At 49.0% G+C, this 57,428-nt stretch carries 54 protein-coding genes (2 of these 54 cut by a window edge); 31 read left to right on the top strand and 23 right to left on the bottom strand.

The window, feature by feature from the left end:
* Together ACP7H9_RS09230 and ACP7H9_RS09235 are read left to right on the top strand one after the other, a co-directional pair.
* A protein-coding gene (locus ACP7H9_RS09230; protein WP_273024561.1) for an efflux RND transporter periplasmic adaptor subunit crosses the window boundary here: on the top strand, positions 1-824 show its 3' portion. Its footprint begins 418 nt before the window's first position; only the last 824 of its 1,242 coding nucleotides appear in the window; its start codon lies beyond the left edge, outside the window; the stop codon is at positions 822-824.
* 8 nt (positions 825-832) lie between these two features.
* Positions 833-3,934 (top strand): efflux RND transporter permease subunit, encoded by a 3,102-nt coding sequence (locus ACP7H9_RS09235; protein WP_439222611.1) that lies wholly within the window; start codon positions 833-835, stop codon positions 3,932-3,934.
* Positions 3,935-4,223: 289 nt separating this feature from the next.
* Here ACP7H9_RS09235 and ACP7H9_RS09240 read toward each other — a convergent pair whose 3' ends face one another.
* A complete protein-coding gene (locus tag ACP7H9_RS09240; RefSeq protein ID WP_011233726.1) occupies positions 4,224-5,102 on the bottom strand; it encodes a LysR family transcriptional regulator in 879 nt (292 codons plus the stop codon).
* Between the two features lie 106 nt (positions 5,103-5,208).
* Here ACP7H9_RS09240 and ACP7H9_RS09245 point away from each other — a divergent pair, with 106 nt between their 5' ends.
* From ACP7H9_RS09245 to ACP7H9_RS09265, 5 genes are all read left to right on the top strand, one after another.
* Entirely contained in the window at positions 5,209-6,276 is a 1,068-nt protein-coding gene (locus ACP7H9_RS09245; protein ID WP_439222612.1) for an efflux RND transporter periplasmic adaptor subunit, read from the top strand.
* Positions 6,276-9,329 (top strand): efflux RND transporter permease subunit, encoded by a 3,054-nt coding sequence (locus tag ACP7H9_RS09250; protein WP_110013596.1) that lies wholly within the window; start codon positions 6,276-6,278, stop codon positions 9,327-9,329. The genes ACP7H9_RS09245 and ACP7H9_RS09250 overlap by 1 nt, the downstream gene beginning before the upstream one ends.
* A gap of 141 nt (positions 9,330-9,470) precedes the next feature.
* Positions 9,471-12,059 (top strand): bifunctional aconitate hydratase 2/2-methylisocitrate dehydratase, encoded by a 2,589-nt coding sequence (gene acnB / locus ACP7H9_RS09255; protein WP_011233729.1) that lies wholly within the window; start codon positions 9,471-9,473, stop codon positions 12,057-12,059.
* A gap of 265 nt (positions 12,060-12,324) precedes the next feature.
* Positions 12,325-12,585, top strand: a complete 261-nt coding sequence (locus ACP7H9_RS09260; RefSeq protein WP_114981852.1) for a type II toxin-antitoxin system Phd/YefM family antitoxin — start codon at positions 12,325-12,327, stop codon at positions 12,583-12,585.
* Positions 12,586-12,596: 11 nt separating this feature from the next.
* Positions 12,597-12,929, top strand: coding sequence for a hypothetical protein (locus ACP7H9_RS09265; protein WP_114981853.1), 333 nt, complete (start codon positions 12,597-12,599; stop codon positions 12,927-12,929).
* A 274-nt stretch (positions 12,930-13,203) separates the two neighbouring features.
* On the opposite strand, the gene ACP7H9_RS09270 is transcribed toward ACP7H9_RS09265, so the two are convergent.
* On the bottom strand, positions 13,204-14,946 hold the full coding sequence (locus tag ACP7H9_RS09270) for a DUF885 domain-containing protein (RefSeq protein ID WP_439222613.1): 1,743 nt from the start codon (positions 14,944-14,946) through the stop codon (positions 13,204-13,206).
* 116 nt (positions 14,947-15,062) lie between these two features.
* Here ACP7H9_RS09270 and ACP7H9_RS09275 point away from each other — a divergent pair, with 116 nt between their 5' ends.
* Positions 15,063-16,028, top strand: coding sequence for a Dyp-type peroxidase (locus ACP7H9_RS09275; RefSeq protein WP_011233731.1), 966 nt, complete (start codon positions 15,063-15,065; stop codon positions 16,026-16,028).
* On the opposite strand, the gene argR is transcribed toward ACP7H9_RS09275, so the two are convergent.
* On the bottom strand, positions 16,004-16,477 hold the full coding sequence (gene argR, locus ACP7H9_RS09280) for a transcriptional regulator ArgR (protein WP_011233732.1): 474 nt from the start codon (positions 16,475-16,477) through the stop codon (positions 16,004-16,006). The two genes, ACP7H9_RS09275 and argR, sit on opposite strands and share 25 nt — an antisense overlap.
* Before the next feature lie 187 nt (positions 16,478-16,664).
* Here argR and mdh point away from each other — a divergent pair, with 187 nt between their 5' ends.
* Positions 16,665-17,597 carry a malate dehydrogenase gene (mdh, locus tag ACP7H9_RS09285; RefSeq protein ID WP_011233733.1) on the top strand — a complete coding sequence of 311 codons (933 nt, stop codon included), beginning with the start codon at positions 16,665-16,667 and terminating at the stop codon, positions 17,595-17,597.
* Between the two features lie 533 nt (positions 17,598-18,130).
* On the opposite strand, the gene ispB is transcribed toward mdh, so the two are convergent.
* On the bottom strand, positions 18,131-19,102 hold the full coding sequence (gene ispB / locus ACP7H9_RS09290) for an octaprenyl diphosphate synthase (protein ID WP_439222677.1): 972 nt from the start codon (positions 19,100-19,102) through the stop codon (positions 18,131-18,133).
* 192 nt (positions 19,103-19,294) lie between these two features.
* Between ispB and rplU the strand changes: the two genes are divergently transcribed.
* From rplU to ACP7H9_RS09330, 8 genes are all read left to right on the top strand, one after another.
* Positions 19,295-19,606 (top strand): 50S ribosomal protein L21, encoded by a 312-nt coding sequence (rplU, locus tag ACP7H9_RS09295; RefSeq protein ID WP_011233736.1) that lies wholly within the window; start codon positions 19,295-19,297, stop codon positions 19,604-19,606.
* Positions 19,607-19,621: 15 nt separating this feature from the next.
* Positions 19,622-19,879, top strand: a complete 258-nt coding sequence (gene rpmA, locus ACP7H9_RS09300) for a 50S ribosomal protein L27 (protein ID WP_011233737.1) — start codon at positions 19,622-19,624, stop codon at positions 19,877-19,879.
* A gap of 116 nt (positions 19,880-19,995) precedes the next feature.
* A complete protein-coding gene (cgtA, locus tag ACP7H9_RS09305; RefSeq protein WP_439222614.1) occupies positions 19,996-21,147 on the top strand; it encodes an Obg family GTPase CgtA in 1,152 nt (383 codons plus the stop codon).
* Between the two features lie 71 nt (positions 21,148-21,218).
* The gene (folA, locus tag ACP7H9_RS09310; protein WP_011233739.1) at positions 21,219-21,719 is read left to right on the top strand and encodes a type 3 dihydrofolate reductase; all 501 of its coding nucleotides are present in this window, start codon (positions 21,219-21,221) and stop codon (positions 21,717-21,719) included.
* A 110-nt stretch (positions 21,720-21,829) separates the two neighbouring features.
* Positions 21,830-22,204, top strand: a complete 375-nt coding sequence (locus tag ACP7H9_RS09315; RefSeq protein WP_011233740.1) for a DUF3718 domain-containing protein — start codon at positions 21,830-21,832, stop codon at positions 22,202-22,204.
* 147 nt (positions 22,205-22,351) lie between these two features.
* Positions 22,352-23,797: an alpha/beta hydrolase gene (locus ACP7H9_RS09320; RefSeq protein WP_439222615.1), complete on the top strand. Its 1,446-nt coding sequence runs from the start codon at positions 22,352-22,354 to the stop codon at positions 23,795-23,797.
* Between the two features lie 3 nt (positions 23,798-23,800).
* Positions 23,801-24,535 (top strand): ATP-binding cassette domain-containing protein, encoded by a 735-nt coding sequence (locus ACP7H9_RS09325; RefSeq protein ID WP_011233742.1) that lies wholly within the window; start codon positions 23,801-23,803, stop codon positions 24,533-24,535.
* Positions 24,535-25,680 carry an ABC transporter permease gene (locus ACP7H9_RS09330; protein ID WP_011233743.1) on the top strand — a complete coding sequence of 382 codons (1,146 nt, stop codon included), beginning with the start codon at positions 24,535-24,537 and terminating at the stop codon, positions 25,678-25,680. The genes ACP7H9_RS09325 and ACP7H9_RS09330 overlap by 1 nt, the downstream gene beginning before the upstream one ends.
* A 363-nt stretch (positions 25,681-26,043) precedes the next feature.
* Here the strand turns inward: ACP7H9_RS09330 and ACP7H9_RS09335 are convergent, their stop codons facing one another.
* The 7 genes from ACP7H9_RS09335 to folE2 all read right to left on the bottom strand — a co-directional run bounded on the left by ACP7H9_RS09335 (position 26,044) and on the right by folE2 (position 33,382).
* Entirely contained in the window at positions 26,044-27,363 is a 1,320-nt protein-coding gene (locus ACP7H9_RS09335; protein WP_439222616.1) for an NAD(P)/FAD-dependent oxidoreductase, read from the bottom strand.
* A gap of 411 nt (positions 27,364-27,774) precedes the next feature.
* Positions 27,775-28,344 carry a GNAT family N-acetyltransferase gene (locus ACP7H9_RS09340; RefSeq protein WP_034818489.1) on the bottom strand — a complete coding sequence of 190 codons (570 nt, stop codon included), beginning with the start codon at positions 28,342-28,344 and terminating at the stop codon, positions 27,775-27,777.
* Positions 28,344-29,723, bottom strand: a complete 1,380-nt coding sequence (gene ahcY / locus ACP7H9_RS09345) for an adenosylhomocysteinase (RefSeq protein ID WP_034818488.1) — start codon at positions 29,721-29,723, stop codon at positions 28,344-28,346. Before ahcY ends, ACP7H9_RS09340 begins: the two co-directional genes overlap by 1 nt.
* 47 nt (positions 29,724-29,770) lie before the next feature.
* Positions 29,771-30,781, bottom strand: coding sequence for an adenosine kinase (locus tag ACP7H9_RS09350; RefSeq protein WP_110013606.1), 1,011 nt, complete (start codon positions 30,779-30,781; stop codon positions 29,771-29,773).
* 49 nt (positions 30,782-30,830) lie between these two features.
* Positions 30,831-31,787: a cobalamin biosynthesis protein CobD/CbiB gene (locus tag ACP7H9_RS09355; RefSeq protein ID WP_439222617.1), complete on the bottom strand. Its 957-nt coding sequence runs from the start codon at positions 31,785-31,787 to the stop codon at positions 30,831-30,833.
* A gap of 24 nt (positions 31,788-31,811) precedes the next feature.
* Positions 31,812-32,363: a DUF2726 domain-containing protein gene (locus ACP7H9_RS09360; RefSeq protein WP_034818485.1), complete on the bottom strand. Its 552-nt coding sequence runs from the start codon at positions 32,361-32,363 to the stop codon at positions 31,812-31,814.
* Positions 32,364-32,455: 92 nt separating this feature from the next.
* Entirely contained in the window at positions 32,456-33,382 is a 927-nt protein-coding gene (gene folE2 / locus ACP7H9_RS09365) for a GTP cyclohydrolase FolE2 (RefSeq protein WP_011233750.1), read from the bottom strand.
* Positions 33,383-33,581: 199 nt separating this feature from the next.
* On the opposite strand from folE2, the gene ACP7H9_RS09370 reads away from it, so the two are divergent.
* The gene (locus ACP7H9_RS09370; protein WP_034818550.1) at positions 33,582-33,932 is read left to right on the top strand and encodes an Hpt domain-containing protein; all 351 of its coding nucleotides are present in this window, start codon (positions 33,582-33,584) and stop codon (positions 33,930-33,932) included.
* On the opposite strand, the gene arcA is transcribed toward ACP7H9_RS09370, so the two are convergent.
* The 8 genes from arcA to ACP7H9_RS09410 all read right to left on the bottom strand — a co-directional run bounded on the left by arcA (position 33,926) and on the right by ACP7H9_RS09410 (position 41,965).
* Positions 33,926-34,648, bottom strand: coding sequence for a two-component system response regulator ArcA (gene arcA, locus ACP7H9_RS09375; RefSeq protein WP_034818483.1), 723 nt, complete (start codon positions 34,646-34,648; stop codon positions 33,926-33,928). The genes ACP7H9_RS09370 and arcA overlap by 7 nt on opposite strands.
* A 100-nt stretch (positions 34,649-34,748) precedes the next feature.
* Entirely contained in the window at positions 34,749-36,368 is a 1,620-nt protein-coding gene (locus ACP7H9_RS09380) for an ATP-binding protein (protein WP_011233753.1), read from the bottom strand.
* 96 nt (positions 36,369-36,464) lie between these two features.
* Positions 36,465-37,469 (bottom strand): class I SAM-dependent methyltransferase, encoded by a 1,005-nt coding sequence (locus ACP7H9_RS09385; RefSeq protein ID WP_034818482.1) that lies wholly within the window; start codon positions 37,467-37,469, stop codon positions 36,465-36,467.
* A 16-nt stretch (positions 37,470-37,485) separates the two neighbouring features.
* Entirely contained in the window at positions 37,486-39,192 is a 1,707-nt protein-coding gene (locus ACP7H9_RS09390; RefSeq protein WP_034818481.1) for a DUF342 domain-containing protein, read from the bottom strand.
* A gap of 78 nt (positions 39,193-39,270) precedes the next feature.
* Positions 39,271-39,627, bottom strand: coding sequence for an Hpt domain-containing protein (locus ACP7H9_RS09395; protein ID WP_034818480.1), 357 nt, complete (start codon positions 39,625-39,627; stop codon positions 39,271-39,273).
* Positions 39,617-40,639, bottom strand: coding sequence for a succinylglutamate desuccinylase/aspartoacylase family protein (locus ACP7H9_RS09400; protein WP_439222618.1), 1,023 nt, complete (start codon positions 40,637-40,639; stop codon positions 39,617-39,619). The genes ACP7H9_RS09395 and ACP7H9_RS09400 overlap by 11 nt, the downstream gene beginning before the upstream one ends.
* 1 nt (position 40,640) lies before the next feature.
* Positions 40,641-41,546 (bottom strand): 30S ribosomal protein S6--L-glutamate ligase, encoded by a 906-nt coding sequence (rimK, locus tag ACP7H9_RS09405; RefSeq protein ID WP_011233758.1) that lies wholly within the window; start codon positions 41,544-41,546, stop codon positions 40,641-40,643.
* Positions 41,543-41,965 carry an ATP-dependent zinc protease family protein gene (locus ACP7H9_RS09410; RefSeq protein ID WP_011233759.1) on the bottom strand — a complete coding sequence of 141 codons (423 nt, stop codon included), beginning with the start codon at positions 41,963-41,965 and terminating at the stop codon, positions 41,543-41,545. Before ACP7H9_RS09410 ends, rimK begins: the two co-directional genes overlap by 4 nt.
* 153 nt (positions 41,966-42,118) lie before the next feature.
* Here ACP7H9_RS09410 and ACP7H9_RS09415 point away from each other — a divergent pair, with 153 nt between their 5' ends.
* The gene (locus ACP7H9_RS09415) at positions 42,119-42,853 is read left to right on the top strand and encodes an EAL domain-containing protein (RefSeq protein WP_439222619.1); all 735 of its coding nucleotides are present in this window, start codon (positions 42,119-42,121) and stop codon (positions 42,851-42,853) included.
* Between the two features lie 94 nt (positions 42,854-42,947).
* Here the strand turns inward: ACP7H9_RS09415 and ACP7H9_RS09420 are convergent, their stop codons facing one another.
* Positions 42,948-43,610: a DUF2982 domain-containing protein gene (locus tag ACP7H9_RS09420; RefSeq protein WP_110013609.1), complete on the bottom strand. Its 663-nt coding sequence runs from the start codon at positions 43,608-43,610 to the stop codon at positions 42,948-42,950.
* 34 nt (positions 43,611-43,644) lie between these two features.
* Complete coding sequence (gene mutH / locus ACP7H9_RS09425) at positions 43,645-44,319, bottom strand: DNA mismatch repair endonuclease MutH (RefSeq protein WP_273025233.1); 675 nt, start codon at positions 44,317-44,319, stop codon at positions 43,645-43,647.
* A gap of 94 nt (positions 44,320-44,413) precedes the next feature.
* Between mutH and rppH the strand changes: the two genes are divergently transcribed.
* The 5 genes from rppH to ACP7H9_RS09450 all read left to right on the top strand — a co-directional run bounded on the left by rppH (position 44,414) and on the right by ACP7H9_RS09450 (position 49,888).
* Positions 44,414-44,926 carry an RNA pyrophosphohydrolase gene (gene rppH, locus ACP7H9_RS09430; RefSeq protein WP_011233763.1) on the top strand — a complete coding sequence of 171 codons (513 nt, stop codon included), beginning with the start codon at positions 44,414-44,416 and terminating at the stop codon, positions 44,924-44,926.
* 5 nt (positions 44,927-44,931) lie between these two features.
* Positions 44,932-47,202: a phosphoenolpyruvate--protein phosphotransferase gene (ptsP, locus tag ACP7H9_RS09435; RefSeq protein ID WP_041291772.1), complete on the top strand. Its 2,271-nt coding sequence runs from the start codon at positions 44,932-44,934 to the stop codon at positions 47,200-47,202.
* Positions 47,203-47,204: 2 nt separating this feature from the next.
* Positions 47,205-47,996 carry a sulfite exporter TauE/SafE family protein gene (locus ACP7H9_RS09440; RefSeq protein WP_439222620.1) on the top strand — a complete coding sequence of 264 codons (792 nt, stop codon included), beginning with the start codon at positions 47,205-47,207 and terminating at the stop codon, positions 47,994-47,996.
* A gap of 23 nt (positions 47,997-48,019) precedes the next feature.
* On the top strand, positions 48,020-48,820 hold the full coding sequence (gene lgt / locus ACP7H9_RS09445; RefSeq protein WP_439222621.1) for a prolipoprotein diacylglyceryl transferase: 801 nt from the start codon (positions 48,020-48,022) through the stop codon (positions 48,818-48,820).
* A 216-nt stretch (positions 48,821-49,036) separates the two neighbouring features.
* Positions 49,037-49,888 (top strand): thymidylate synthase, encoded by an 852-nt coding sequence (locus tag ACP7H9_RS09450; protein ID WP_439222622.1) that lies wholly within the window; start codon positions 49,037-49,039, stop codon positions 49,886-49,888.
* Between the two features lie 120 nt (positions 49,889-50,008).
* Here the strand turns inward: ACP7H9_RS09450 and ACP7H9_RS09455 are convergent, their stop codons facing one another.
* Positions 50,009-50,692: an REP-associated tyrosine transposase gene (locus tag ACP7H9_RS09455; protein WP_286823568.1), complete on the bottom strand. Its 684-nt coding sequence runs from the start codon at positions 50,690-50,692 to the stop codon at positions 50,009-50,011.
* Positions 50,693-50,782: 90 nt separating this feature from the next.
* Between ACP7H9_RS09455 and ACP7H9_RS09460 the strand changes: the two genes are divergently transcribed.
* The 4 genes from ACP7H9_RS09460 to ACP7H9_RS09475 all read left to right on the top strand — a co-directional run bounded on the left by ACP7H9_RS09460 (position 50,783) and on the right by ACP7H9_RS09475 (position 53,538).
* Entirely contained in the window at positions 50,783-51,874 is a 1,092-nt protein-coding gene (locus ACP7H9_RS09460) for a response regulator (protein ID WP_439222623.1), read from the top strand.
* Positions 51,871-52,290: a PAS domain-containing protein gene (locus ACP7H9_RS09465; protein WP_011233771.1), complete on the top strand. Its 420-nt coding sequence runs from the start codon at positions 51,871-51,873 to the stop codon at positions 52,288-52,290. Before ACP7H9_RS09460 ends, ACP7H9_RS09465 begins: the two co-directional genes overlap by 4 nt.
* On the top strand, positions 52,283-53,074 hold the full coding sequence (tcdA, locus tag ACP7H9_RS09470; protein WP_439222624.1) for a tRNA cyclic N6-threonylcarbamoyladenosine(37) synthase TcdA: 792 nt from the start codon (positions 52,283-52,285) through the stop codon (positions 53,072-53,074). The genes ACP7H9_RS09465 and tcdA overlap by 8 nt, the downstream gene beginning before the upstream one ends.
* A gap of 152 nt (positions 53,075-53,226) precedes the next feature.
* Positions 53,227-53,538 carry a hypothetical protein gene (locus ACP7H9_RS09475; protein ID WP_417441789.1) on the top strand — a complete coding sequence of 104 codons (312 nt, stop codon included), beginning with the start codon at positions 53,227-53,229 and terminating at the stop codon, positions 53,536-53,538.
* A gap of 124 nt (positions 53,539-53,662) precedes the next feature.
* Here ACP7H9_RS09475 and ACP7H9_RS09480 read toward each other — a convergent pair whose 3' ends face one another.
* The gene (locus tag ACP7H9_RS09480; RefSeq protein WP_034818467.1) at positions 53,663-54,028 is read right to left on the bottom strand and encodes a SufE family protein; all 366 of its coding nucleotides are present in this window, start codon (positions 54,026-54,028) and stop codon (positions 53,663-53,665) included.
* Positions 54,029-54,152: 124 nt separating this feature from the next.
* On the opposite strand from ACP7H9_RS09480, the gene ACP7H9_RS09485 reads away from it, so the two are divergent.
* The 3 genes from ACP7H9_RS09485 to ACP7H9_RS09495 form a co-directional block, all read left to right on the top strand.
* Positions 54,153-54,902, top strand: coding sequence for an electron transfer flavoprotein subunit beta/FixA family protein (locus ACP7H9_RS09485; RefSeq protein ID WP_034818465.1), 750 nt, complete (start codon positions 54,153-54,155; stop codon positions 54,900-54,902).
* Complete coding sequence (locus ACP7H9_RS09490) at positions 54,899-55,828, top strand: electron transfer flavoprotein subunit alpha/FixB family protein (protein WP_439222625.1); 930 nt, start codon at positions 54,899-54,901, stop codon at positions 55,826-55,828. The genes ACP7H9_RS09485 and ACP7H9_RS09490 overlap by 4 nt, the downstream gene beginning before the upstream one ends.
* Before the next feature lie 181 nt (positions 55,829-56,009).
* On the top strand, positions 56,010-57,428 hold the 5' portion of the coding sequence (locus tag ACP7H9_RS09495; RefSeq protein WP_439222626.1) for a DUF1302 domain-containing protein. It continues 471 nt past the right edge of the window; 1,419 of the gene's 1,890 nt are visible here — the first part of the coding sequence; the start codon lies at positions 56,010-56,012; its stop codon lies beyond the right edge, outside the window.

Raw genomic sequence — 57,428 nt, forward strand, 5'->3', positions numbered from 1 at the left:
TAGAGAAGGGTGACAAACTCTACAGCCTGTATGCACCAGACTTAGTTGTGGCTCAGGACGACTACCTGCAGTTACTTGATTCACTCTCAGATATCCGTAACGGTAACAGTCAGCAAAGTTTTAAGCGCCGCGGCCAGCAGCGTCTGCGTTTGCTCGGTATGAGCGAAGCGCAGATTAAAGCTCTGGAACAAGGTGGCGAAACCGAATATGTGGTCGATTACTACGCACCTGAGTCGGGCTATATTACCAGTCTGGATATTCAGGAAGGCATGTACGTGTCTCCGGGGCTTAAGTTGCTGACGCTGACGCAGGATAATCAACTGTGGTTCTTTGCCGATGTTCCGGCGCGTTACAGCAAACAGTTAAAAATCGGGCAAATGGCCCATATTTCTTCTGAGCACTTCCCTGGCGGCCACTGGATGAACGCCATTGACTATATTTATCCACAAATTGACCCGGTAACCCAGACAATCAAAGTACGTATTCCGGTTAACGACTCTATTGATCGGCTGCGTGAAGGACTCTGGGCGACGGCTCATATTGAACTGGAGGCAGTAAAAGATGCTGTGGTTGTGCCGGTTGCCAGCTTAATTGTCACCGGTGCCAATAACCGCGTGGTGGTAAAATCCGGAGCGCGCGAATTTGAAGTGCGCGAAGTGACGACCGGGCTGCGTGTGGGTAACCAAATTGCCATTGAAGAAGGCTTGCAGGAAGGTGAGTTAGTGGTCACTTCCGGGCAATTCCTTCTGGATTCAGAGGCCAGCTTGCAAGGTCTGGGTCTGGATAGCAGCGATGATGCCCCTGCGCCACAACATAACCACTAGGAGGTTTTATGTTAGCTCGTATTATTGAAGCCTCCATACGTAACTCGTGGATGGTGTTGCTGCTGTTCTTAGGTCTTGCATTCTGGGCCTGGCAGTCGCTGCAGCAAACCAAACTGGACGCAATACCGGACTTATCGGAAGTTCAGGTTATCGTCAAAACCAATTACCCGGGGCAAGCGCCGGCGGTAGTGGAAGAGCAGGTGACGTACCCGCTTTCGAGCGTGATGCTGTCCGTACCTAAAGCCACCTCAGTGCGCGCTTTTTCGTTCTTTGGCGACTCTTACGTTTACGTTATTTTTGAAGACGGTACTGACCCTTACTGGGCCCGAAGCCGGGTGAATGAGTATCTGGATCAGGCACAAAGCCAGCTTCCGGATCAAGTTCGGCCGGAGTTAGGCCCCGATGCGTCCGGTATTGGCTGGGTGTATCAATACGCACTGGTTGATGAAACCAATCAGCTCAATCTGGGTGAACTAACCCGCTTGCAGAACTGGTTTTTAAAACAGGAACTGCAAAGTGTGCAGGGGGTAGCAGAAATTGCCACGGTTGGCGGCATGGTTGAAACCTACCAGGTAGTGGTGCAGCCGGAAGCTTTACATCGTTATAACCTCACCCTGAACCAAATTAAGCAAAGCATTCAGCAGGCCAATAACGAAGTGGGCGGCTCTGTGATTGAAATGGGTGAAGCCGAATACATGGTGCGCGGGTTGGGGTATTTGAAAAGTGTCGAAGACATTCGAAAAATTCCATTGCCACTGTTATCACAGCAGCAGGGTACCGTGTTGCTGGAAGAAGTGGCTGATATTCGCATTGGGCCGCAGGTGCGTCGCGGTATTACCGAGCTGAACGGTGACGGCGAAGTCGTGGGTGGTATTGTGGTTATGCGCCATGGAGAGAATGCCCTACAAACTATTGCCGCCGTTAAAGACAAACTGGAAGAACTGAAACAGGGCCTGCCCGAGGGGGTTAAGGTAGTTCCGACCTATGACCGTTCAAGCCTGATCCAGGCATCGACAGACAACCTCACCACTAAGCTCATTGAAGAAATGTTCTTTGTTGCTGTGGTATGCATTTTGTTTCTCTGGCATGCACGCTCAGCGGTGGTGGCCATTATCAGTTTGCCACTGTCAGTACTGTTCGCAGTGTGGATCATGAACATGCTGGGTATCAGCGCCAACATTATGAGCCTGGGGGGAATCGCCATTGCCATTGGCGCGCTGGTGGATGCCGCCATTGTCATGATAGAGAACACCCACAAGCACCTGCAGAATTATCAGGAGCGGCACAAAATCGTGGCTAAAGGCTCGGCACGGCTTAAAATTGTTAATGAAGCCTGTCGCGAAGTGGGGCCTTCGCTGTTCTTCTCGCTACTGGTAATTACCGTCAGCTTTGTTCCGGTGTTTGTGCTGCAAGGCCAGCAAGGGCGTCTGTTTGAGCCTTTAGCCTATACCAAAACTCTGGCCATGGCCGCTGCCGCAATTATTGCCGTGACACTTATTCCCGTGCTGATTGCGTTACTGGTGCGCGGTAAAATACCCGCTGAAGAAAAGAACTGGCTGTCTCGCGGTTTAATTGCGCTTTACCGTCCACTACTGGCTTTTACGCTTAAGTTCCCTAAAACCATTATTGTACTGGCTCTTTTGGTTACCGCATCTGCCTGGCACCCGTATAAGCAGCTTAATTACGAGCTGATGCCGCCGCTACATGAGGGGGACCTCATGTACATGCCCACCACACTGCCAGGCATCAGTGTTGAAAGTGCCGGTAAGCTGTTACAGCAAACCGACAAGTTCATTGCTGCGCAGCCCGAGGTTGAGCGCGTATTCGGTAAAGTTGGTCGTGCTGACACCGCCACCGATCCTGCGCCAATGACCATGATAGAAACCAGCATTACGCTGAAGCCGGAAAGCGAATGGCGTGAAGGAATGACGGTAGATGACATTATTGCTGAGCTGGATGAGCGGGTGCGAATACCCGGCGTGACTAATGCCTGGGTACAGCCCATTCGTACCCGCATTGAAATGCTTGCCACTGGTGTTAAAACCCCGTTAGCCATTAAAGTGAGCGGTAGTGATTTTCGTGAAATAGAAAAACTGGCCACCCGTATTGAAGATACGCTTTCTGAACAGGGGGCAACCGGTTCCGTTATTGCGGAACGTTCCGGCGGCGGCCGTTACATTGAGATAGAGCCGAAATTGCGACAAGCGGCTCGTTACGGCCTGACCCAGGCAGATATCCACGAGCATATTCAGTACGCCATTGGTGGAGCAAATATAGCGACATCGGTACAGGGCAATGAGCGTTTTCCTATTAACTTGCGTTATCCTCGAGAGCAACGTGACCATATCGAGAAGCTGAAAACCCTGCCGGTTAAATCGACTTCCGGGCAGTGGCTTACTCTGTCCGATGTCGCCGATATAAGGGTAACTCAGGGACCGGCCATGCTGAAAAGCGAAGATGCCCGTTTAAGCAGCTGGGTCTTTATTGAACCGGCTAAAGGCGTCACGGTTGGTGACTATATTACCCAGGTTAGTGGCGTTATGGATAAGTTGGAAATACCGGTAGGTTACAACTGGAGCTGGACCGGGCAATATAAAGCCATGCAACAAGTGGAAAGTGACTTAAAAGAAATCATTCCTCTGACATTGCTGGTTATTTTGTTGTTACTGTACATGACCTTCCGTTCGCTACAGCAGGCGTTACTGGTGATAGGTACCTTACCGTTAGCATTAACCGGTAGCTTATGGCTGATTTATTTGTTGGACTACAACCTATCACTGGCGGTTATTGTCGGCATGATAGCTCTTGCCGGTGTCGCTGCGGAATTCGGAGTGGTTATGCTGTTGTACCTGAACAACGCATGGAAAGCCGTGGGATACGACAAAAATCAGCTAAAAGCAGCAGTAGAAGAAGGCGCGTTGCTGCGCGTTAGACCGAAAGCCATGACCGTGCTGACCATTATTGTCGGCCTACTACCGATAATGCTGGGCGGCGGTGTTGGTAACGAAGTCATGCAGCGCATCGCCGCTCCTATGGTGGGTGGTATGGTACTGGCACCACTAATTTCCATGCTAGTGATCCCCGCGGTGTTTTATCTAGCGCGGAAATAACGCGGAGTAGCCTGACATTTATGTCAGGTGAGGTGGAAGATAGCGAGCGCTGGAGGTTGCAGGAACCATTGAGGAGGACGCCCGTAAATACATCCCTGTAGGGCTTGGGCAGCGCCATCCATGGCGCCGCACACCTCCTCAATGGTTCGCCGCAACCGTCGGGCGCGCTCACTATCTGCCACCGCACCTGACGCAAACTGCACCGATCTTTCCGCCCGGCATCTCACCTGACATAAATGTCAGGCTACGTGCTGTGATCGTCACGCGCGCAATTCCCCCAAAATTAACGTCAGGCGAAACTTTCCCAAATGGCATTAGCCGCCGGGCCTAACGTCCTGTTTGCAGAGCGCACTAGGTGAATTTCCAGGCGCACTTGCTGGACGAATCCGGGAATGCTGATTTCTACCAGCTTGCCCTGCTCAAGGGCGTCCAGAGCAATGTGTTTAGGAATAATGCCCCAGCCAAAACCTGCCATTAGCAATTCAAACTGAGTGTTAACCTCATTTACCCTTATGCGCTGCTGGCTGGGCAGACGCAGTACTGCATCCAGATTAATGCCTATCTCCAGGTTTTGCGGCACCAGCATAGGCAGCTCTAATAAATCCTGGCGGCTTTGCGGCATACGACCAAACTCTTTCATTAGCGCAGTTGAAATCACAACCGTTAATTCAAACGGTGCTACCGGCAGGGTTTCAAAGTCGCCATATTGACGAAATAAAGGCAGCCAGGGGCACAAAGCTAAGTCGGCACTGCCGTTATCTATACGCTTCAGCGCCCGCATTTGTGACTCGCCGTCTACGTGCAGTTCGGTAGTCGGGTATTGCTGTTGAATGTGCTGGATGCTGGGCACCCAAAGCTTACTGTCGCAGGTATGGTCATAGCATAGTGTCAGCAGGGGTTCGGCCCCATGTTTCAACTGTGTTGCCAGCGACTGGAGACGCTGTTGCTGGCGCACCACTTCTTCTGCCTGGCGTAAAAAGTGTTGCCCCTGCTCGGTCAGTTCCAGTCGATAGCCATCGCGGTTAAATAGAGCGAAACCCGCGTTCTCTTCCAGTTTTTTTAAAGCCATGCTAACCGCGGACTGTGTGCGGTTGAGTTGCTCGGCTGTTTTTTGCAGACTACCGAGGTTAGCTACCGTGATCATCATTTTTAGGTGAGATAAATTCATTAAATTTTTCTGATTATCTTTTTAATTTTAATTCAATATAACTGTAACTATACTTACGGTAAACTTATTCCAATTAAATTTCCCTGAAAATATCGGAATCGAATTCATGCGCTGGCTGAAACCTCTTTCTATCGCTCTGGCCGCTGTTGTTGTAGCGGCGTGCAGTGAACAAGCAGAAGTTAATGATACTCAACAGGCGCGTCCCGCGCGGCTTATGCAGGTGGCTGAAGCCGACGGGCCGCGGCTACGTGAATTTCCTGCTGTGGTAGAGGCGGCCAAAGTGGCTCAACTGACGTTCCGTGTCGCCGGAGAAATTACTGAGTTACCAGCCCGCCCGGGTACCGAAGTCAAGCAGGGCGATCTCATCGCGCAGTTGGACCCAACCGACTACCAACTGGCTGTCGATCAGGCGAAAGCACAATATGAACTGGCATCATCTCAATACGACCGAAACAAAGTTTTGGTTAATGAAGGTGTCATGTCGGAAGGACAATTTGACCAGATAGAGTCAGAGCTTGCGGTGGCGAAATCAAACTACGAAACCGCCAAAGCGAATTTACGCTATACCAAACTGACCGCACCGTTCGATGGCGTTGTGGCGAACCTGGCCGTGGAAGCTTATGAAAATGTGCAGGCTAAGCAGCCTATTGTTACCTTACAAATCAGCAATGCTATTGATATCAGCATTAATGTACCGGAAAAACTTTTTGCCAAGGTCAAAAAACAAATCGATTACCAGCCTGAAGTGCGCTTTGATGCCGCGCCGGAATTCACTTATCCGGCTCACTTAAAAGAGTGGGATTCACAATCGGACGGCGCGACTAATACCTATGAAGTCGTGTTCACACTACCTAAACCGCAAAATATCAATGTTCTGCCGGGTATGACGGCAACAGTTATTGTCGACATTAATGAAGTACTGCGTTCCTCTCAAATAGGCATGGTGGTGCCGGCAAAAGCGGTGTTTAGTGACACAAATGAGGCTTCCTATGTCTGGGTTGTTAACGACGATATGCGTGTGCAAAAACGTAAAGTGAATGTCGGACCAATGACCAACGATGGCCTTACGGTACTTGACGGGCTGCAAGAAGGTGAAACCATCGTCATAGCCGGGGTTCATCAGCTGAAAGAGAATCAGCAGGTGCGTGAATGGCAACGTGAACGGGGTCTGTAATGAATATAGCTCAATACAGCATGGAGCGAAAAACCACGAGCTGGATGTTATTTCTCATCCTGTTAATTGGTGGTCTGGTTGCCCTGACTCAACTCGGTCGCCTGGAAGACCCCAAGTTCACAATTAAGCAGGCCATGGTCATTACGCCATACCCGGGCGCATCGGCTCAGCAGGTAGAAGAAGAGGTAACCTATAAGCTGGAAAATGCGATTCAGGAGCTAAGTTACGTTGACCACGTTAAGTCTATTTCCAAGCCCGGGTTGTCGCAAATAACGGTTGAGATGAAAAGCATCTACCGCGAAGAGCATTTGCACCAAATATGGGACGAATTGCGGCGTAAAATTAACGACACCAAAGGTCAGCTTCCTCCTGGCACCAGCGAGCCTATTATTCGCGATGACTTTGCTGACGTGTATGGCGTTATGATGGCCATTACCGGGCCCGATTATTCCTACAAAGATATTGAGCATTATGCTGACTTTTTGCGTCGTGAACTGGTTTTAGTTGATGGTGTAGGCAAAGTCACTCTTGCGGGAGAGCAACAAGAGCAGGTTGTGGTAGAAGTGTCGCGCTCACGCCTGGCAAATTTTGGGGTTCCCCCCAGCCGTATTGCTGGGCTGCTGCAAACTCAGAATGCCGTAGCAAACGCCGGACGGGTAACCGTTGACCAGGAAGCATTGCGCATTGCAACCAGCGGTGAATTTGCCAATGTGGAAGATATGGCAAAGCTGGTTATTAGTAACCCCGGCGCTGAACAGCGTATCTACTTGCGTGATGTAGCGACCATTTATCGTGAAACCAAAGACATTCCGGATCATGTGGTGCGCTATAACGGAAAGGCTTCCTTGTGGCTGGCATTGTCATTTGCGGATAACGTGAATGTTGTCGAAGTGGGAGAGCGTCTGCAAAAACGAATGGATGAGCTGGAGTATGCTAAGCCTATAGGGATGTCTGTCGACCGTATTTACGATCAGCCGCATCAAGTTGAAAACTCAGTTAATGATTTTCTGCTGAACCTGGTAGAGGCGGTGGCCATCGTTATTATTGCATTACTGCTGACCATGGGCTTCCGTAGTGGCTTGCTGATTGGCACGGTACTGTTGTTGACGGTGCTGGGCACCTTCATTTTTATGCGCCTGGGAGATATTAACCTGCAACGAGTTTCCCTCGGTGCGTTGATTATTGCGCTGGGCATGCTGGTGGATAACGCGATAGTCATTGCCGACGGTATTATGGTTGGTATGCGACGGGGCATGAGTAAAGTGGATGCCGCCGTTAGCGTGGTCAAGCAAAACCAGTGGCCGCTACTGGGAGCGACTGTTATCGGCATTATTGCCTTCGCGCCAATCGGTTTATCGTCAGACGCCACTGGTGAATTTGCCGGGAGTTTATTCTGGGTGCTGCTGATCTCCTTGCTGCTGAGTTGGGTGACTGCACTGACCCTCATTCCGTTTTTAGCCGACCGCTTATACTCTGCGAAGGACATTGGTAATAGCGATGAGCAGGACGATGTCTTTTCTCATCCGGTTTATCGTGGCTATAAGAAAATGCTGGCTGTTTGTTTGCGTCACCGCATTATCAGTATGCTGGTAATGCTCGTGACGTTGGTGGCAGCGGTGGTTGGATTCGGACAGGCGAAACAAGCATTTTTCCCGCCATCGACAACGCCGTTATTTTATGTCGATCTCTGGTATCCTCAGGGTACCGACATTCGTCATACCGAACAGGACTCTAAGCGCCTGGAAGATTATCTTCTGGAGAAAAGTGACGTCACTTCGGTTGCGACAACCATCGGGCAGGGCGCGCCGCGATTTACCCTGACGTATCTGGTGGAAAAAAGTTACGAAAGTTATGCGCAGTTGCTGGTACGGGTAGAAGGCAAAGACGCGATGGATGCGTTAATGCGTGACATTCGTGAGCGAATTCGTGAAGAGCATCCGGACGTTGAGGACAAACTGATACGGGTTGAAATTGGTCCGGCTACTCCGGCAAAGATTGAAGCACGTTTTTCCGGCCCGGATATTGGTACCCTGCGTGAGCTAAGTAAAAAGGCCCAGGCTATTCTTGCCGAGGATTCAGGCGCAGTAAACATTCGTTCCGACTGGCGTACGCCGACCAAATTGTTGCGGCCGGAATACGACGAAGCGGCAGGCCGGCGCGCCGGCATTACAAAAGAAGACGTGAACAATCTGCTACTGGCTAATTTTGTTGGCCGGCAAATTGGCATTTACCGCGATGGCACCGATTTATTACCGATAGTGCAGCGTGCACCCGCGGCAGAGAGGGTCGATTTAGACAACTGGCAGGAGCTGCAAATTTACAGTCCGGCGTTCGACCGTTTTGTACCTTTGGCTCAAGTTGCGCGTTCAATTGATGTGGTTTGGGAAGACCCTTTAATACTCCGTCGTGACCGTAAGCGAACACTCACTGTTATGGCCGATCACGACTTACTGGGTGAGGAAACGGCCGCGCAAGTATTTGAGCGGGTCCGGCCTAAGCTTGAGGGTATCGACTTGCCGCTAGGTTACGAATTAACCTGGGGCGGCGAGCATGAAGCCGCCGGTAAAGCCGAAAAAGCGTTGTTTGGTGCCTTGCCCTTAGGTTTTCTGGTGATGTTTATTATCACCGTGCTGCTGTTTAACAGCATTCGTCAGGCCGCTGTGTTGTGGACGACCGTACCACTTTCCATTATTGGTGTGACTGTTGGGCTCTTGCTTTTGGATAAACCCTTTGGCTTTATGGCGTTACTCGGCTTCCTCAGCCTTTCCGGCATGCTGATTAAAAACGGTGTGGTGTTACTGGAACAGGTTAATGCTGAGCTTGACGCCGGTAAAGAAGCAACCCAAGCGTTAAGCGATGCTGCGGTTAGCCGTGTTCGTCCGGTAGGCATGGCGGCAGCCACCACCATTTTGGGGATGATCCCGCTGCTGTTCGATGACTTCTTTGCCAGCATGGCAACGGTCATCATGTTTGGTCTCGGTTTTGCCACTTTGCTGACCTTGTTTGTTGTGCCTGTCATGTACGCCATAGTGCAACGAGTACCGCGCCCGTAACCCGGGCGCATTCACCCCATTTATACCCTGAATTATCTGTTTTATAGCCCCGTGTCATGGGAATTTAACAGTAAAATCCGTATAATGCGCCGCACTAGTGAACCGTCTAGAATTCATGCAAGCAAATGAGAGGTACTATAAGTGCTTAAAGAATATCGTCAGCACGTAGAAGAGCGCGCCGCAGAAGGCATCCCTCCGAAGCCATTAAATGCCGAGCAAGTAGCCGATTTAGTGGAATTACTGAAAAATCCTCCAGCAGGCGAGGAAGACTTTCTGGTCGAGCTGTTAGCCGAGCGTGTACCACCTGGTGTGGACGAAGCGGCTTATGTTAAAGCAGGCTTTTTAAGCGCCGTTGTTAAGGGCGAAATTGAAAGTCCGGTTGTGAGTAAAGAATACGCAGTGAAGCTGTTGGGCAATATGCACGGCGGTTACAACATCGTCACTTTGGTGGAATTGCTGGACGACTCTCAGCTGGCTGAACTGGCGGCAAAAGAACTGAAAGAAACCATCTTAATGTTCGACGCCTTCCACGACGTGGAAGAGAAAATGAAAGCCGGTAACGCGCTGGCGAAAGAAGTGGTTGAATCCTGGGCCAATGCTGAATGGTTTACCAACAGCGACGAGCTGGCTAAGTCCATTAAAGCAACTGTCTTTAAAGTGACTGGCGAAACCAATACCGATGACCTGTCTCCGGCACCAGATGCATGGTCTCGTCCGGACATTCCTTTGCATGCTAAAGCGATGTACAAAATGCCACGCGAAGGCATTACCGATGCAGGCAAGCAAATTGAAGAATTAAAAGAAAAAGGTCACCCGGTTGCCTTCGTTGGCGACGTAGTGGGTACCGGTTCTTCACGGAAGTCGGCAACCAACTCCGTATTGTGGAACATTGGCGAAGACATGCCGGGCACACCGAACAAACGTGCCGGCGGTATCTGCATCGGATCTAAAGTTGCGCCGATTTTCTTCAATACCATGAAAGACGCAGGTGCGTTGGTGTTTGAAGCCGACGTTGAAAAAATGAACATGGGCGATGTCATCACTATCTACCCATACGAAGGCAAAATCGAGAACGAAGCCGGCGAAATTATCGCTGAATACGATTATGCGTCTCGCGTAATTTTAGATGAAGTCCGTGCCGGTGGCCGTATTAACCTGATCATTGGTCGTGGCCTGACAGAAAAAGCACGTGAATCTCTGGGCATGGGTCCATCAGACTTATTCCGTAAGCCAGAGCAACCGGCAGACAGCGGTAAAGGTTTCTCGCTGGCGCAGAAGTTGGTCGGTAAAGCTTGTGGTATGGAAGGTGTTCGTCCGGGCGCTTATTGCGAACCTAAGATGACCACTGTCGGCTCTCAGGACACTACCGGTCCTATGACTCGTGACGAACTAAAAGACCTGGCATGCCTTGGTTTTAACTCAGACTTAGTTATGCAGTCGTTCTGCCACACCGCCGCTTATCCTAAGCCCGTTGACGTTGAAACTCAGCACACCTTGCCTGACTTTATCATGAACCGTGGCGGCGTAAGTTTGCGTCCTGGCGACGGTATCATCCACAGCTGGTTGAACCGTATGTTGTTGCCAGACACAGTTGGTACTGGTGGCGATTCGCACACGCGTTTCCCGCTGGGCATTTCATTCCCGGCAGGCTCTGGTCTGGTCGCGTTCGCTGCAGCTACCGGTGTTATGCCGCTGGATATGCCTGAATCTGTATTGGTGCGCTTTAAAGGTGAAATGCAGCCGGGTATCACCCTGCGTGACTTAGTTCATGCCATTCCTGCATTCGCTATCAAAGAAGGTCACCTGACCGTTGATAAGCGTGGCAAGAAGAACATTTTCTCAGGTCGTATCTTAGAAATTGAAGGTCTTGATCACTTAACCGTTGAGCAGGCATTTGAATTGTCTGATGCTTCTGCTGAGCGTTCAGCGGCCGGTTGTACCATCGATTTGTCTGAAGAGTCGGTTGCCGAGTACCTGCGTTCAAACATCACTATGCTGCGTTGGATGATCAACGAAGGCTACGGCGATGCGCGTACGTTGGAGCGTCGTGCCCGTAAGATGGAAGAATGGTTAGAGAACCCGCAGCTAACGCGTGCCGACAAAGATGCCGACTATTCTACGGTTATCGAAATTGACCTGAACGACATTAAAGAACCTATCGTTTGCTGCCCGAACGACCCGGATGACGCGAAGTTCCTGAGCGAAGTGTCAGGTAACAACGTTGATGAAGTCTTCATTGGTTCGTGCATGACCAACATTGGTCACTTCCGTGCGGCGGGTAAATTGTTAGAGAAAAACTCTGACCCATTAAATACCCGTTTGTGGATTGCACCACCAACGAAAATGGACAAAGCGCAGCTGGAAGTTGAAGGGTATTACGACATTTATGAGCGTAATGGCGTTCGTACCGAAATGCCGGGTTGTTCGCTGTGTATGGGTAACCAGGCACGGGTAGAACCGGGCGCAACGGTACTGTCTACTTCAACTCGTAACTTCCCGAACCGTTTGGGTGATGGCGCTAACGTTTACCTGACTTCTGCAGAGCTTGCCGCTGTCGGTGCAATTGTGGGTCGTCTGCCAACTCCGGAAGAATACCTGGAGTACGCACAGGACATCAATTCGATGGCTGGCGAAGTATACAAATACCTGAACTTCGACCAGATGGATGCCTTCCGCGACGCAGAAAAAGCTGCCAAGGAAAACATCATCCCAACCATCAACGTGGCTTAATGAGTGCTTAGGTTGCAAGGACTCTTTACGAGGACGCCCGCAAGTACTTCCCTGTAGGGCTTGGGCAGCGCCATCCATGGCGCTGCACACCTCGTTAAGAGTCCTCGCAACCGTTGATCGCACTCATTAGCAATTTATAAAACCGCTTCGGCGGTTTTTTTGTGTCCGATATTCAGTAGCCTGATGTTCACATCAGGTACGATACTTAACTTGTCTTATGGTCTATTAGTGGTCTATATTTAGACTGTTCAGTCGGGAGAGAATCATGCAGATAAAAACCATCAGTTACATTAAGCAAAATGCAGCATCGCTGGATGTGGAAGAGCCTATTGTGGTCACTCAAGGCGGCAAGCCTGTCTACCGGATTGAGTCGGAAGCGAGTGCTCGACAGCGCGATGAGGCTATTGCGACACTTAAACTGATGAACCTGGCTGAAAGGGATATTCGCAACCAGAATTTGCTATCCCTTAGCGAAGCAAAAGAAAGGCTAGAGCGTGAACTCAGTACAAAGAAGTTTGAGCTTTAGCCATATCATTTATGAACTACGATGTTTATTTCACTGAGCTTAGTTATAAAACACTGGCTACTTTAACTCGCTACATGGAAGCGTTTCTTGGTCAAGAAGAAACCATTCGATTAGGTGAACAGCTCCTTGATTTTTCGGTAAGTAAGCTAAGTGACAACCCGCTGCAATTCCCTGTTTCCCATGAGCTTGAAACACTAGGCATAGTTGATTATAGAGTGGTGCTCGTGGATAACTATAAAATTTTATTTCGCTTAGATGAAAAAGCTCGGGTGAGCTATGTCATGGCCTTTCTACGACAGAAACAGAATACTCAAGATCTGCTTTATCAAATAACAATTTGGTAGCCTGATGCTAATGCATCAGGTGAGATAGTCGAACACCTCACCTGACGTAGAACGTCAGGCTACAAAACTTAACGCGGGGAGGAATAGTCGTGAGCGCGTCCAATGGTTACAGGGCCTCATGTGGAGGTGTGCAGCACCATGGATGGTTTTGTAGACGGTAGAAATAAACAAATAGAATCCCCGCTATCAGGAAGTGTCTGGCGCCATGGATGGCGCCAGTCAAGCCTTACAGGGACGTACTTGCAGGCGTCTTCCTGATAGCGGGGGTTCTGTTTTATTTCTGCTCAGCAATCCAGTCGTTGATGTGTTGTTCTAGTACTTTCAGTGGCACGCTGCCGTTTTCCAGTACCGCATCGTGGAACTCACGAATATCGAACTTATCACCCAGCTGTTGCTCGGCTTCTGCACGCAAACGCTTAATGGTCAGTTCGCCCAACTTGTACGAAAGTGCCTGCGCAGGCCAGGTAATGTAACGGTCAATTTCGGTTTTCACGTTATGCAGTGACAACGCGGTGTTGTTGGCCATAAAGTCCATTGCCCGTTCACGGCTCCAGCCTTTAGCATGCATACCGGTATCAACTACCAGACGCGCCGCACGCCACATTTCGTAGCTTAAACGACCAAAGTTGCTGTAAGGGTCTTCATAAAAGCCAGCTTCCAGACCTAGGTATTCGGAATACAAACCCCAGCCTTCACCAAAAGCTGAAATATAAGTTTGCTGGCGGTACTCCGGTAAGTCTTTCAGCTCGTTCGCTATCGCGCTTTGTAAATGGTGCCCTGGTACGGCTTCGTGCAGAGTTAAAGCTTCCATCTGATACAGCGGACGACGGTCCAGTGCGTAGGTATTTACCCAGTAGAAACCTGCGCGGTCGTCACGGCTTGAACCTGAATAACGGCCGGTTGTGTATTTGGGGGCGATCTCAGCCGGCACCGGAGCTATACCATAAGGCTGGCGGGGCAAAGTTTTGAACAGCTTCGGAAGTTCACCGTCCATTTTCTTTGCTATCCAGGCGGCATATTCCAATAACTCTTCTGCAGTTTCCGGATAAAACTGGTCGTCTGTACGTAAAAAGTCGACAAACTGGTCAAAGTTACCGTCAAAACCGGTTTCTTCAATAACTTCCAGCATCTCGCCGCGAATACGCGCAACTTCCTGCAATCCAATTTCATGGATTTCGTCAGCGCTCATATCCAGCGTGGTGTAGTGTTTAATTCTGTTCTGGTAGAAAGCATCGCCGTTTGGTAGCTCGCTGGCACCAACACTCTCACGAGAGTTAGGCAGATACTCAGTGACCATAAAGTTAAAGTAGTCGTCGTAGGCCGGCATAACCTGGTCATCAATAGCGGTCAGGGCATCTTCCTTCAACTGTTCCCATTGCTCGCTATCAACAAAACCTGGCTGCTGAGAAAATGGCGAGAAATAAACGCTTTGATCAGCGTCCTGTACAATGTAGGCCAGTATACTCTCTTCAAAGCCCGCCATTGCGGCAGCTGGCTGGGTATAACCTTCTTCTATCGCCTTACGCAACCAATGCGTTTGTTGTTCCATGTAACGAGGAATGGAACGCAGTTTCGCAATGTAATTCTGATAATCTTCAGCCGAAGAGAACGAGGTGTACGATGGCATAAAAGCAAGAGAACTATGGAAACTACCCTCTGCTGTCAATGGCATGTAGTGTGCTTTAAAACGATACTCATCTACTTTATTTTTTAACGTATAATGGATCATCGCATGATTAATTTGGTCATCCCGGCTAAGCGCGTTAAGGTTAACGGCGTTAAGCTGTTCGAGCCACTTTGAGCGTTGTTGATAGCGTTTTTCTAACGCCTCCGGTGACATATCGGTCAGCTCAGTATCGCTGGACTTATTCAGTTCTTCCCAGATAGTGTCAGCCAGCTGATGAAACTCGGCAGCAGGGCTCAGTTGCTGTGTGCTGCTACGCTGGGTTTGGTTATCAGCTGTGGTGGTGCAGGCAGTAACGCCCAGCAAACCAAAAATAAGTATCAGATTGCGCATGATTTTTCCTTGCGGTGTCATAACGAATACAGGCATTCTATAATGCCTCTTACGCTAATTAATGTAAAAGCGAATAGAACGAACCCACAAAAATAACAGTTAAATGGGAGAATAGGGTGGATAAAGCTCAGTCAGGAGTCTACGCGGAACCTAATCTGCATGGTCTGACGTTGTTTTGTCATGTCATGAGCGACGACGTTGAAAGTTTACGTCGCAAGTTAGCTCGTTTTCCAGCAATTTTACGCGATCTTGACGCCCGTTTCTCTGAAGGCATGTTAACAGGCTTTGTTGGCATAGGGGCGGACTACTGGGATATTCTTTATCCGCATAAGCGACCGCTTCACTTGCAGGCTTTTCCCGAGCTCAGCGATGGCGACCGTGAAGCGCCAAGACACCCCTATGATCTTGTTATACAGATTCGTTGTGATCGTTTTGACGCTAACTACTTGGCGGGACGCACGTTAATGGAATGGTTTGGCTACGACATTGAAGTGGCTGAGCAAATCCGTTCCTTTCGTTATCTGGACGGCCGCGACTTAACCGGCTTTATCGATGCGCCGGATAACCCGCGGGGTATGCGCAAGCGTAATGTCGCTTTAGTTGAGGCGCAGGACGATGCGGACTTTGTCGACGGCAGCTACTTATTCGTACAGAAGTTTCGGCATGACTTGCGTCGTTGGGACTACTTAGGCCCTGAAAAGCAGGAGCTGCTAATGGGACGCGAGAAAGTATCTGGTGAACGTTTATCAGAAGCCAAAATCGAAGGTGTCACTCACGCTGCGAAAAGTCGCTTAATTGATAGTAGCGAACAGCCTATTCCACTATTGCGGCAGAATATGCCCTGGGGCGACTTGCGCGAACAGGGGCTTCTGGCAATGTATTTTAGCCATTCGCCTAAAATGGTTGTTCAGTGGCTAAAGAACCGTTATTACGCCGACGAACAGGGAGCTTACGACCCTTTACTAGATTACTCACAAGCCGTGTCCAGCTCAGGTTTTTTTGTTCCTTCAATGCGCTTTATGGAAGCGAACAAAGAAGTTGCCGACGACATAGCTGACTATGAAGAGGGCAGTACCGCCTGATTCGCAAACAGCTCGCGTACTTTTCGCAGAGTGAATTCAATATCAGCAACTTTAAGCGGTGCAATAAAAATCGTGTCGTCACCAGCAATAGTACCAAGTACGCCTTCCTTTTTACCGACCGAATCCAGCAACCGCGCAATTAACTGGGCGGCGCCCGGGCTTGTGCGAATAATGACCATCACATCATTATGCTGAATATCCAGTACAAGCTGGCTTAATGGTGCCCGGGTGGAAGGCACGGCTAAATCAGGCGGTAAACAGTAGACCATTTCCTGTTTCGCATTGCGGGTACGAACCGCTCCTTGCTTACTCAGCATGCGCGACACTTTAGACTGGCTAATGTTATCAAAGCCCTCGGCTTTTAAGGCGTTAACAATTTCCCCTTGAGAGCCATAACGCTCTTCGCGGAGCAAAGTTTTAAAAGCTTCGAGTAACGTGTCCTGCACCATGTGAGTGTCAAATTCCTATGCTGTTTACGTGCTATAATAATAGACAGTGTACTGCATAAAGATGCGCTATTCGAGTGCTGAATGTGTATCGCGCAAAGTTGTATTTTTATTGATATAGGAGTACAGTTTTGCCCCAAATCCTGCATTTTTAAGCAGTTTAAATTGACCAACAAAAACGGAGTCTGAGATGAAAGTAGCCGTATTAGGTGCGGCCGGTGGTATCGGCCAGGCATTGTCATTACTTCTGAAAACCCAATTACCAGCAGGTTCAGAATTATCGTTGTATGACGTTGCGCCAGTAGTTCCAGGTGTGGCGGTTGACTTAAGTCATATCCCTACCGACGTAAAAGTAACAGGCTTCGGTAAAGACGACTTAGCATCAGCATTAGTTGGCAGCGACATCGTATTGATTCCTGCCGGCGTACCACGTAAGCCGGGTATGGATCGCTCTGACCTGTTCAACATGAACGCCGGCATCGTTAAAAACCTAGTGCAAGGCGTTGCAGACAACTGCCCTAACGCCTGTGTTGGCATCATTACTAACCCAGTAAACACCACGGTTCCAATCGCTGCCGAAGTCCTGAAAAAAGCAGGCTGCTACGATAAGCGTAAACTGTTCGGTGTTACTACGCTGGACGTTATCCGTTCAGAAGCCTTTGTTGGTGAGTTGCGTGGTCTGAACCCGGAAAACGTTAATGTACCAGTTATCGGTGGGCATAGCGGCACAACCATTTTGCCATTGCTGTCTCAGGTTGAAGGTGTTGAGTTTACAGAGCAAGAAATCAAAGACTTAACTCACCGTATCCAGAACGCAGGTACCGAAGTAGTTGAAGCCAAAGCTGGCGGCGGTTCAGCAACCCTTTCTATGGGTCAGGCAGCAGCACGCTTTGCCTTGTCACTGCTGAAAGGCCTGCAAGGTCAGGACACTATTGAGTGCACTTACGTAGAAGGCCCGGGCGACAACGCTAAGTTCTTCGCGCAGCCAGTACGCTTAGGCAAAAACGGCGCCGAAGAAATTCTGTCTTACGGCAAACTTAGTGCGTTCGAACAAAAATGCATGGACGAAATGCTAGACGGCCTGAAAGGCGACATCCAAACTGGCATCGACTTCGCCAGCTAAGCTGAAATAACTTTCAGCAGTCCGCTTTTGAAAATATTGGGGCGGCTATTACAGGAGACGCTACAAGCTCATCCATGAGCGCTCGACGAAGGCCGTCCCTGGCCTTCGACGCTCCTGTAATAGCCGCCCCAACATTTCCACGCTACTTGCTGAAAATTATCTCAGCACTTTCTCCAGATAACCCACAATGGCGTATCGCCAATACTGACCAACCCCAATATTTCCCTGCTTGTTGAAAGGTATGTAGCCTGACGTTTACGTCAGGTCCAATGTTCAAATACCCCACCTGATGTGAACATCAGGCTACCGAAATGGTTCATGGGGCAGGCTGTTGGGTTGTGAGCGTTACGAGTGTTGAAGGTTTCTATGGCGGAGTGTCGAAGGCCATGGATGGCGATGCTAATTGGAAATGCCTAAAGCGGGAAGGGTTGTGTTTCGGAGGTGTGTAGCGCCATGGATGGCGCTACACAAGCCCTACAGGGATGTATTCACGGGCGTCCTCCGAAACAGAACCCGCTCCCCCAAGGCATTTCTTACGCCACTCGGTCGACTGCAAGGTGGGTTAGGGTGAGCAGGGCTTGTTTGTAGTCGGAGTCGGGGAGTTCACTTAGGGATTCACGCGCTTGTTCGGCGGCTTCTAAGGCTTTGTCGCGTGTGTACTGCAAGGCTCCCGTTCGTTCCATAGCGGTTAGCACGGTTTGTAAGTGCTCACGCCCGTCGCCTTGTTCAATGGCTTCACGAATCAGCTTTTGTTCTACGTCGTTGCCATGCCACATTGCGTATAAAAGCGGTAGCGTTGGCTTACCTTCCGCTAAGTCATCACCCGCATTTTTGCCCATAGATTCGCTGTCCGCAGTGTAATCCATTAAATCATCTACTAGCTGAAACGCGGTACCCAGGTAACGACCGTAATCAGCCAGTTGCTGAGTAACCTTTGCATCCTGTTCGGTTAGTACACCGGCTAACTCGGTAGCTGCTTCAAACAACTTGGCGGTTTTGCCGTAAATAACATTAAAGTAGCTGGCTTCTGAAGTATCCGGGTCGTTACAGTTCATTAACTGTAAGACTTCGCCTTCAGAAATGATGTTGGTGGCGTCCGCTAAAATACGCAGAATCCGCAGGGAGTCTAAATCGACCATTAACTGGAAGGCGCGGGTATAAAGGAAGTCACCAACGAGTACGCTGGCTTCATTACCGAACACTGCGTTGGCGGTTTTGCGTCCGCGGCGCAGTTCCGATTCATCAACGACGTCGTCGTGAAGCAGAGTCGCGGTATGAATAAACTCGATAATCGTAGCAAGTTTGCGGTGGTCGTTACCTTCATAACCCAGAGCCCGACAAGCTAATATGGCGAGCAGCGGCCGTAAGCGTTTACCGCCACTGTTGACAATATAAAGGCCTAACTGGTTAATTAAGGCAACATCCGATTGAAGTTGTTCACCTATTAATGCATTAACACCAAGCATGTCGTCTTTGGCTAATGCGTTAATGGACTGCATATCCATCATAGATATCTGTTTATTTACAAAATTTAACGGAAAAGGGATGGTACACTATTTATAGCAGAGCGGAAACTCAATCCGCGGTAAGCGGTGCCGCTTTTAAGTTCAAATTAAGGGTTGCGATCGCTGACTGGATTACGTACAATTCGCGCCCTGATTTGAATTTGGATGCCCAATAGGGTTGTGGAGAATAATATGTACGCAGTATTCCAAAGTGGCGGTAAGCAGCACCGTGTGTCTGAAGGCCAAATCGTCCGCCTGGAAAAACTGGAAGCAGCTACCGGTGATGTAGTTGAATTCGACCAGGTTTTGATGGTTTCTGACGGCAACGATGTAAACATCGGTGCTCCGTTCGTGTCCGGTGGTAAAGTGAAAGCGGAAGTGATTGATCACGGTCGTGGCGATAAAATTAAAATCGTTAAGTTCCGTCGTCGTAAGCATTCTCGCCGTCAACAAGGCCATCGTCAGTGGTTCACGGAAGTGAAAATCACTGGTATCAACAGCTAATTAAGGAGTAACGACATGGCACATAAAAAGGCTGGTGGTTCTACTAAAAACGGTCGCGACTCAGAGAGTAAACGTCTCGGTGTTAAGCGCTTCGGTGGTGAGTCTGTGTTAGCAGGCAACATCCTGGTTCGTCAACGTGGTACTAAGTTCCACGCTGGTGCGAACGTTGGTATTGGTAAAGACCACACATTGTTTGCAACCTCAGAAGGCAAAGTGTCTTTTGATGTGAAGGGCAGCAAAAACCGTAAATTTGTGAGCGTTATTACTGACTAATAATGCGAACATAAACTGAAAAGTTTCGGTTCTGAAAGCCCTGCCTTACGGCGGGGCTTTTTCATATGTGCTAGAATTTTGCACAGTATTCTATAAGTGATAAGTAGCAGATTGCGATGAAATTCGTTGATGAAGTAGAAATCCGCGTAGACGCGGGTGACGGTGGTAATGGTTGTATCAGTTTCCGTCGCGAAAAATATATTCCCAAAGGCGGCCCTGACGGCGGCGATGGTGGCGACGGCGGTGATGTCTATCTAGAAGCAGACGAGAACCTGAATACCCTTATCGACTATCGTTTTGAACGTTTTCATAAAGCTGAACGCGGTAAAAACGGTATGGGCAAAAACTGTACGGGCAGGCGCGGTAACGACATCGTGCTGCCGGTTCCTCCTGGTACTCGCGCTACCGATATTGATACTGGCGAAGTTCTTGGCGATTTGACGAAACATGGTCAACGTTTAATGGTAGCCAAAGGTGGTTTCCATGGTCTGGGTAATACGCGTTTTAAAAGCAGTATAAACCGTGCGCCACGACAAAAAACCGATGGTACTCCTGGCGAAGTACGCCCGCTAAAACTGGAACTGATGTTGCTGGCTGATGTTGGTTTGCTGGGTATGCCGAATGCCGGTAAATCGACTTTTATTCGCTCGGTTTCCGCAGCACGCCCTAAAGTGGCCGACTATCCGTTTACCACCCTGATACCAAACCTGGGTGTTGTGCGTCCCGCTCCGCATCAGAGTTTTGTTATTGCCGATATCCCCGGTCTTATTGAAGGCGCGGCCGAAGGTGCTGGACTAGGCATACAATTCCTAAAACATTTAGAGCGTTGCCGTTTATTACTGCACTTGGTAGATTTAGCCCCGTTTGATGAAACCGACCCTGCCGAGCAGGCGCGTATTATTATCAACGAGCTGGAAAAATACAGCCCGAAACTGGCTGAAAAGCCACGCTGGCTGGTCATCAATAAAGTCGACTTGCTGCTGGACGAAGAGGTTCAGGAGAAAGTAGACGAGCTGGTTAAATCTCTGAACTGGGACGGCCCGGTGTTCCAAATCGCAGCTCTGGAAGGGCGTGGCAGCGACGCGCTTTGTCGTGAGGTAATGTCTTATCTTGAAACATTGCCAGCACCTGACACTGAGCAGCATGAAGAAGCCGACCCGGTTGAGTTCATGTGGGACACTTACCACGAAGAAGTTCTTGAAGAAGAGATGGATGACGAAGATGACGACGACGATGATCACGACGTCGAAGTTATTTATCAGAAGTAGCCTGACATTGATGTCAGGTGAGGTCTTGGTCCTGACGTAAGCGTCAGGCTACGCATTAAGGATATCGCCGAATGAAAATATCACTCGTGGTTGCTATGGCCGATAATCGGGTTATTGGAAAAGATAACAAAATGCCATGGCACCTGCCGGACGAGTTGCAATATTTCAAAAAAATTACCTTAGGTAAGCCAATTGTTATGGGGCGCCGGACTTTTGAGTCAATTGGTCGTCCTTTGCCCGGCCGCAAGAATATCGTTCTAAGCCGTCGAACGGATCGTTCGGAAAATCAGGACAGTCAGGTGGTTTGGGTGTCTGGGGTGCAACAGGCAATAGCCGCTGCAGGTCCGGTTGAGGAACTCATGATTATTGGCGGAGGAAAAATTTATGAAAAATTTTTACCCCTCGCAGACCGACTATATGTTACTAAAATAGAACTAAATGTTGAGGGTGATACTTACTTTCCCGATTATCATCAAGTCGCCGACTGGCAAGAGATAGAGCGGCAAAACTTTGCCGCTGATGAGCGCAACTCCCATAACTTTAGTACTCTTATTTTCGACAGAGTAAGTTAATAAGAAGTTATAAATTCAGTAACTTACATGTATTTTAAGCCATTGCAGCAGGCTTGAGTTCGTAGTATCATCTTGATGAATTTTTGAACAATCTTGTGATGGGGTTTTAGATGAAAGCAATTGTATTAGGCACCATGATGGCTGCCGTTGCGGCAACTGGCGTAACGTTTTCAAAGAGCGCAGAGGCAAATGAATTAGCCTTAAGCTTATGCACATACGTACAGGGTGATGACACCATGCGTATGCGTAAAAAATTACGTGATGCTCGTGTCCGCGTACGCGATATTTACAGTGGTATTCAGTGTAATGGTCAGAGCTTATTGCAATTTGCCATGTCAAATGGCTCACAAGACATTGGTGAGTTCATTGTTGGTCGCTTGTCAGTAGATGAACTGAAAGCTTCTGGCGACTACGAATGGGCGCAATCTAACGGTCATGGCAGCAGTGCAATTGCAGTAGCAATTAAAGATCGCGCTGGCCTGTAAGTTAGGCACTAATAAAATTATTTTCTAAAAGCCTGCAATTTTTGCGGGCTTTTTTACATCTTCTAACAAATCAATCAGTGACTTACCTTGTAATTCTCCCCTGTTCTCTACGACAATAGATCCGTTGCATATATAAACGGAACCGCTATGAAACAATGGATGGCATTATCGCTACTGTTACTGGGACTGATACCGCATAGCGGTCAGGCACAGACAAAAATAAATGAAGCTTCGGGCTGTTATTTACCCGGCGTGCAAGAGAAACTGCACTGTGGCACAGTTTCAGTTCCTGAAAATTACGAACAACCCGACGGCAAGCATATTGGTATTTACTACGCGATTCTTCCCGCTATTCAGGAAGGAGCGCAAGCCGATCCTATGCTCATTCTGGCCGGAGGGCCGGGACAGGCCGCTACCGAATTAACTCCAATGATAGCGCGTATGTTCGAAGCGGTGCGTCAAAAGCGCGATATCCTTCTAATTGATCAGCGTGGCACAGGTAAAAGTCACCCGCTTGAATGTGGTATTGAACGCCCTGATGAATTGATACGAGCTGACGATGAGCAGGACCTTAGAGCCTTGAGTCGTGAATGTCAGGAACAGTACCCTGATACAGACACAACGCAATATCATACGGTTAACGCAGTTAAAGACTTTGAGCGAGTACGTGAACATTTAGGTATAGAGCAACTGAACCTTTATGGCGGCTCTTATGGAACGCGCGTTGGACTAACTTATTTACGTGAAGCACCGAGCTCAGTTCGTACGGCTACCCTCGATGCCGTAGCTCCGCCTCAGGTAATCATCGGGCCTTTTGGTCAACACGGAGCCAATGCATTTGACGAAATGCTCAAAGACTGTTCCGAACAAAGCCCGTGTCATGAGAAGTTCCCTAACCTAGAGCAAGAATACTATGAGGTGATGAGTGAGCTTGAAGCTGAGAATATATTGCTGGAAACGCGTGACCCCCTCTCTTTTGAGCCGCTGGAAATAAAACTGACTCCCGGGCGTTTTAGCTCAATTATTCGTGTTGCTTTATATCACCCCAGTACTCGTCAGTTATTGCCTTACGCGATTCACTCAGCAGCTGAAGGAAACTACCATGCAATACTGGGGCTGATGGGCGGTACTATGTCACAAAACAGTATTTACCTGGGGCTTATGCTCTCGGTTGTGTGTGGCGAAGACTTGCCAAGGGCGACTCCTGAGCTTTTCGCTCAGGACGGCAACAATGAGTTTATTGGCAGCCGCACCGGTGATGCCTTTGTCGACATGTGTGCGGGTTGGCAATCATCGAGTGTTCCATCTTATTGGTCCGATCCGGTCGTTAGTGATAAGCCGGTTTTGTTGTTATCGGGAGAGCTGGACCCGGTGACGCCTCCGGAATGGGGCGAAATTGCGCACAGAACCTTACCTAACAGTAAACATCTGGTTGCACCTAACGCCGGGCATACCATAGCCAGCCATACCTGCGCTAATAAGCTCATTGCAGATTTTATCGAGCAAGGTTCTATCGAAAATATTGATGGCAGCTGCTTAAAAGAACAAAGGCTGAAGCCATTTGTGCTGAACCAGAATGCAGCGGGGCTATAGATAATGATAAACGTAGATGCACTGACAAAAACATTCAAAAATGTGCAAGCGCTGGACTCTCTTTCATTTCAGGCAAAAGATGGCGAAATTACCGGGCTTCTTGGGCCAAACGGAGCCGGGAAAACGACTTGTCTGCGTATTATTTACGGGTTGTTGCAGGCCGATACCGGCAAAGCAGAGATTGAAGGTGTTGATGCCAACCAGAACCCGATTGATGCACGCCGTAACCTCGGTATATTCCCTGATAAATTCGGTTTATACGAACGCTTGACCGTACGCGAGCAAGTAGCTTATTTCGCCGGTTTACACGGGCTAAAAGGCACGGAGCAAAAGCAGGCGGTTGAGAAGGTGATAGAGAAGCTGGATATTAAAGAGCTTGCAGACCGTCGTACTGCTGGTTTTTCACAAGGCCAGCGGATGAAAGTAGCGTTGGCTCAGGCTCTAGTACACAGCCCGAAACATCTAATTCTGGATGAACCCAGCCGCGGTCTGGACGTTATGAGTACCCGAATTTTAAGAGATGTGCTGCGCGAACAACGCGCTCAAGGCACCTGTATCTTGTTTTCCAGCCACGTTATGCAGGAAGTTGCCGCTCTCTGTGATCGGGTGGTGGTGATGGCAAAAGGCAAAGTTGCAGCTGAGGGAACGCCACAGGAGCTGTGCGATATGACCGGCGAGCAACAGCTGGAAGACGCCTTCGTTAAAATTATCGGTACCGACGAGGGGATAGCAGCCTAATGAGTGCATTAACTTCCGTATGGAAAAAAGAGTTCCGGGACGCTATTCGTGATAAACGTTCTGTTTTAGCGGCAATGTCCTATGCGTTTTTTGGCCCTTTATTAATGGCCGTAGCCTTCTTTTTCTTAATAACTCAACTGACCGACCCAGCAGACGTTGAAATTACCATTGAAGGCAAAGAAAATGCCCCTCAACTCGTTGAATTTTTGAACGAACGTGGTGTTGTTGCTAAAGAAGGGGAGTGGGCGAAAACCGAAACGCCAATAATATTGACCTTACCGCAAAACTGGCAGGAAAGTGTGAGTAAAGCTGAGCCGGTAGAGGTAACCTTGCGTGCTGATTGGTCTGCACAAAAACAGCAGACCGAAATTAAGCGTGTAGAGCAGGCCGTTCAGGCATACTCCAGTCAAATAGCGGCTTACCGTCTGACTTTACGGGGTGTGGATCCGCGTGTCGTGCAACCAATACAGTTACAAAAGCAAGACTTAGCAACCCGGGGCTCAAAAGCGGCCTTGATTATGGGCAGTGTGCTGGTATTTATTATCTTGTCTGTATTCTGGTCTGGTATGAATGTGGCTATTGATATCAGTGCTGGTGAGCGTGAACGTAACTCGCTGGAATTTTTGCTGAGTCAGCCGTTAAGCACCTGGGACATTGTTACCGGTAAAGCACTGACCGCAACGACCTTTTCATTGTTCGGGGCAATACTGTCACTGGTACTCATACCCATTATATTTGCCTACGTTCCATTACACGAAATTGGTATGAACGTGAACTTTAGTGTGGGTATGATGCTACTAATGTTTGTTTTGCTGGTACCGCTAGCTTTGTTCGCGACCGCCCTGCAATTGTTTGTGTCCTTTCGCGCGAAAAACTTCAAAGAAGCACAAACCTACATCAGCTTCTTATTGATCATTCCCATGGCAGCGTCATTCGGTGTCGAATTTGCACGGCTTAAAAATCCAATTCTCTACTATCTCCCGCTAACCGGTCAGCATCAGGCTTTTCTGTCACTGATACGCGGTGAGAACGTGAATGTCATGGGAACGGTCATCAGCGCAATTGCCACCCTGGCAGCCGCATTGCTGCTAATGAAATACATAGCCCGAATGCTCAAAAGCGAAAAAATCGTCTTCGGCCTGTAGCGGGGCTGAATAGCGAGCGCTGAGGTTACAAGGGCCATTGTGGAGGACGCCCGTAAATACATCCCTGTAGGGCTTGGGCAGCGCCATCCATGGCGCTGCACACCTCCACAATAGCCCTGTGTAACCGTCGGCGCGCTCACTATCTTCCGCTTCAGTTAAGAAGCCACTTAAGCTGTGATGAGAGAGATTAGAAGGGCTGGCTGTTCACTTGTGAGCGTTACGAGTGTTGAAAGCCTCTGTGGCGGAGTGTCGAAGGCCATGGATGGCCTTCGTCAAGCTCTCATGGATGAGCTCGTCGCGTCTCCGTCATAGAGGCTTTCAATGCTCAAGCGAAGCAAGTGAGCAGCCTGCCCTTGTCCCCCCTCAGTCGCGTAGGCGGCCGTAGTGGTAGTAGAGCCATTGGCCTAGGCGGCGGAAGCGTGGTAATGGGAAGGGCTTTAGTTGTGACTGGTAGTAAGGCAGCTCGGGCAGGGGCTGTTCCATGGCGGCTTCTGCCAGTCTTTGACCGGCCAGAGCGGTAAAGCTAACACCGGCGCCGCAGTAACCCATGCTGGCGTAGATATTATCTTTCACTTTGCCTACTCGCGGGTAATCGTCCAGTGACACACTGACCCAACCGCTCCAGAAATACTCCCACTTGTTCACTTCTCGCAGTTGCGGGAAAGTCTGGTGTAATGCCTGCAGTAAGCGTTTAGCATATATCGGCTTCTCTGCGCTTTTCCCCTGAATGGCACCACGACCACCAAACAATAAGCGGTTATCGGGCAGTAAGCGGAAGTAATACTTCAGGATGCGTGTATCCATTATGGCGTATTGAGGTGAAAGCTTAATACTCTCAACCTGTTCTTTACTCAGAGGTGGGGTGGTAATAATGCTCGAAAGCACCGGTAGCGAGCGACTGGCAATCTCCGGCAACAAATGCCCTGATGTATAGCCATTAGAACAAACTAACAGCTTACGGGCGCGTACAGCGCCTTTGGCTGTTTGCAGATACACGCCTTTGCCGCCAAGTGACACTGCCTGAGTTACCGGGCAGTGTTCAACTAACTGTGCACCGGCGGCCGAGGCTCTTCGCGCGGTAGCTGCTGCCAACAAAATGGGGTTAAGAGCAAAGCAGTCGGTGAAACGCAATGCGGCATGGGCCTGTGGGCTTGAAATAAGCCCCGAGAGTTGATTTTGGGTGAGCCATTCAACGGGTTGATTAAACTTTTTAAGCTGCTCATATTGTTGTTTCAATGGTGCCACGGCGCTGTTGCGGTGCGCTATTTTCAGGTAGCCGCCGTTTTGGCGCTGGCACTGCGACGGGCAATAACGCAAAGTTTCTTCAACCAGTTGCAGTGCCTTTTGATGTTCATCGGCAATGTCTTGCGCAATGTCAGCACCAAGGCGTTCAGCCCAGGCCGACAAGCCCAGTCGGCCGGTACTTTTCATCACAAACCCGGCATTACGCGACGAACAACCCCAGGCCAGTTGGTTGGCTTCAAATACTGCAACAGAATGCCCATTTTCGGCCAGAACCCGAGCCGCGTTTAAGCCCGTGTAACCCGCACCAATAACAGCAAATCCCACTTCCTCCGGCGCATCCACACACTCCGGAAACTCGGCCTGCGTATGCTGCTGCCAATAACTAGGCTCAGGAGCATCATGAGGCCCCGGAGGCGCATTAACCAAAGGATCATACATAAACACCCACCTATAAAACGGAGAGGGAAGACAGCGAGCGCTGAGGTTACAAGGGCTATTGTGGAGGCGCCCGTGAATACATCCGTGTAGGGCTTGGGCAGCGCCATCCATGGCGCTGCACACCTCCACAATAGCCCTATGTAACCGTTGGCGCGCTCACTATCTCCCGCCTCATATAAAAAGCCAACTTAAGCCGCTATGAGGGAGGCAAAAGGGGCAGACTGTTCACTTGTGAGCGTTACGAGTGTTGAAGGCCTCTGTGGTGGAGTGTCGAAGGCCATGGATGGCCTTCGTCAAGCCCTCATGGATGAGCTCGTCGCGTCTCCGCCACAGAGGCCTTCAATGCTCAAGCGAAACAAGTGAGCAGTCTGCCCCAAGCCCATGCAACCTCAGCGCTCGCTATTCGGAGCCTTACGTATCGAATTTCAGCAGCATTTCGCCGGCGTTGCAGTAGCAGATGCCGTCGCATACTGGGCAGTAGTAGCCGTCTTCTACTGAGGCTTTGTACCAGCGCTTTTCATGTTGCTTAATCATTTCACCGCCGCAGCGGGTGAAATATTCATAGGCACTGTTATTGGGGCTTTGCATCCAAATGTGTGCTAAACCACCACGGCAGCCCAGCTCTTTGGCGGCTTCAATACTACGGAACAACAGTTCTTTGCCTATGCCCAGACCGCGTGCCTTTTCTGACACGGCTGCGCATTTAAAGTAGCACAGCTTATCGGCCGGAATTGGCCAGGCGTCTGGGGTGCAAAAATCATCAATTGGCCATTGTCCGGGCGCCAGGGTAATGCGCACGCCCAATGGGGTCTCACCGCGCAGAGCTATCCAGTTCAACTGTACATTACCAACGGTACCGCCGGCTAAATACTGCTGAAAACTCTCTTCGTTCAGGTAGTTGTCACCATGAACTTCATTGGCCAGATCAATAACGGCCGCCATATCGGCAGCCGTTATTTCACGATAAATAATATCGCTCATTAGTAGCGGTACTCGTCTGTCTTAAACGGACCTTCCACATCAACGTGAATGTAGTTAGCCTGATCCGCTGTCAGCTTAGTGATAACACCGCCAAAGCCCTGCACCATATAACGCGCAACTTCTTCATCCAGTTGCTTAGGCAGAACTTCTACACGCAGATATTCTTCCTGCTTCTTATTTTCCATGTCGGCAAATTTCTGCTCGAACAAGTGAATTTGAGCAAGTACCTGATTAGCAAAAGAGCCATCCATAATACGGCTGGGGTGGCCGGTTGCATTACCTAAGTTCACCAGACGGCCTTCGGCTAACAGAATCAGGTAGTCGTTGTCGTCGTCTGAACGGTAAATTTTATGAACCTGTGGCTTAATTTCTTCCCAGCGCCAGTTTTTGCGCATAAAGGCCGTATCAATTTCGTTGTCAAAGTGGCCAATGTTACAAACCAGGGCAGTAGGCTTAAGCGCAGCCAGCATGTAACGGTCACATACGTCCATATTACCGGTTGTGGTCACAATCAGGTCGGTGTTTTCCAGCAAGGCTTTGTTGATGTTGTCGCCGGTACCGTTGTTTTTGCCTTCAAGGTAAGGAGAGACCACTTCAAAGCCGTCCATGCAGGCTTGCATGGCACAAATTGGGTCAATTTCGCTGATTTTAACAATCATGCCTTCCTGACGCAGGCTAGCGGCAGAACCTTTACCCACATCACCGTAACCAACTACCAGAGCTTTCTTACCTGACAATAAGTGGTCAGTAGAACGCTTAATGGCATCGTTTAGTGAATGACGGCAGCCGTACTTGTTGTCATTTTTTGACTTAGTTACAGCATCGTTCACGTTAATGGCCGGTACTTTCAGAGTGCCTTTTTCCAGCATATCGAGCAAACGGTGAACACCGGTAGTGGTTTCTTCAGTAATGCCGTGAACTTTCTCCAGCATCTGCGGGAATTCGTCGTGGATCATCAGGGTTAAATCACCGCCGTCGTCCAGAATCATGTTGGCATCCCACAACTCACCGTCTTTATGGCAAGTCTGCTTTAAGCACCAGTCGTATTCTTCTTCGGTTTCACCTTTCCAGGCAAATACCGGCACACCGGCAGCAGCCATAGCGGCAGCAGCGTGATCCTGAGTAGAGAAAATGTTGCACGATGACCAACGCACTTCGGCACCCAGTTCAAGCAATGTTTCAATCAACACAGCTGTTTGAATGGTCATGTGAATACAGCCAATAATACGAGCACCGGCCAGTGGTTTGCTGTCAGCGTATTTACGGCGGATAGTCATCAACGCCGGCATTTCAGATTCAGCAATCGCAATTTCCTTGCGGCCCCATTCGGCTAAGCTAATATCTGCTACTTTGTAGTCTTGTGAATTTTCTGCACTCATAGTGACTCTCTTTTTCAGTGATTTCTGTCAGTGAATTTTAAGTAAATTCAAGCAGTTTGGGCGCTCATAATGCGCTCAATTAATTGTTGCTGTCGGTCTTTATTCAGTCGGGGACCAAATTCAGTGACCAGCTCCGCCGCCGCATGGCTGGCTAAACGACCAGCGTCTTCCAGCGACATATTACGCGTTAAACCATAAAGCATAGCACCAGCAAACATGTCGCCTGCACCATTGGTATCAATGGCTTTAACCGGCACGCCCGGAATATGTACCTGACGTTCACGGTTAGCAATTACAGCACCGTCTTTACCTAAAGTAATAGCAACCGTGTCGGCCTGCTTTAGTAATACGGATAAAGCCGCCTGAGGATCGTCCTTACCGGTTAATAATTCTGCTTCTTCGCGGTTGCAGAACATTAAATCGACACCACCATCCAGAATTTCATCAATTCCGCTACGGAAAAACTTCACCATGGCAGGGTCAGAGCAAGTCATAACCAGCTTTGTATTGTTTTCCCGTGCCACTTTTTTCGCATGCTGGATCGCGCCACGCGCAATTTCTGAGGTAATTAAATAACCTTCAATATAAAGGTAGTCTGCCGCTGCAATGGCATGGTCGTCAATTTCCGCGCTAGATAAATCGGCCGTTATGCCCAAATGAGTACGCATGGTGCGTTCGGCGTCAGGAGTCACCATAACCAGACAGCGCCCAGTAGTGCCCGGATTCTTCTGTTGGTGAAGGCTGGTTTCTATGCCTATTTGTTCTAAATCCTGACGGTAAAACATGCCGGCTTCGTCGTCAGCAACTTTACAGCAGTAGTAGGCCTTGCCGCCGAATTGAGCGAAAGCCACCAACGAGTTAGCTGCTGAGCCACCGCCGCTTTGCTTTTTCAATTCGCCCAGTTGACTAAGTTCTGCAATCAGAGTGTTTTGAGCGTCTTCATCAATCAGCTCCATCATGCCTTTTTTTAAATCGTGCTTCTGCAGGAAGTCTTCAGAGACTTCAAACTCCTGATCCACCAGCGCATTGCCAATGCCGACTACATCAATGGTTTTCATAATATTAAACGGTTGCTTATTAGGGCGCGTAGTATACCCGATGAGTCACTCAGGGTCGATAAATGAACAAGGCAAAAAGTGCAATAACCAGACAAGCAACGAAAAAAACCTGCCACTGCCTTTGCCAGCGGGGCGCTCTCGATATCAACAACTCGGCGGGACGTCCTTCAAAACGCTGTCTCGCTATACGAATTCCCTGCACTTGTATAGGCCCGCCCAAACTGACCCGGTGACAATAGCTGAAGCTTTGTATCCAGCTGAGCAGAATAGTAGAGAACAAAGGGTTACGTTTTAACGGCTGCAGCCTGAATTTATTACGCTGAAATAGCGCTATAAACCGTGCAGCCAAGGCCAGCAAAAATGAAGGCAAGAAATGGGTTACGGTGTGAAGCCAGTGTGTTGCCAGACCAAAGTGTCGGTACTTTGCCTGTGCAACCGGCCAAACCTGAGTCAGTTCGGAAAGGGTTCGTACCCCAAGTGCCGCTAGTGGCCCACCAACAAACCAGAAGAGCAAAGGCGTAAAGCGATGCTCCAGAATGCTGGTTGCGCGCAGTTCGATGCTGGTTTTGGCAATGCCATGTTCACTCAGTAAGTCGCAGTCGCGCCAGGTTATGCGGCTTAGCCAGGCGCGGGCGGCATTCTTGCGGCCGCGTTGCAGGTGGCTATCGGCTAATTTTATGGCGTGACTGACGGGCTGCTGACGCAGACTCACCAGTAAAATTAGCCAGCCAATAGCCAAAGACACTTCAGCACCGGCAAATACAATAGCTGCTGGCAGCAATACCAGCAGTGACATAGTTAACCACGCCAAAAAACCGGCAAGGCGCTGTTGGCCGACAGGGCGGTTGGGTTTGTTAACCTTGCCGCTCATGTAGGCGGCCATTAGCCGCAAAACGGCAAAGGGGTGCCACTGCTCTGGCCAGGGAAACCAGCGCTCTGCTAGCAAAGCCAGCAGAGCCAGAGCGACAGGTGATAATAATATGTCGGTTAAAAGTTCCGTGTTCATGCAGCTATACTGCCACGGAGCAAGTTAAGCGGCAATCGGCTGGTTATTCTTATCTTTATTTGTTGGTACCGCAGCACGAACATGTTCAGCCTGACGGATTTTACCGTGAATGTAGTCGTGCAGCTCGGCAACGCGATAGCCGGGTTTTGCTTTAAAGCGCAGGAACGGCAGTCCGGCAGCAGATAAGGTGTTCTTCAGGAATAAGTTACGTTTCTGCTGGTTCATTGACGACTGACCTGGCTCCAGCTCAATAGCTGCTTTAACCTGCATGGTGTGAATATCGCATAACACGTAGTCAAGAATGCGTTGGCTGGCTTTGTTGTGGGCATCTTTGCGTGCGGTAGAGGATAAACCTGAGCGCACGGTAACAATGTCGCTTAAACGAACTTTGGTGAATATGCGGAAGCTGTCGCCGACCGACTTTTCCAATAGTGTCAAAAACTGATCTTCCTGCGCGGTGCACAAGGAAACGTCTTTTAGCTTATAGGGGTAGGGTACATAGTTTTCAGACATTCGGCTGGCAATAATAGCCACCGCAATTAACACTACAACAAACAACAACAGGATAATTTCCATTTTTCACACCTCATCAGAAAATTGACGCTCTGTGAGGTGTGAAGCAAAAGCTGTGCCAGCTATGGCTGCTTATGGAATTTATTTAACCAAGGCTATGCCGAGTAACCGCCGGGAACACCTTTGGTCGTGACACTCACCGCGTCGTGTGCGTGCAGTGACTCGTAATGGTTAACCCGCAACCAGAAATCACGGAAGTTCGACATCTGGTTTAACTGATGTTGTAAGCGACGCGAGGCGTCCTCACAGAACATCAGGTTCTGTCCATTTAAACGCGCAAACTCTTGCTCGTCTTCACGTTTAACGGCCGCTTGTACTGGTGTTTTAAGAGCCCCTTCAATGGCGTCAATGAGTTCTACAATGGGAAAGTCATTAACACTGTCGCTTAAGGCAACTTTAACCTCAGCAACTGAACGTTGGCTGTGCGGTGTTGCAACAATACCTTCGGTGGAACCCAGCCACTCGTGCATGATGCTGGCATCTACCTGTTCCTGACCGGCAAATTTCTCGCTAAAGGCATCCTGAATTAACTGGCGCGCTAAAGCCGCAGAGCAAGGGCAAGTCGATGAATAAGGGACATCGACAGACAACTCCAGCTTTAACTGACCCGCATCGTAGCGGCCGGTTAAGCTGACGGGGTACGCTTTCCAGCCCTGCTTTTTGCTAATCAGCGATTTGCGGCGCAGGTGATAGTCAAAATCAAACTTAATAAAGGCCTGATCACTGATGTCTTTATGGCTTTCGATAAAGTCATTCAGCAACTGCTTTAAAGTATCGTGACTGAGCTCACCTTCGGTCGACATTTTGTCCAGCAACAAATACAAGCGAGACATGTGAATACCCTTGGTTTTCGGGTTTTTCAGATTGACAAAAGCTTCCACTTTAGCTGCTACCGGGCGTTCTGGTACGCCGGCTGCTGCTACCATCAATGGAACTTCAATATTGCTCATGCCAACCCAATCGAGAGCTCCCTCTGTCTGGGCCTGCGTTTGGTTGGCTACGTCGGGCATAACTGTTGGCATTCGTTGTGAACTCCAAGTGTCGTGAATATTGTCCGGCCTGTTTGATCTTGATCAATGAGGCTCAGTCTAAAGGTGGGCATTATATCGCAGAATTTCACCAGGTGACACCGATTGCCCTAATCGATTCTGTCTGCACAGTGGTTGACTCAAAACAGGAATACGCCGAGGATAGGGTTTTGGATTGATGGAGCATAAAAAGATGGCAGAAAAATCGGCGATAGACACCGAGTTATTACAGCAATACGTCGATACCTTAGGCGTTGAAGGCGTGAATTCAACGCTGGCGACTTTTGACGGTATTATTCAAAGCTATGCGCAATTATTGCATCAGGCAGCTAAAAGCCGTAATGAAGACGAGCTACGCAAACAGGCGCATAAAGTTAAAGGTGCTTGCGGTTCAGTCGGTTTAACTGAGTTATCTAAGCTGATGGAAAAGATTGAGAAAGAAGAGTGGGAGTGGCCGGTAGCTGAGCGTTTATTAATTGAATGGGCCGATGCGGTTATTCCGCACCGACGCCAAATTGATGCCTGGTTAGCTGAGCATCACTGAGCTTGCTGATCAACCTCGCCGATAAAGCGATAGCCTTCACCATGGATGGTGGTTATTAAGTTCGGTGTTTCCGGGTGAGACTCGAAATGCCGACGAATTCGGCGAATGGCAACGTCAACGGTACGGTCATTCGGACGCAGTTCTCGATCCAGCATACGTTTAACCAGAGTTTCACGGTCAAGAATGCGGCCCGGGTTAGATAAAAATAACTCCAACGCACGATACTCACTTTTCGGCAAGCGGAACATTTGGTTTTCCGGTGAGTACAGGCAGCGACTGTCGCTGTTCAAACGCCAGCCATGGAACTGGAATTCAACACTGTTGTTTTCAACCGGACTGCCTGAGCGTGATGCTTCAATACGGCGACACAGGTTGCGTACACGAATTGTCAGCTCTTTTGGGTTATAAGGTTTAATGAGGTAGTCATCAGCCCCTAACTCCAGTGCTAACAGGCGGTCATCTTCGCTGTCACGACCGGTTAAGAAAATTAACCCAATGTTGTCGCTTTCACGTAAGGATTCCGCAAGTTCCAGACCATTTTTACCTGGCAAATTGACGTCCATAATTACGACATCCACACGTTCCTGACGCATGATGTTTTCCATTTGCAGGCCATCAGCAGCATCAAAAACTTCGTAGCCTTCTTGTTGGAATAGACGTGTGAGGGTCTGGCGCGTAACAACTTCGTCTTCAACAATCAGTATTCTGGCATTCATAAGCGTTGATTTTCCCGGAAAGTTCGTCGCTGTGCGTACGGTGTTGAACTTATATTTATAAAAGTTATGACGTTACATTATGACTTTTGTTTGAGATTTTTCAAGCATTGCTGACCAAAGTGACAGGAAAACGGACAATAAACTCCACGCCGTTCTTTTCTTCACTAAAGAAGTGAATGTTTCCGCCCAGTACCTGAGTCACTAAATTGTAGACCAAATGCAGACCCAGCCCGCTGCCGCCGGAACCTCGTTTGGTGGTCACAAAAGGGTCAAATATTTTACGGTTAATATCACTGGGAACACCTTTACCATTGTCGGTATAAACCATTTCCAGCTTGTCATCACCTACCATAGTAAAGCTAATGTCCACTCGTCCGCTGCTATACCCTTCAAAAGCATGGATCATAGAATTGACAATAAGGTTAATCAGCACCTGATTTAACGGTCCGGCTTTAGCGCGCACAGTCAGCCCTTCAGGGCATGAAATACGGATAGGGAATTTCTCCGGATCCAGGCGTCTGGGCTTAACCGAAATAAGAACATCGTTCATGAACGACGGAATATGAATATCCCGGTCAATTTCTGATGACTGATCAACTGCCACCTGCTTGAAGCTGGTAACCAGATCCGCCGCCCGGCCCAAATTACGGTAAATAATTTGCAGGTTTTCATCGCAATCACTTAAAAAGCGCTCGAACTCTGAGGTTGAAATTCGCTTCTCGTCGAATTTCTCCTGCATTATCGTTAATTTGTCCTGCAGCAAAGTGGAAGCGGTAACTGACAGACCTATTGGTGTATTAACCTCGTGGGCAATACCGGCCACCATGTCGCCCAGTGACGCCATTTTTTCCGATTCAACCAGTTGCCCCTGATACTGGTGCAGTTGTTCCAGTGTTTTAAGCAGCTCACTGTTGGATTCTTTTAGTGCCTGGGTACGCTGAGTAACCTGACGTTCCAGCTCGGTATTTAACTGACTGGCTTCTTCTTCGGCCCGGCGCTGCCGGCTAATGTGTTGCTGCACACGATCAAGCATGGTGTTAAATGCGTGCGCCATCATATCGAATTCAACCAGCTTTGACGGCGCCAGGCGCAATGAATAGTTTTTGTCCCGGGCAACCTGAGAAATCACATCAACTACGCTGTCTAATGGCGTGACAATAGTCTTTCGCAAGCGCAAAGTTATTAGCCAGCAAAGTAGCAGTGTCAGTACGAAAACCACGCTGGCAATGCCAATTGAGCGCCACATGAATAAGCGGGCCTGCTCCAGTGAGCCACGCAAATACACGTAACCAATGACTTCATCGTCAAGTACTACGGGCTGAGAAACTTCAATGTAGTTGTCGTTAGTTTGCGGTGTTGTCAGTTTATCCAGTTTAGCGAACCGCGCCGGAATAGGGGGCAGGCCTTTTTTATTGTAGCTCGAGAAAAAGGTCAGTTCGTTACTGGTTTCATCCATTTTGTAGACATGAACATGCTGAATAAACGAGGTGTTCTCTAATGAACTCAGGCGTTGTTTTTCGTTAGCGTTGTCATTAAAAACTAAGCTGCTGGCAGCGTTGCCAGCCACAATGCGGGAATAAGACAAAGCCTGGTCATGCAATGATTCCTGATATTGTGCAACCTGACTCACAATATTAACCGTAAAACCGACGAGAAGCGCGAAGCTGGTGACCAACAACACGATATAAATCAGTATGCGCTTCAGTGAAATGGTATGCATTCAGTCTACGGCTCAATCTCTGAAAAAATTATATGTTTACTAATGTTAGCAAAGCGTTAACAAAAAAGGCATCAGTTAAACAAAAAAACGGGTTATTTATCGACAAGTTGCATGGTAAACACGATAACGGCCATTATCGGCTATAACACTGCAGTTGCCAAACACCGATTCAATAACCTCTGGCCAGGGCAGAAAACGGTTAGCAACGACTCTAAAAGCACCTTGTTTATTAAGGTGTTGCCGGGCATTGCTAATAAATTTCCGTGCAATTTCATAGTCGGTTCTCTGTCCGGTGTGAAACGGGGGATTACTGACAATGAAATCAAACTGTCCGGCATTTTCCGGTATGCCATCGGCTAAACGCAACTCGGGTGTTATTGGTTCATTGGCCAGTGTTATCTCACTGGCGGCAATGGCAATAGGACTCACATCACAGGCCATAAGTTCAGTGGCCACTGAAGCTAACTGCTTAGCGATAACTCCCGCACCGCAGGCAAAATCCATACCGCGGCCTTTGGGTAGATCCTTAATATGTTGCAGTAACAGCAAAGTTGCCGGGTCAATATGCTCACGACTGAATACGCCAGGCAAAGTAACAAAAGACTCTTGTTGCTGGTTTAATTCATAAGTGATGTTTTTGGCGTAGTCCTCAACCGAGGCGCTTTGATGAACCTGCTCATTGCGTTCACTGGCAAAAAGCAGGCAATGGTTTGCCGAAGCCAGTTTCTGCGGCGGCTGTAACCAGGCAGGCAAATGTTTCATTAAAGGTTGAATACCAGAGCGTTTTTCGCCGGCAAACCATACCGGAGTGCCAGTTGGTAACGACGCTAACTGTTCCAGTAAATACTGATTTAGCTCTTTTTCCTTTGCTACCAGAAATAAAACACCGTCGTAATGACTAAGGTTAGGAGGTTGAATTTGGCAAAAAACCGGGCGCCCGGCTGCTTTCCAATAAGCCGCGTGACCCGCGTGAAAACTCCAGGCCGAGGCATTAGGTAAGGCAGATAATTCGCCACCACCGGGATGAATAACCAATAATGAGCCATTAGCCCAGGGTTGCCCGGACTGACGTCCAAGCATAGATAAAATTGCAGCTGACATAGTGATACTCAACGGCTTAGAGCAAGCTGTCTACTCGTAGTTTTTTGTCCTGAAGTAAGAACATTGTACCATTTCGATGTTCTTTTATGCGCAGACTTTTCTCTTTAAAGATAAACAAAATACCCGGGAAGACTTCTTTGCTGACCATAGTGCGCAAAACGGGGTGGTTTTCGAATGCTTCCAGTATCGAATCTATGCTGGTTCGGGTATTAACAATGCGAGCTTTAAGTTTGCGTAACTCAATTTTTAGCTTTTTCTGGTATTCGAGTTTTTTCACGCCATCTTCCAGTTTGTCGCAACGGTTTAACCCCTGCTGTACCACTTTTACTCTGGCCAGAGTTTTTGCCAGCAGCGCCCGCATACTGTTTAAGTGCTGAAGTGACTGGGGGTCAGCGGGCGGAAGCGACCAGTAAATACGGGTTTTAGTGCCAGCCGGAGCGCCCAGCTGTCCACAATAGACATGATCACAGGTTTCAATAGTGCCACCAATGAGTTTGCCGCGGGCATTACGGCCTTCACCACCAATGGCCAGCGGTCCTTTGGTTATGACATGGCAATGGGTTAACTGTTTGTCCGTATTCACACCGGTTTGAGCTTCAAAGTAGGAATACTGAGCATAGGCACACCAGATGGAACCACCGGCAACAAGCTTGGTGGACACATCGGGTATCCATTCGTCGGCATCTTCGTCGTGCTCGGCATTGTCACCTGAATGAATCAGGTGGCCAATACAGCCTTTACGCACAGTGATATTGCCATCGGCGTATAGCTCGGCAGAATCGACATAGCCGCCAACCGTAATGTCGCCTGTACAAGTTACCTTCATTCCTTCACTGACATTGCCGGTGACAATCACGCTGCCCTTAAACTTAACGTGACCAGTTGATACATCGACGTTGTTTAGCTGCATAACATCATCAACTTGCACGCTGTTTTCGTTAAAACTAGGCATGCCGGTTCGGTCAGCAACAATTAAATTGGTATCGGTATCGCTGACGCGTGTCCCTTCTCCGGGTTTAAAGTCCCGATCTTCACCGTCCCGGGCTTCCAGTTCCCGTCCAAAAACAGTAAAACCAACACGACCTTTGCTCGGAGGTATCTTCTGCAATAGCGGAGAGTCTGGATCAACCGTGACTTCGGCTCCTAAATCGCGCATGTCCGCTGTACCGTCTTCACGCAACTGAGGGCGTAACACGCGTTTTCGAGCATCATCTGTCAGGGGTTTAAATTTGGCATTGCTGCCATTGATAGGGTATTTTCCCTTGGCCACGGTAACCGATAGCTCAGCACCGGGTGGAGCTTCATTAGTGTGTTCAACCAAGGCGTCAATAGCCTTGCGCTGAATGCCCGAGGTGATTTTCTTTTCCTTCAGCTTGGCAATGATAGATTCCTGCGTCAGGGCTTTGCCGCCATAACCGACAATACCGCTGGCAGTGACTTTCATATCATCGTCGCTTACTTGCAAATTTAAATCAGCGTCAAAAATCTCGGCAATAGCGACTTGAAAGGGAATGCTGCTGTTAGAGTCTTTACTGTAATGCTGGGAATACTTTGTTGCGGTTTGCAGCAGCATTTGTGGATCAAGCAATTTTGCAGCCGAAAACTTAGAAGCCTGCCAAGCTTGCTGTAGTTTATCTGCTTTGACCTCTGAGGGAGGGGTGCCGGCATCAATACTGATGTACACATCTCTTTCAGAAACCCGGAAACTGACCGGACTGGACATAGGGCGCCTGTACTCTAATTGTTGTTATAATTTTTATCGGGCTATTTTAACGAATGTTTACCCTTTTTTGTATTAATTTTAATCGTCCAGGACAACTTCATTACAGTAGCTTGCTATTTTTTCATTCACTGCGGCTAATTCAACGTTAACTTGTGTAATTGCTTCAGCGCGCTGCTCATAAGTCTTCTGCTGCCAGTTTTTGAAAAGTTGTGCAGCCAAAAGGCTCAAGTCAGTCGCGCCAATAGTAGCACTTAAACTTTTTAACGTATGTAACTGTAAGCGGGCCGCTTCAACATCTTCTAATAAGTCCTCTGTATTCAGCAAAGGAGCAAACTGTTCCAGGTAACAGTTCAGCACTTCCCGGTAGAGGTTGTGCTGGTTATCACAATGGCGCAGACCGCGGTTAAAATCAATCTGTACTGAATTACTGCTCATAAGGTTTGTTCTCGTAAACCTCGGTAAAAGAATCAACGCTTTCGGTAGCGTCCGACATGGCGTCTTTATCAAACTGTGCAACGTTGAATAAGGCTTCGCCTTCATTAGCTACCGGAATATTACTGCAGCCTATAATAATGCCGCGTACCGGAGATTCAACCGCATCGCCTTCGCCACCATGCGGGTTAACGCTTAAGGCTAATACTTGTTGTTTCTGAATGGTTTGTCCTAGCTCAACTTTGGGAATAATAAGGCCGTCGCGTTCTGCCCGAACCCAGGTGGAACGACGGGCAATGACAGGTGTAATACGACGACCACGACGGCGGCCTTTCATCATTTTTAAGTGCTTCATTACATTCTGTACGCCAATAACGCCGGCACTTATCGAGGCCTCATCAAAGCGCAGTCCTTCACCTGCCTCATATAAAATGAGAGGAATACCGAGCTCATTGGCTAAAGCCCGCAAGGAACCGTCGCGCTCTTTAGAGTGCAGAATAACCGGCGTGCTGAAAACCTTCGCCATGGCCAGTGCTTTTTCGTTTTCAACGTCTACCCGAATTTGCGGCAGGTTACTGCGGTGAATAGCTCCCGTGTGCAAGTCCACAATGTGGGTCGACCTTTTGACCAGCTCTTCACTGAACAAATACGCCATACGACTTCCCAGAGCACCGCGTTCCGAGCCGGGAAAGCAACGGTTTAAATCACGCCGGTCAGGCAAATAGCGAGACTGCTGAATAAACCCAAATAAGTTAACAATAGGCACCACAACTAAAGTGCCGCTGAGCGTGCGGGCGTCGGTGGTATTAATTAAGCGTCGGCAAACTTCAATGCCGTTCAGCTCATCACCATGAATAGCCGCGCAAACCAGCAATACGGGGCCGGGCTTGGTGCCATGAAACACATCTATGCGTAAGTCCAGCGGTGCGTCGTTATACAAACGCAACGCGGGCAGAGTTATATGCTGATGCGAGCCCGGCTCTACCCATTGTCCAGCCAGTTCAAAACCGTTCATTTTATCCTTGCCCTTTGGTACGGGTTTTATGCGCTTTGGCGTTTTTCTCAAGGAAGGTAATAATTTGCGACGCAACGTCTTTCTCGGTTGCCTGTTCAATACCTTCAAGCCCTGGTGACGAGTTCACTTCCATAACTAATGGACCGTGGTTAGAGCGTAAGATATCCACACCCGCTACGTTAAGCCCCATGGTTTTAGCGGCTTTAACCGCCGTTGCGCGCTCAGCCGGAGTTAGCTTAACTAGTGACGCGCTGCCGCCACGGTGCAAATTTGAACGAAACTCACCGGCTTTTGCCTGGCGCTTCATTGCTGCAATGACTTTGTCGCCAATAACCAAACAGCGAATGTCCGCACCACCAGCTTCTTTAATGTATTCCTGCACCATAAAGTTGGAGTGCAGACCCATAAAGGCTTCAATAACACTTTCAGCGGCCTGACGGGTTTCGGCTAATACCACACCAATGCCCTGAGTACCTTCCAGCAATTTAATAACCAACGGTGCGCCGCCAACCATGTCAATGAGGTCAGGAATGTCCTGTGGCTGACTGGCAAAACCGGTTGTCGGCAGGCCTATGCCTTTTCGCGAAAGCAACTGCAGCGAACGCAGCTTGTCGCGGCTACGGGAAATAGCGACTGATTCATTTAGCGGGTAGCTGCCTATCATTTCAAACTGGCGTAAAACAGCGGTGCCATAAAAGGTCACTGACGCCCCAATACGCGGAATAACACAGTCGTAATGGGGCAGTTCCTTGCCGTGCTTATGGATGGATGACTCACGCGCATTAATGTTCATGTAACATCTTAGCGGGTTAAGCACGTCAACTTCGTGTCCACGCTCTTCAGCGGCTTCCACTAAGCGGCGAGTTGAATAAAGTGAGGCGTTACGCGATAAAATCGCAATTCTCATTGCTCTTCTCCTAATAAGTGAGAGGCTTGTGGATCTACGATAAAGTTTCCGCGCATGGCTTGTCGACCCAATAACATACGGAACTTCATGGTGTCTCTATTAGTTAATGTCAGTTCGACCGCCTGGTCAAACTTACCCAGTTGCAACCGGGTTCGGATCACATAACGGGTTTCAGTATGCCCGCCGGAATCGGTCACTTCACGTTTATCAAATACCGGGGCTTCGCACACTTGTTCGCGCAAAGAGCCTTGCTCCGGGTGCATAAAAATACGCAACCACTCCTGCCCATCGCGTTCAAAAGGTTCAAGTTTGAATGCGTGCAGACACGAAGTTTTCGCGCCAGTATCGACTTTCATATGAATTAGATTAATATTGAGTTCAGGAAGTGCTCCCCACTCTTGCCAGCCAATTGTTGTCATTGTGCTACCTTGTTGTAAATCTTGAATGCTTAATACAGTATTTTTGGTAAAACGCAATTTTTATTGATCGATAGCCATAATTTTTACGTTCGTTTTGAAAACTGCTAGGTTTAATAAGATACTTAGTAATAAGACTCAACTTAAGGATAGCTCATGTCTGTTTGCCCATCTTGCGATTGTCGAAAACCTTTGGGGTTTGGCATTAAAATGGCCTTTCAGCCAATTGTTGATATCTCTGATAAAAGTGTATTCGCACACGAGGCTCTGGTTCGTGGAGAAAACGGCGAGGGCGCAGGACGAATATTGGGGCAAGTGACTGAAGACAACAAGTACACTTTTGATCAAACCTGTCGGGTTAAGGCAATAGAGACAGCTTCTCGTATTCAATTACCGGGTAGTTTAAGCATTAACTTTATGCCTAACGCCATATATGAACCGGAAACTTGTCTGGCAACCACCTTATCGACCGCTCACAAAACCGGGTTTGACCGGGATAAAATTATTTTTGAGGTGACTGAGCAGGAACAGGTTGTGAGCCAGGAATTTCTGGTGGAAGTGTTTGAAGCTTATCGTAAAGAGGGGTTCAGAACCGCCATCGATGACTTTGGTGCCGGTTACGCCGGATTGAATTTATTAGCTGACTTCCAGCCGGACATCCTGAAAATTGATATGAAGCTTATTCGTGATATTAGCCAGAATAAGGTGAAGCAAACTCTGGTTCGGTCCATTCAGCAAATTTCAGAAGAGCTGGGTATCCAGCTAATAGCCGAGGGCATTGAAACCGAAGACGAGTACAAATACCTGCGCGACAGTGGCATTACCCTAATGCAAGGCTATTTCTTCCAGAAACCTATGCTGGAAGCCTTCCAGGACATTAATTTCCCGTAGCCTGACATTTATGTCAGGTGAGATCCTGGTTCTGTGCGCCCTGTAACCTGACATTTATGTCAGGTGATATATCGCTCCTGACGTAAACGTCAGGCTACTTACGAGATGCCTGTAACTTCTGCAAATGGGCTTTAAAATCGTAAATGTCGCGGTCCAGCGCATTGGAACTTACGTAAAGGTCGTAACCAAGTAATTCCCGCATTTGTTCCATGCGCTTACCAAACACACCAATTAGCCCCTTATAAACAGTGCCATTAGGGCTAATGTAACTGTCCGGAATATCAAAATAAGGTGTATAATCCTCGCGCTCCGGTGCCTGATGCCGCAACGCCATAGTCAGCAACTGACGTTGTTCGAACAATAAGGCAGAAGCAAGCCGGGGCGAAATATCATCCAGCACTTCTTCAACCTGATACAACCGGAACCCCAGAAAGGGGGCGTCTTCAAGCTCCAGCACCCGGTTCACTCGGGGAACGTCGTAACGGATAATATTTTCCCAGCGAATCTGCCATTGTCCACGGCGGTGCAAATAACGAATGCCGTCTTCGGTTATCACCAGTGAAACCGGAGGCTCTATCACTTTACCAATGCCTAACAGCAAGAATATGCCGGACGTTGCGCCGAGCACCACAGTAACACCCACCGGAATATCGTCTCGCACCAGATGAAGGAAAACCAGTAGCGCAAACAACAATACCGCCAACCCACAAAAGGTTAATGCATTGCGCTTAGCCTGAGGACTGACATTAAATTGCATAGTTTCTCCTGTGTACAACCGATGATTCCTCGGATTACATAAACATCCGCTGCAATATCTGCCGGGTGAAATCCTTCTTAAGATAAAAGCCCCGTGGGCGCACTTCAATTATAGTACCTTCCGGGCCAATGGCCTCGGTCAGCGCCGAACCGTCTGCGGCTTTGGGGCGAATTTGCATGGCTTCCCCCTGACGTGCGGTAATACTCTCAACCTGGCCCAAAGCAATACGGTCCATATGCTCTTCCCAGTCGTTGCGCAGCAAGGCTTCTTCCTGTTCGCTAGGTATCCACAAAAACGCACTGCCAACTACCCGCTCGGCTAAAGGCACTTCGCGGCGGCCGTCAATGGGCAGCCACAACACCTGTTGTAATTTATTTCGTACGTTAGAAGTGGTCCATTGGACTCCCTGAATATTTACTAAAGGAGCGGTACAGACAAAAGTGGTTTCCAGCGGTTCACCGTCGGGCGTTACCGGCAGCGTTTTGAGTTCAACACCCAGCTCAGGGAAGTCCTGCGTGGGCTTAGAGCCCGCAGTGGCACCCAGTTGCAGCTCCAGTAGTTGTCCCACCCAGCCTTTGTCGCGGCGTAAATCTTTGGGTACCTGCAACCCGGTTTCAGCAGCCAGGTCAGCAAATGTACGGCCAGCTAAAGCCGCCGCGCGCTGAAACAATTCATCAATGGACTGAGGGCGTTGTGGCTTGTCGGTCATGACTTAAATCTTCGTAAATAGTGAATCAGCATTTGCCCGCAACCGGGCTTTATGGAAGAATCCACTGTAACAGAGAATAATTGAGGATGCTCGCGTGATAGATGCAGAAGGGTTCCGGGCAAACGTAGGAATCGTCATCTGTAACGGGCATGGGCAGGTATTTTGGGCTCGTCGAATTAACCAGCAAAGCTGGCAATTTCCGCAAGGAGGAATTCACGAAGGCGAGACCCCTGAGCAGGCAATGTACCGCGAACTCTACGAAGAGGTCGGGTTAAAGCCGGAGCAGGTTGAAATTCTGTACACCAGCCGACAGTGGTTGCGTTATCGCTTGCCAAAGCGCTTAATTCGACGTGAACAGCGGCCCATGTGTGTTGGACAAAAGCAAAAGTGGTTTTTGTTACGGCTAAAATGTCGTGAAGAAGACGTAGATGTTTTACATTCAGGCCACCCTGAATTTGATGGCTGGCGCTGGGTCAGTTATTGGTACCCGGTGCGGCAGGTCGTATCCTTCAAGCGCGATGTATATCGTCGGGTGATGAAAGAGTTTGCCACGCAGGCGATGCCATTTCGAGCTTCGGGAGGGCGTCAGCACAGGCGCAAACGTTAAATATGATGTTGGTTACATTGCAAAGGATAGTCCAGGGCGTCAATAAAGCGCCTGATTTCAACATGGCATTAACTACCATGGTGAGTCAGGTGCGCGAAGCCTTAGAAACCGACAGTTGCAGTGTATTTTTGGCCGACAACGACCAGCGTCAGTTTGTTATGGCGGCCAGTGACGGCTTGCGTGCCGAAGACGGAAAACCCGTCCGGGTCGACTTTGGCGAAGGTATTATCAGTTTAGCGGCACAACGAGAAGAGCCGCTAAACATTGCCGATGCCAGTATGCATCCCGCCAACAAAAAACTCAGCGACACCAACGAGAATATTTATAAGGGCTTACTAGCCGCTCCTATTATCCACCGCCGCAAAGTGCTGGGTATAGTGGTGGTGCATCAAAGTGTGGCGCGCAGTTTTAGTCGTGAAGAAGAAGCTTTTATTGTTACTTTGGCAGCGCAGTTGGCGGCAGTTATAGCGCATGCCGATGCCAAAGGTTTGCTGGTTAGTGAACACTCCCCCTGGATACACAGCTTAAGGGGCTTGCCCGGTTCGCCCGGTGTGGCCGTGGGTGAGGCTTATGTGTCGCGACCAGAAGCGCGTATAGATGAAGTGACTCCACGACGTTCCGACAAACCCATTCACGAAATTCGCAAGTTCCGTCAGGCGGTTGCACGTACCCGAGCCGACTTAAAAGAACTGTCCAGGCGCATGGCGGGGCAGGTGCCGGATGATACGCTGGCAATTTTCGATGTGTACCAGGGCATGCTGGACGCGGCCAGTATGGGCGACGCCGTCGAAAACATGATTAAAGAAGGCTGGCGCGCGCAAACCGCATTAAAATACGTGGTCGAGCAGTTTGTTGCTCAGTTTGAGGCATTAGAAGACTCTTATCTGCAAGAACGCGCCACCGATGTGCGTGACATAGGTCAGCGGGTGCTGTTGCACTTACAAAACCGTCAGCGTAAACGCAAGCCCTTGCCGGACAACTTCATTTTGATAGCGGACGAAGTCACTGCTTCAATGTTGGCCGAGCTGCCGCGAGAGCAAATTGCCGGTATCATTTCATTAAATGGTTCGAGTAACTCGCATGCTGCTATTATGGCGCGCAGCATGAACATTCCGGCGGTGCTGGGTGTCGACGACATCGAGCTGCACTTCTTCTCCGACCGCTTGCTGGCAGTGGATGGCTACACTGGCGAAATTTATGTGGACCCGCCAGCGCAAGTATTAACTCAGTTTCATCAGTTAGCCGAAGAAGAACAAGAACTGCGTGACATTGTTACTGAGCATAGTCATTTGCCTGCAGAAACGCAGGATGGTCAGCGCATAAGCCTGCACCTGAACCTTGGGCTGGATGTTACTCACGACTACCTGAAAACGCTGAACATCGATGGCGTGGGTTTGTATCGCTCAGAAATTCCGTTCATGATGCGCGACCAATTGCCCACAGAAGACGAACAAACCGAAATGTATCAGGAAGTGCTGGATCAGTTTCCTGATCAGCCAGTGGTTATGCGTACGCTGGACGTGGGGGGAGACAAGCCGCTACCCTATTTTCCGTTAAAAGAAGACAACCCATTTCTGGGCTGGCGCGGTATAAGGTTAACTCTGGACCATCCGGAAATTTTCCTGATTCAAATTCGCGCTATGTTGCGAGCCAGTATTGGCAAAAGCAATTTGCGTATTTTGCTGCCCATGATAACCAGCACCAGCGAAGTTGACGAAGCGTCACGGCTTATCAAACAAGCGTATTTTGAGGTAGCCGAAGAGCAGGGCTGTGAAGTGGGTGTTAACCTGTTTCAGCCGCAGCTGGGCGTGATGATAGAAGTGCCCGCCGCTATTTATCAGTTGCCGGCTATGGCCAGCAAAGTCGATTTTTTCTCGGTCGGCAGTAATGACCTGACACAGTATTTGCTGGCGGTGGACAGGAATAACCGCCGCGTTGCCAGCCTTTATGACGCCTACCACCCGGCAGTATTAGCCAGCCTGGATGAAATCGCCCGGCGCTGCGAAGAAATTGGTAAGCCCGTTAGTGTCTGCGGCGAGTTAGCCGGTGATCCGGGCGGTGCTTTACTGCTGGTGGCTATGGGTTATCGACAGCTCAGTATGAACAGTTATAACGTCGACCGGGTGCGCTGGATACTGCGTAATGTGCGTTCCAGCACGTTAAACGTGATGCTGGCTAAAGCTTTGCAGGCACGTAACCCCGATCAAATTCGCAAAATGATTGCCGAGAAGATGGAAAGCATCGGACTCGGTGGTTTTGTCAGAGCAGGGAAATAAGCATGTTACTCACCACCTGGATTTGGTGTATTGGCGGCGGAGCAGTGGCGGGTTTATTAGCCGGCTTGCTGGGTATTGGCGGTGGTCTGGTTATTGTGCCACTACTCATTTATTTACTGCCTATTATTGGCGTGCCGCCGGAGCTGGTTGTCCCCAGTGCTATCGCCACCAGTCTGGCAACCATTTGTATGACCACAGCCAGTGCATCACGTGCGCATGCTAAACATGGTTTGATGGAGAAATTCTGGCTAATTAGGGTATTGCCGGGCTTGTCTGTTGGCGCAATGACGGGCGCTTTTCTGGTCACTGTTGTTGATCCGGACTGGTTAAAAATCATTTTCTCAATTGTGTTAATAGCCCTGGCTGCCCGCATGGTACTTCCGCAGAAAACTGGCGAACCATTAACTTCAGTTTCTAAACGGTTAGTGGCGCTGGGCAGTTATATTATCGGAACCATATCGGGCCTGGTTGGCATTGGCGGTGGTGCGCTGACCGTGCCATTTTTAAGCCGTATGCGCTTACCGGTGCGCCAGGCTATCGCCATTTCCTCGCTCGGCAGCTTTGTTATTGGTTGCAGCTCGGTCGTAATGTTCATTTTAAATGGCTGGTTGTCGGGTAGGGAAACCGGTGCTTTAGGTCTAATTAATGTGCCTGCCTGGTTAGGGATTTCCGCTGCATCGGTGCTATTCGCCCCACTGGGTGCTAAACTGGCGCACAAATTACCAGTTAAACAGTTACAGCGCGTTTTTGCGGCGTTTTTAATTCTGGTCGCCATACAACTTATTTTTAATTAACTATAAAGCAGGGAGTACAAGCAGTGCCGTCTAATGACTATTGGCAATTTCCCGCCATTGATCCTGTTCTTTTTCATATTTGGGGACCTTTGGACATTCGCTGGTATGGCCTTGCCTATATAGCGGCTTTTGCCTTCGCTTATTTTTGGGGCATGCGCCAGACCAAAACAGACCCTAACTGGAGCAAAGAAGAGTTCAGCGACCTAATGTTCTGGGGTTTTATCGGCGTTATTCTCGGTGGTCGCATCGGTTATACACTGTTTTATCACTTCGACTACTTTATCGATAACCCGTTGTACCTGTTCTACATTCACGAAGGCGGTATGTCATTCCACGGCGGCTTGCTGGGTGTTATTGCTGCTATGTATCTGTATGCCCGCAAAAAACAGCGCTCGTTTTTGCAAGTAGGCGACTTTGTTGCTCCGTTAGTGCCTATGGGGTTATTTTTCGGACGCATTGGTAACTTTATTAACGGCGAGCTTTGGGGGCGTGCGGCAGAAGTGCCTTGGGCTATGTATTTCCCCAGTGGCGGGCCGGTGCCACGCCATCCGTCGCAGTTATACGAAGCTTTGTTAGAAGGCTTGCTGTTGTTCGCCGTTATTCTGTGGTTCCAGCGCAAACCCCGAGGCGTTGGTGCGGTTAGCGGGTTGTTCCTGCTCGGCTATGGTGTTGCACGCTTTATTGTCGAATTCTTCCGCGAACCCGATGCTCACTTAGGCCTGCTGTCTTTAGGCATGTCCATGGGCCAATGGCTGACCCTGCCAATGATTATTCTGGGTATTATTCTCATGGTACGTGCACAGAAGCAATTGCCTACAGGCTGATGGATACGGGATGTAGCCTGACATTCATGTCAGGTGAGATATTGGCTCTGACATGAATGTCAGGCTACGAAGAGGGCATGCGGGATACCGTTCCTGACGTAAACGTCAGGCTACTTCAAATGAGCTTCCACGGATAAGATCTCACCTGATGCAATAGCATCAGGCCACAGCATCAGGTACGATGTAAAACATTACGCACAACATAATTCGCATAAAATGAAACAATACTTACAGCTGTGTCAGCGCATTGTCGACGAAGGTGTCTGGGTTAAAAATGAGCGTACAGGCATTAACTGCCTGACGGTCATAAACGCCGACTTAGAATACGATGTTGCCAACAACCAATTCCCGCTAATTACCACTCGGAAAAGCTATTATAAGTCAGCTATTGCTGAGCTTTTAGGGTACTTGCGAGGCTACGACAGCGCCGCCCAATTCCGTGATATTGGCTGTAAAACCTGGGACGCCAATGCCAATGAAAACCAGGCTTGGTTGAATAATCCGAATCGCAAAGGCGAAGACGACATGGGCCGCGTTTACGGCGTGCAGGGGCGCTCATGGCAAAAACCGGACGGAAGCCATTTAGACCAACTGAAAAAGGTGATCAACAACCTGTCAAAAGGTATTGATGACCGTGGCGAAATCGTCACCTTTTATAACCCCGGCGAATTTGAATTAGGTTGTCTGCGTCCGTGTATGCATACCCACAATTTTTCGTTGTTAGGTGACACGCTGTATCTGACTTCGTACCAACGCAGCTGCGACGTACCGCTGGGACTCAATTTTAACCAAATTCAGTGCTTTGTTCTTTTAGCTTTGGTGGCACAAATTACTGGTCACAAGCCGGGCAAGGCCTACCACAAGATAGTGAACGCTCACATTTATGAGAACCAGTTGGAACTCATGCGTGATGTACAGCTGAAGCGAGAGCCTTTTCCATCGCCACAGCTGCATATTAACCCAGAGATAAAGTCTTTAGAAGACATTGAAACCTGGGTCAGCAAAGACGATTTCACCGTCAGCGGCTACCAGTGCCACGAACCCATTAAATACCCCTTCACAGTGTAGCCTGACGTTTACGTCAGGAGCGATGTCGAATACACGGCATCGCTTAATTATTTAGGCGGTATTTTTACTGGTGATGTGGCCTGACATAAATGTCAGACCACATCACCAGCGTAGGTTGCGTCATGGGTCATATGCGGCCAAGTTACTGTCTACCCAAGATTCGTTAATGTAAGCCCAATCGGGCGGGTATCGATTGTTACGCAGGTAACGATTCAAAGTTGAATAGGGCCATTCGGTAGCGTTTGAAACGTAACGGTGTTTTACCGGATTGTAGCAACAGTAAAGCAAATACATGTATAACTCTTTCTCATTACGAATTGTGTGCTCCCAATACCCTTTCTGCCATAGGCTGCTTAACTGCCGCTTTTGTCTACTTTTATTCTTATAGTGCTGACTATAATTTTTGGCGGAGAACTCAGGTAAAGCTTTAGAAGTTAAGGCCTTAATTTTAGACCATCGAACCGGAACATCAGTGTCCACTATTCGCAATACGCAATGCAGGTGATCAGGCATGACAACCCAGGCCTCTATTTCAAAAGGGTGAGTACGCATGGTTTCTTTCACGGCACTACGTAACGCAGCCAGAACATCGGGGTGTGTTAGTACCTTTTGTCTTTTGTGGGTGCAAACGGTAAAAAAATACCATCCACCTTCGTAGTATCTGCGTACATTAGTCATGCAGGTAATTAATAGCCATAACCCGGAAACGGTCAATTCCATTGTGTTGTAGGAAAACGGCGTATTGGTTGATGCAGCTTGGCATTGATGTAGCCTGACGTTTACGTCAGGAGCGATGTTGAACACATGACATCGCCTAATTATTTAGGCGGTATTTTAACTGTGGGTATATCTCACCTGACATAAATGTCAGGCTACGTCGGCGGGTATATCCACATGCAATGGCATCAGGTTGTGGCCTGCGCTAGAATAAAAGCATTCAACAATGGCCGGGAGCCTGAATCTATGACGTTAAAAGTCACTCTGTGCGATGACTCCAAGATGGCACGTAAGCAGTTACTTCGCACGCTGCCAGATGACTGGGATGCTGAGGTTCACCAGGCGGAACACGGCGAGCAGGCGCTGGCATGCGTGCGCGAAGGTCGCGCCGAAGTGCTGTTTCTGGACTTAAACATGCCGGTAAAAGACGGCTACGAAACTCTGCAGGCTATAAAAGAAGAGCAATTAGAAACTTTGGTTATTGTCGTGTCCGGTGACATTCAGCCCGAAGCTCAAAAGCGTGTGCAGGCGCTGGGGGCTATGGCTTTTGTGAAAAAGCCAATGAAGCCAGAAGACATACAAACTCTGTTGCAGCAATTTGGTTTGTACCAACCGGCCGCGGGTCAGCTTAAACTGGCCGATGAAACACCACAGGCTCCGGCGAATCCGCTGGATGTTTACCGGGAAGTATCGAACGTTGCCATGGGGCAAGCAGGTGATCACTTAGCCCGGGTGCTGGATACCTTTATTGAACTGCCTGTACCTAATGTCAATTTTATCGCCCCTTCCGAGCTGCACATGGCCATAGAGTCTATCGACACCAACAAGCAGGTGGCCGCGGTAAGTCAGGGGTTTTCCGGCAGCGGTATTCTTGGCGAAGCGCTAACGCTGTTTAATGACGCCTCTATTGACGATATTGGCAAGTTGTTGGGCGCTAAGCTTGGTGAAAGCGGCTCAATTAAGCAACAACGCATTGAGTCGTTAATGGACGTCGCGTCCATTTTGTCCTCGGCGTGTTTAAACGGCTTAGGCCAGCAACTGCATGTGGAATTTGCAGCTTCGCAGCCGGTGCTGTTAGGCGAACATCAGTCAATGCGGGAATTGATTAAACACGGCGAACATCGCTGGCAGAAAATTCTGGCAATAGAAATAGGTTATCAGTTACCGGAGCACAAACTGGCTTTCGACTTACTGCTGTTATTTCCGGCCGATGCGGTGAAAATTCTTGACCAGCAGCTGGCTCATTGGCTTCAGGGAGACGACGAATGATAGACGATATGGACGAACTGCACAGTAAACTGAGCATTCTGGGCGCCATTGATGTCGGTATTGTGGTTATTGATAACGACAACAACATTCAGATGTGGAACGAGTTTATGCAGAATCACAGTGGCCTGCGGCCTAGTGAAGTACGCGATAAAAACTTATTTCGCTGCTGTCCGGGTATCGAAGAGGCTTGGTTTCAGCGTAAAATTGACCGGGTGCGGCAGTTAAATTCGCGGGTGTTTATTACCTGGCAACAACGTCCTTACGTCTTTCGTTTTCGCCACAGCCGCCCAATAAGCGGGCAGAGTGAATGGATGTACCAGAATGTCACCTTAATTCCGCTGAAGAACCCGCGTGGTGAAGTGCACCAGGTGGGCATTATTATTTACGATGTGAGTGAACAACCCAGCCATGAGTGAAGAAGTACCTGATCAACGTTTTGGCGGCGTAAGCCGTGTATACGGACAAGCGTCGTTAACGCAGTTTCAGCAGTTACATATTGTGGTCGCCGGGCTTGGCGGCGTTGGCTCATGGGCGGTGGAAGCTCTGGCGCGTACAGGTATTGGTAAGCTAACGCTAATCGACCTGGACGATGTGTGTGTCACTAACATTAACCGACAGCTACCGGCTACCGATGACACCATAGGCCAGCTTAAAAGCGAAGTATTGGCGCAGCGGGTGAAAAGCATTAATCCTAACTGCGAAGTGCGGTTAATTGACGACTATTTGCTGCCGGAAAACTTTGAAGAATACTTAACCGGCGCCGATGCCGTGCTCGATGCCATAGACAGCGTTAATACTAAGTCGGCTTTAGTGGCCTGGTGTAAGCGTCGCAAGCTGCGCATAGTGGTGTGCGGCGGAGCGGGTGGGCAGATAGACCCTGGTATGATCCGCGTCGGTGACCTTGCCAAAGCCAAACAAGACCCGTTGTTGGCTAAGGTGCGCTCACAACTGCGCCGCGACTACGGCTTTTCCAAGAACCCCAAACGTAAATGGGGCGTTGACTGTGTCTATTCCGAAGAGCAGTTGCGCTATCCAATAATTTCCGGTGAACACGAAGGCGAAGTCACGCTGCAAAAACCGGGCTCCGGCACCATGCGCATGGACTGCAGCTCCGGCTTTGGCGCCGCCATGGTAGTCACCTGTAGCTTTGCCATGCAAGCCACTGCTACGTTATTGAAGCGGTTGACATCCAAAAAATAACCTTTTGCGTGGTATAGGTTGCAAAAATAGATTCGTTCGTCTATTTTGAGTGTAATATCACTCAATTTTAAGTGTGTGCCGTACATTATTATAACTATGTCCAAAGGCGGGTTAGCAAGTATTCCACGAAAGTTGAAACTCTGGGAGCTGTTATGAGCAAGAATAATCGGCTTGATGTCGAAGAGCGAGAAGCTCTTATTGAACGTATTGCGCTACAGCTATTACAGGGTGAAATAAGCCAGGGACAAGCGTTGCAGGAGTTCAGGAAAAAAATTACTGCAATGAATCAAAGCGACTATGCCGAGCTCACGAAAACTTCCCGAAAGACCGTTTCGGAAGTTGAAAATGACTTGGGTAATTATTCTAGTGATGTCATTAATAGACTGTTTAAGCCTTTTGGACTAAAAGTTGGCCTGGTTCCGGCATCCGCCCGGTTAAAGCGCCGTACATTGAAGGTATCGTGAGCGCGCCCGACGGTTATGGGAGCTACTGCGGAGGTGTGCAGCGCCAAGGATGGCGCTGCCCAAGCCCTACAGGGATGTATTCACGGGCGTCCTCCGCAGTAGTTCCTATAACCTCAGCGCTCTCTCACGCCTCAATAACCCGCAGCTTCAAGGTTTTGGCTACCTGGTACAGGCCGTTGCTGCGCGAGGGGCTGAGCGCGTTGTCCAGGCCTTCGGCTCGGTAAAAGGCGTCAATATCAAAGGCCGCTATTTCCGCTACAGGGCATCCGTCCAGCCGTTGTTGCAAAAGCGCCAGTAAGCCGCGCACAATGCGTGACTCCGAGTCAAAACGAATCACTACTGCCTCCACATCAGAGGTATCCAGCCACAGCCACACCTTCGCCTCGCAGCCACCCACCAGATGATCGTCATCACGACATTCCGGCGGGTATTCTGGTAGACTTTTAGCTTGTTGAACTAAGTGACGAAAAAGCTGTTCCCAGCTGGCCATGTAAACTCTCCCTTACGGAAATAGAGTTTTATTCTCCCATAACTTGTGAGATCGACGCCAGTCTAGGATAATGGCAACATAATAAAAACCAACATTCAGAACATTCCAGAAAAAGGAAGGCAACATGAAGATACTTGTCGCGGTTAAGCGCGTCATTGACTACAACGTCAAGGTGCGTGTTAAACCAGATCAGTCCGATGTCGATTTGGCTAACGTCAAAATGGCACTTAACCCATTCTGTGAAATTGCGGTAGAAGAAGCCGTGCGCCTGAAAGAAGCGGGCACTGCAGACGAAGTGGTGGTTGTTTCTATTGGCCCTAAAGCCGTGCAGGAACAACTTCGCACTGCTTTAGCCTTGGGCGCAGACCGTGCCATTCAGGTTGAAACCGACGACATGCCAGACTCTTTATCTGCCGCCAAAATCTTAAAAGGCGTCGTAGAGAAAGAAGGTCCGGACATGGTTATTCTGGGCAAACAGTCTATCGACTCAGACAACAACCAGACCGGCCAAATGCTGGGCGCCTTAACCGGTATGCCGCAAGGTACCTTTGCGTCTAAAGTGGAAGTGGGTGACGGTTTTGTTAATGTCACTCGGGAAATCGACGGCGGTCTGCAAACCGTTAAGCTGAATCTGCCAGCGGTTGTCACCACTGACCTGCGCCTGAATGAACCGCGTTACGCGTCGTTGCCAAACATTATGAAAGCCAAGCGTAAGCCGCTGGAAACCACAAATCCGGACGAACTGGGTGTGGAAGTTAAGCGCACTATTAAGCTGCTGAAAGTTGAAACGCCTGCTGAACGTAGTGCCGGTGTGAAAGTAGCTGACGTAGATGAGCTGGTCGACAAACTGAAAAACGAGGCGAAAGTATTATGAGCATCTTAGTGGTAGCAGAACACGACAATAACGCGGTTGATCCATCAACCCTGAAAACGTTAGCCGCTGCACAGAAAATCGGTGGCGAGATCGAGGTGCTGGTTGCCGGTAAAGGGTGCTCAACCGTTGCTGAAAACGTAGCAAAAGCCGACGGCGTGAAAAAAGTCATGCTGGCAGACAATGAAGCTTACGAGCATCAGTTGGCGGAAAACATCAGCGAACTGGTAGCCGACTTAGGTAAAAACTACAGTCACATTCTGGCTCCGGCCACAACTACCGGCAAAAACTTCATGCCGCGCGTTGCTGCATTATTAGACGTAGCGCAGGTGTCTGACATTATCTCGGTAGAAAGCGACGACACCTTTAAGCGTCCTATCTATGCGGGTAACGCTATTGCCACTGTGCAGTCAGAAGACAAAATCAAAGTCATTACCGTTCGTGCAACAGCCTTTGACGCAGTCGCAGAAGAAGGTGGTAGCGGCGACGTCGAAAACATCGATTCTGTTTTTAACAACGACAAATCTGAATTTGTTGAAGAGCAACTGGCCGAATCTGAACGCCCTGACCTGACCTCAGCAGAAATTGTTATTTCTGGTGGTCGCGGTATGCAAAACGGCGAAAACTTCCATCTGCTCGAAGACGTTGCTGACAAACTGGGCGCTGCCGTAGGTGCATCACGCGCTGCAGTAGACGCCGGTTTCGTACCTAACGACATGCAGGTTGGTCAAACCGGTAAAATTGTTGCACCGCAGCTTTATATTGCGGTAGGCATTAGTGGTGCTATCCAGCATCTGGCCGGTATGAAGGACTCTAAAGTCATTGTTGCCATCAACAAAGACGAAGAAGCACCTATCTTTCAGGTCGCAGACTACGGGTTAGTTGCCGACTTATTCGACGTACTACCGGAATTAAACAGCAAAATCTAACGCCTATAGAGCTGTTAAAATCGCTACTGACGCGCAGTTTTAGCCGTCAGTAGCGACATTTCCCCGCACTTTTTCTAACAACTTGTTATATTTTCGTGTTCATATACTTGCATATTTTTAACTCATCGGACATGATTCAGACATAACCGCCAAACAAGTTAAAAAGATTAGGTGGCTCACAATGAAAAGAAGAACAACTATGCTAAAAAAACTTCCTCTGGCTACGGCCATTGCACTGAGCTTTGCAGCATCAGGCCAGGCAGCTGACTTTGAAGTCGGCGATTATGAAATTAAATTCGATTCTATTCTGTCTTACGGCGCAGCGTGGCGTATGGAAGATCAGGCTAACCATCTGATTCATCCGGGTAACATGGCTGGCGGAACGGCAGGTTCTAGTGTCGGCGACGACGGTAACCTTAACTTCGATAAAGGTGACTTAGTCTCGTCGGTATTCAAAGGCGTACACGATTTAAGCATTGATGGCGGCAGTCATGGTGCCTTTATTCGTTTCAACTATTGGTACGATCATGTGGTTTCAGAAGAAAATATGCCGCATGGTCACGCGGGTAACAATTATTATCCTGATACCAAATTAAATGACGATATTTTTGACGATTACTCACAAGGTAAAGGTGTCGAACTATTGGATGCCTTCGTTTACGCTAACTTTGACTTAGGTGGCATGCCAACTAACGTTCGTTTGGGCCGCCAGGTATTAAGCTGGGGTGAAAGCTCTTTTATTTTTAATGGCATCAACGACATTAACCCGTTAGATGTTAACGCTGCTCGTCGTCCGGGCGCTGAAGTTAAAGAAGCCTTGCTACCCGTAGGAATGTTCAGTACTAGCATTGGTCTAACCGACTCGCTTAACTTAGAAGCGTTTTACCAGTATGAGTGGGATAACACCAAACTCGATGGCTGTGGTACGTATTTCTCAAGCGTTGATATTATTGGTGGTCCGGGTTGCGGCAAGGTCACGCTTAACCCCGAACTAACCGAAGGAAACTTTTTAAGCGACTTTGAGTCGGTACAAGCTGGCGCTTATATTGGTAGTAACCCAGTTTTAGAAGCCTCTGACAGCGGTCAGTGGGGTGCTAACCTACGTTACTACTCGTTAGATCTTGGTGCTGAATTTGGCGTTTATTATCTTAACCTGCATAACAATACGCCTATTATTTCGGCTTATAACTGGACAGAAGATCCTCGAGCGAGCCAGGAAGGCGTATCGCCTCTTGATCTTGGTTTTACCTGGTCTTCTCCTAATGGCTACCCTATTGATGGCCCCCGGTTAGTACTCGAGTACCCAGAAGACACCGAAGTGTATGGCTTTAGTTTTAGTACTAACTTAGGCCTATGGTCAGTTTCCGGTGAATACAGTTACCGTGATGGTGTGCCTGTGCAAATTAACACCACCGAAATTTTAACGACTGGTCTGCGTCCAAATGTGCCAAGTACCTTTTCAAACCGTTTTAATAACACCCCGTTTGGCGGTAATGGTTTAGCTCATGGTTATGACCGTTTAGACGTTAGTCAAACCCAGTTAAGCTTTGTGCGTTTTGTTGACCGCTTGTGGGGCTCTGATCGCATGACTTTCGTGGGC

This window comes from Idiomarina sp. ST20R2A10 (assembly GCF_051842345.1).
Taxonomy (GTDB): Bacteria; Pseudomonadota; Gammaproteobacteria; order Enterobacterales; family Alteromonadaceae; genus Idiomarina; species Idiomarina loihiensis.

What these genes read in the sequence shown, in the direction of transcription:
- ACP7H9_RS09235 (WP_439222611.1), top strand. Translation starts at nt 833, where the DNA reads ATGTTAGCTCGTATTATTGAAGCCTCCATACGTAACTCGTGGATGGTG.
- ACP7H9_RS09240 (WP_011233726.1), bottom strand. Translation starts at nt 5,102, where the DNA reads ATGAATTTATCTCACCTAAAAATGATGATCACGGTAGCTAACCTCGGT.
- ACP7H9_RS09245 (WP_439222612.1), top strand. Translation starts at nt 5,209, where the DNA reads ATGCGCTGGCTGAAACCTCTTTCTATCGCTCTGGCCGCTGTTGTTGTA.
- ACP7H9_RS09250 (WP_110013596.1), top strand. Translation starts at nt 6,276, where the DNA reads ATGAATATAGCTCAATACAGCATGGAGCGAAAAACCACGAGCTGGATG.
- ACP7H9_RS09260 (WP_114981852.1), top strand. Translation starts at nt 12,325, where the DNA reads ATGCAGATAAAAACCATCAGTTACATTAAGCAAAATGCAGCATCGCTG.
- ACP7H9_RS09265 (WP_114981853.1), top strand. Translation starts at nt 12,597, where the DNA reads ATGAACTACGATGTTTATTTCACTGAGCTTAGTTATAAAACACTGGCT.
- ACP7H9_RS09270 (WP_439222613.1), bottom strand. Translation starts at nt 14,946, where the DNA reads ATGCGCAATCTGATACTTATTTTTGGTTTGCTGGGCGTTACTGCCTGC.
- argR (WP_011233732.1), bottom strand. Translation starts at nt 16,477, where the DNA reads ATGGTGCAGGACACGTTACTCGAAGCTTTTAAAACTTTGCTCCGCGAA.
- mdh (WP_011233733.1), top strand. Translation starts at nt 16,665, where the DNA reads ATGAAAGTAGCCGTATTAGGTGCGGCCGGTGGTATCGGCCAGGCATTG.
- ispB (WP_439222677.1), bottom strand. Translation starts at nt 19,102, where the DNA reads ATGGATATGCAGTCCATTAACGCATTAGCCAAAGACGACATGCTTGGT.
- rplU (WP_011233736.1), top strand. Translation starts at nt 19,295, where the DNA reads ATGTACGCAGTATTCCAAAGTGGCGGTAAGCAGCACCGTGTGTCTGAA.
- rpmA (WP_011233737.1), top strand. Translation starts at nt 19,622, where the DNA reads ATGGCACATAAAAAGGCTGGTGGTTCTACTAAAAACGGTCGCGACTCA.
- cgtA (WP_439222614.1), top strand. Translation starts at nt 19,996, where the DNA reads ATGAAATTCGTTGATGAAGTAGAAATCCGCGTAGACGCGGGTGACGGT.
- folA (WP_011233739.1), top strand. Translation starts at nt 21,219, where the DNA reads ATGAAAATATCACTCGTGGTTGCTATGGCCGATAATCGGGTTATTGGA.
- ACP7H9_RS09315 (WP_011233740.1), top strand. Translation starts at nt 21,830, where the DNA reads ATGAAAGCAATTGTATTAGGCACCATGATGGCTGCCGTTGCGGCAACT.
- ACP7H9_RS09320 (WP_439222615.1), top strand. Translation starts at nt 22,352, where the DNA reads ATGAAACAATGGATGGCATTATCGCTACTGTTACTGGGACTGATACCG.
- ACP7H9_RS09325 (WP_011233742.1), top strand. Translation starts at nt 23,801, where the DNA reads ATGATAAACGTAGATGCACTGACAAAAACATTCAAAAATGTGCAAGCG.
- ACP7H9_RS09330 (WP_011233743.1), top strand. Translation starts at nt 24,535, where the DNA reads ATGAGTGCATTAACTTCCGTATGGAAAAAAGAGTTCCGGGACGCTATT.
- ACP7H9_RS09335 (WP_439222616.1), bottom strand. Translation starts at nt 27,363, where the DNA reads ATGTATGATCCTTTGGTTAATGCGCCTCCGGGGCCTCATGATGCTCCT.
- ACP7H9_RS09340 (WP_034818489.1), bottom strand. Translation starts at nt 28,344, where the DNA reads ATGAGCGATATTATTTATCGTGAAATAACGGCTGCCGATATGGCGGCC.
- ahcY (WP_034818488.1), bottom strand. Translation starts at nt 29,723, where the DNA reads ATGAGTGCAGAAAATTCACAAGACTACAAAGTAGCAGATATTAGCTTA.
- ACP7H9_RS09350 (WP_110013606.1), bottom strand. Translation starts at nt 30,781, where the DNA reads ATGAAAACCATTGATGTAGTCGGCATTGGCAATGCGCTGGTGGATCAG.
- ACP7H9_RS09355 (WP_439222617.1), bottom strand. Translation starts at nt 31,787, where the DNA reads ATGAACACGGAACTTTTAACCGACATATTATTATCACCTGTCGCTCTG.
- ACP7H9_RS09360 (WP_034818485.1), bottom strand. Translation starts at nt 32,363, where the DNA reads ATGGAAATTATCCTGTTGTTGTTTGTTGTAGTGTTAATTGCGGTGGCT.
- folE2 (WP_011233750.1), bottom strand. Translation starts at nt 33,382, where the DNA reads ATGCCAACAGTTATGCCCGACGTAGCCAACCAAACGCAGGCCCAGACA.
- ACP7H9_RS09370 (WP_034818550.1), top strand. Translation starts at nt 33,582, where the DNA reads ATGGCAGAAAAATCGGCGATAGACACCGAGTTATTACAGCAATACGTC.
- arcA (WP_034818483.1), bottom strand. Translation starts at nt 34,648, where the DNA reads ATGAATGCCAGAATACTGATTGTTGAAGACGAAGTTGTTACGCGCCAG.
- ACP7H9_RS09380 (WP_011233753.1), bottom strand. Translation starts at nt 36,368, where the DNA reads ATGCATACCATTTCACTGAAGCGCATACTGATTTATATCGTGTTGTTG.
- ACP7H9_RS09385 (WP_034818482.1), bottom strand. Translation starts at nt 37,469, where the DNA reads ATGTCAGCTGCAATTTTATCTATGCTTGGACGTCAGTCCGGGCAACCC.
- ACP7H9_RS09390 (WP_034818481.1), bottom strand. Translation starts at nt 39,192, where the DNA reads ATGTCCAGTCCGGTCAGTTTCCGGGTTTCTGAAAGAGATGTGTACATC.
- ACP7H9_RS09395 (WP_034818480.1), bottom strand. Translation starts at nt 39,627, where the DNA reads ATGAGCAGTAATTCAGTACAGATTGATTTTAACCGCGGTCTGCGCCAT.
- ACP7H9_RS09400 (WP_439222618.1), bottom strand. Translation starts at nt 40,639, where the DNA reads ATGAACGGTTTTGAACTGGCTGGACAATGGGTAGAGCCGGGCTCGCAT.
- rimK (WP_011233758.1), bottom strand. Translation starts at nt 41,546, where the DNA reads ATGAGAATTGCGATTTTATCGCGTAACGCCTCACTTTATTCAACTCGC.
- ACP7H9_RS09410 (WP_011233759.1), bottom strand. Translation starts at nt 41,965, where the DNA reads ATGACAACAATTGGCTGGCAAGAGTGGGGAGCACTTCCTGAACTCAAT.
- ACP7H9_RS09415 (WP_439222619.1), top strand. Translation starts at nt 42,119, where the DNA reads ATGTCTGTTTGCCCATCTTGCGATTGTCGAAAACCTTTGGGGTTTGGC.
- ACP7H9_RS09420 (WP_110013609.1), bottom strand. Translation starts at nt 43,610, where the DNA reads ATGCAATTTAATGTCAGTCCTCAGGCTAAGCGCAATGCATTAACCTTT.
- mutH (WP_273025233.1), bottom strand. Translation starts at nt 44,319, where the DNA reads ATGACCGACAAGCCACAACGCCCTCAGTCCATTGATGAATTGTTTCAG.
- ptsP (WP_041291772.1), top strand. Translation starts at nt 44,932, where the DNA reads ATGTTGGTTACATTGCAAAGGATAGTCCAGGGCGTCAATAAAGCGCCT.
- ACP7H9_RS09440 (WP_439222620.1), top strand. Translation starts at nt 47,205, where the DNA reads ATGTTACTCACCACCTGGATTTGGTGTATTGGCGGCGGAGCAGTGGCG.
- ACP7H9_RS09450 (WP_439222622.1), top strand. Translation starts at nt 49,037, where the DNA reads ATGAAACAATACTTACAGCTGTGTCAGCGCATTGTCGACGAAGGTGTC.
- ACP7H9_RS09460 (WP_439222623.1), top strand. Translation starts at nt 50,783, where the DNA reads ATGCAATGGCATCAGGTTGTGGCCTGCGCTAGAATAAAAGCATTCAAC.
- ACP7H9_RS09465 (WP_011233771.1), top strand. Translation starts at nt 51,871, where the DNA reads ATGATAGACGATATGGACGAACTGCACAGTAAACTGAGCATTCTGGGC.
- tcdA (WP_439222624.1), top strand. Translation starts at nt 52,283, where the DNA reads ATGAGTGAAGAAGTACCTGATCAACGTTTTGGCGGCGTAAGCCGTGTA.
- ACP7H9_RS09475 (WP_417441789.1), top strand. Translation starts at nt 53,227, where the DNA reads ATGAGCAAGAATAATCGGCTTGATGTCGAAGAGCGAGAAGCTCTTATT.
- ACP7H9_RS09480 (WP_034818467.1), bottom strand. Translation starts at nt 54,028, where the DNA reads ATGGCCAGCTGGGAACAGCTTTTTCGTCACTTAGTTCAACAAGCTAAA.
- ACP7H9_RS09485 (WP_034818465.1), top strand. Translation starts at nt 54,153, where the DNA reads ATGAAGATACTTGTCGCGGTTAAGCGCGTCATTGACTACAACGTCAAG.
- ACP7H9_RS09490 (WP_439222625.1), top strand. Translation starts at nt 54,899, where the DNA reads ATGAGCATCTTAGTGGTAGCAGAACACGACAATAACGCGGTTGATCCA.